At 69.6% G+C, this 57,064-nt stretch carries 53 protein-coding genes (1 of these 53 cut by a window edge); 23 read left to right on the top strand and 30 right to left on the bottom strand.

Going from position 1 to position 57,064, the window contains the following annotated elements; all coding sequences use genetic code 11:
* On the bottom strand, positions 1–351 hold the 5' portion of the coding sequence (locus ABT367_RS06700) for a hypothetical protein (RefSeq protein WP_352250273.1). Its footprint begins 60 nt before the window's first position; the window shows 351 of its 411 coding nt (coding positions 1–351); it begins with the start codon at positions 349–351; its stop codon lies off the left edge, out of view.
* Between the two features lie 173 nt (positions 352–524).
* Here ABT367_RS06700 and ABT367_RS06695 point away from each other — a divergent pair, with 173 nt between their 5' ends.
* From ABT367_RS06695 to ABT367_RS06685, 3 genes are all read left to right on the top strand, one after another.
* Positions 525–3,761 (top strand): S41 family peptidase, encoded by a 3,237-nt coding sequence (locus ABT367_RS06695; RefSeq protein WP_352250271.1) that lies wholly within the window; start codon positions 525–527, stop codon positions 3,759–3,761.
* Between the two features lie 78 nt (positions 3,762–3,839).
* The gene (locus ABT367_RS06690; RefSeq protein ID WP_352250269.1) at positions 3,840–4,193 is read left to right on the top strand and encodes a histidine triad nucleotide-binding protein; all 354 of its coding nucleotides are present in this window, start codon (positions 3,840–3,842) and stop codon (positions 4,191–4,193) included.
* Positions 4,194–4,225: 32 nt separating this feature from the next.
* Positions 4,226–5,131: a ribonuclease Z gene (locus ABT367_RS06685; protein ID WP_352250267.1), complete on the top strand. Its 906-nt coding sequence runs from the start codon at positions 4,226–4,228 to the stop codon at positions 5,129–5,131.
* Positions 5,132–5,206: 75 nt separating this feature from the next.
* Here the strand turns inward: ABT367_RS06685 and ABT367_RS06680 are convergent, their stop codons facing one another.
* From ABT367_RS06680 to ABT367_RS06670, 3 genes are all read right to left on the bottom strand, one after another.
* Positions 5,207–6,010, bottom strand: coding sequence for an IclR family transcriptional regulator (locus ABT367_RS06680; RefSeq protein ID WP_352250265.1), 804 nt, complete (start codon positions 6,008–6,010; stop codon positions 5,207–5,209).
* 49 nt (positions 6,011–6,059) lie between these two features.
* The gene (locus ABT367_RS06675) at positions 6,060–6,464 is read right to left on the bottom strand and encodes a hypothetical protein (protein WP_352250263.1); all 405 of its coding nucleotides are present in this window, start codon (positions 6,462–6,464) and stop codon (positions 6,060–6,062) included.
* Positions 6,465–6,594: 130 nt separating this feature from the next.
* Positions 6,595–7,893: a 6-phospho-beta-glucosidase gene (locus ABT367_RS06670; RefSeq protein WP_352250261.1), complete on the bottom strand. Its 1,299-nt coding sequence runs from the start codon at positions 7,891–7,893 to the stop codon at positions 6,595–6,597.
* 128 nt (positions 7,894–8,021) lie between these two features.
* Between ABT367_RS06670 and ABT367_RS06665 the strand changes: the two genes are divergently transcribed.
* Complete coding sequence (locus ABT367_RS06665) at positions 8,022–9,137, top strand: carbohydrate kinase family protein (protein ID WP_352250335.1); 1,116 nt, start codon at positions 8,022–8,024, stop codon at positions 9,135–9,137.
* A 13-nt stretch (positions 9,138–9,150) separates the two neighbouring features.
* Here the strand turns inward: ABT367_RS06665 and ABT367_RS06660 are convergent, their stop codons facing one another.
* The 8 genes from ABT367_RS06660 to ABT367_RS06625 all read right to left on the bottom strand — a co-directional run bounded on the left by ABT367_RS06660 (position 9,151) and on the right by ABT367_RS06625 (position 16,427).
* Complete coding sequence (locus ABT367_RS06660; RefSeq protein ID WP_352250259.1) at positions 9,151–10,128, bottom strand: WxL protein peptidoglycan domain-containing protein; 978 nt, start codon at positions 10,126–10,128, stop codon at positions 9,151–9,153.
* Between the two features lie 100 nt (positions 10,129–10,228).
* Positions 10,229–11,572, bottom strand: coding sequence for a beta-xylosidase (locus ABT367_RS06655; protein WP_352250257.1), 1,344 nt, complete (start codon positions 11,570–11,572; stop codon positions 10,229–10,231).
* Between the two features lie 147 nt (positions 11,573–11,719).
* On the bottom strand, positions 11,720–12,118 hold the full coding sequence (locus ABT367_RS06650) for a hypothetical protein (RefSeq protein WP_352250255.1): 399 nt from the start codon (positions 12,116–12,118) through the stop codon (positions 11,720–11,722).
* 196 nt (positions 12,119–12,314) lie between these two features.
* On the bottom strand, positions 12,315–12,800 hold the full coding sequence (locus ABT367_RS06645; RefSeq protein ID WP_352250253.1) for a hypothetical protein: 486 nt from the start codon (positions 12,798–12,800) through the stop codon (positions 12,315–12,317).
* Between the two features lie 404 nt (positions 12,801–13,204).
* Entirely contained in the window at positions 13,205–13,558 is a 354-nt protein-coding gene (locus ABT367_RS06640) for a cytidine deaminase (protein WP_165336931.1), read from the bottom strand.
* Positions 13,559–13,851: 293 nt separating this feature from the next.
* On the bottom strand, positions 13,852–14,607 hold the full coding sequence (locus tag ABT367_RS06635) for a hypothetical protein (RefSeq protein WP_352250250.1): 756 nt from the start codon (positions 14,605–14,607) through the stop codon (positions 13,852–13,854).
* Positions 14,608–14,644: 37 nt separating this feature from the next.
* Positions 14,645–15,421 (bottom strand): hypothetical protein, encoded by a 777-nt coding sequence (locus tag ABT367_RS06630; RefSeq protein ID WP_352250248.1) that lies wholly within the window; start codon positions 15,419–15,421, stop codon positions 14,645–14,647.
* Positions 15,422–15,569: 148 nt separating this feature from the next.
* Positions 15,570–16,427: a helix-turn-helix transcriptional regulator gene (locus tag ABT367_RS06625; protein ID WP_352250332.1), complete on the bottom strand. Its 858-nt coding sequence runs from the start codon at positions 16,425–16,427 to the stop codon at positions 15,570–15,572.
* Between the two features lie 339 nt (positions 16,428–16,766).
* Here ABT367_RS06625 and ABT367_RS06620 point away from each other — a divergent pair, with 339 nt between their 5' ends.
* Entirely contained in the window at positions 16,767–18,071 is a 1,305-nt protein-coding gene (locus tag ABT367_RS06620) for an MFS transporter (RefSeq protein ID WP_434975416.1), read from the top strand.
* A gap of 6 nt (positions 18,072–18,077) precedes the next feature.
* Here ABT367_RS06620 and ABT367_RS06615 read toward each other — a convergent pair whose 3' ends face one another.
* Genes ABT367_RS06615 through ABT367_RS06600 form a run of 4 tightly spaced genes read right to left on the bottom strand, consistent with a single transcriptional unit; the run spans position 18,078 to position 21,309 of the window.
* Positions 18,078–18,437, bottom strand: a complete 360-nt coding sequence (locus ABT367_RS06615; RefSeq protein ID WP_352250244.1) for an MmcQ/YjbR family DNA-binding protein — start codon at positions 18,435–18,437, stop codon at positions 18,078–18,080.
* The gene (locus ABT367_RS06610) at positions 18,424–19,731 is read right to left on the bottom strand and encodes a hemolysin family protein (RefSeq protein WP_352250242.1); all 1,308 of its coding nucleotides are present in this window, start codon (positions 19,729–19,731) and stop codon (positions 18,424–18,426) included. Before ABT367_RS06610 ends, ABT367_RS06615 begins: the two co-directional genes overlap by 14 nt.
* Positions 19,728–20,225 carry an rRNA maturation RNase YbeY gene (gene ybeY, locus ABT367_RS06605; RefSeq protein WP_199548252.1) on the bottom strand — a complete coding sequence of 166 codons (498 nt, stop codon included), beginning with the start codon at positions 20,223–20,225 and terminating at the stop codon, positions 19,728–19,730. Before ybeY ends, ABT367_RS06610 begins: the two co-directional genes overlap by 4 nt.
* A gap of 28 nt (positions 20,226–20,253) precedes the next feature.
* The gene (locus ABT367_RS06600; RefSeq protein ID WP_352250240.1) at positions 20,254–21,309 is read right to left on the bottom strand and encodes a PhoH family protein; all 1,056 of its coding nucleotides are present in this window, start codon (positions 21,307–21,309) and stop codon (positions 20,254–20,256) included.
* Between the two features lie 191 nt (positions 21,310–21,500).
* On the opposite strand from ABT367_RS06600, the gene era reads away from it, so the two are divergent.
* Positions 21,501–22,451 (top strand): GTPase Era, encoded by a 951-nt coding sequence (era, locus tag ABT367_RS06595; protein WP_434975414.1) that lies wholly within the window; start codon positions 21,501–21,503, stop codon positions 22,449–22,451.
* Positions 22,452–22,579: 128 nt separating this feature from the next.
* Here era and ABT367_RS06590 read toward each other — a convergent pair whose 3' ends face one another.
* The 3 genes from ABT367_RS06590 to ABT367_RS06580 all read right to left on the bottom strand — a co-directional run bounded on the left by ABT367_RS06590 (position 22,580) and on the right by ABT367_RS06580 (position 26,456).
* Complete coding sequence (locus tag ABT367_RS06590; RefSeq protein ID WP_352250236.1) at positions 22,580–24,778, bottom strand: peptidoglycan recognition protein; 2,199 nt, start codon at positions 24,776–24,778, stop codon at positions 22,580–22,582.
* A gap of 289 nt (positions 24,779–25,067) precedes the next feature.
* The gene (locus tag ABT367_RS06585) at positions 25,068–25,334 is read right to left on the bottom strand and encodes a protealysin inhibitor emfourin (protein ID WP_352250234.1); all 267 of its coding nucleotides are present in this window, start codon (positions 25,332–25,334) and stop codon (positions 25,068–25,070) included.
* 54 nt (positions 25,335–25,388) lie between these two features.
* A complete protein-coding gene (locus ABT367_RS06580) occupies positions 25,389–26,456 on the bottom strand; it encodes a M4 family metallopeptidase (RefSeq protein WP_352250232.1) in 1,068 nt (355 codons plus the stop codon).
* A 330-nt stretch (positions 26,457–26,786) separates the two neighbouring features.
* On the opposite strand from ABT367_RS06580, the gene leuA reads away from it, so the two are divergent.
* Complete coding sequence (leuA, locus tag ABT367_RS06575) at positions 26,787–28,547, top strand: 2-isopropylmalate synthase (RefSeq protein WP_352250231.1); 1,761 nt, start codon at positions 26,787–26,789, stop codon at positions 28,545–28,547.
* Positions 28,548–28,694: 147 nt separating this feature from the next.
* Positions 28,695–29,456 (top strand): TerB family tellurite resistance protein, encoded by a 762-nt coding sequence (locus ABT367_RS06570; protein ID WP_434975413.1) that lies wholly within the window; start codon positions 28,695–28,697, stop codon positions 29,454–29,456.
* Positions 29,457–29,472: 16 nt separating this feature from the next.
* On the opposite strand, the gene ABT367_RS06565 is transcribed toward ABT367_RS06570, so the two are convergent.
* A complete protein-coding gene (locus ABT367_RS06565) occupies positions 29,473–29,649 on the bottom strand; it encodes a hypothetical protein (protein WP_352250227.1) in 177 nt (58 codons plus the stop codon).
* A 227-nt stretch (positions 29,650–29,876) separates the two neighbouring features.
* Here ABT367_RS06565 and ABT367_RS06560 point away from each other — a divergent pair, with 227 nt between their 5' ends.
* The 4 genes from ABT367_RS06560 (at position 29,877) to ABT367_RS06545 (ending at position 35,277) form a co-directional block, all read left to right on the top strand.
* A complete protein-coding gene (locus tag ABT367_RS06560) occupies positions 29,877–31,961 on the top strand; it encodes an MMPL family transporter (protein ID WP_352250225.1) in 2,085 nt (694 codons plus the stop codon).
* 74 nt (positions 31,962–32,035) lie between these two features.
* Complete coding sequence (locus ABT367_RS06555; protein ID WP_434975412.1) at positions 32,036–33,268, top strand: sensor histidine kinase; 1,233 nt, start codon at positions 32,036–32,038, stop codon at positions 33,266–33,268.
* Positions 33,265–33,933 (top strand): response regulator transcription factor, encoded by a 669-nt coding sequence (locus tag ABT367_RS06550; protein WP_352250221.1) that lies wholly within the window; start codon positions 33,265–33,267, stop codon positions 33,931–33,933. The genes ABT367_RS06555 and ABT367_RS06550 overlap by 4 nt, the downstream gene beginning before the upstream one ends.
* A 132-nt stretch (positions 33,934–34,065) precedes the next feature.
* Complete coding sequence (locus ABT367_RS06545; protein ID WP_352250219.1) at positions 34,066–35,277, top strand: sialidase family protein; 1,212 nt, start codon at positions 34,066–34,068, stop codon at positions 35,275–35,277.
* Between the two features lie 35 nt (positions 35,278–35,312).
* On the opposite strand, the gene ABT367_RS06540 is transcribed toward ABT367_RS06545, so the two are convergent.
* From ABT367_RS06540 to ABT367_RS06515, 6 genes are all read right to left on the bottom strand, one after another.
* Complete coding sequence (locus ABT367_RS06540) at positions 35,313–35,939, bottom strand: hypothetical protein (RefSeq protein WP_352250217.1); 627 nt, start codon at positions 35,937–35,939, stop codon at positions 35,313–35,315.
* Between the two features lie 231 nt (positions 35,940–36,170).
* Positions 36,171–37,097 carry a dihydrodipicolinate synthase family protein gene (locus ABT367_RS06535; RefSeq protein ID WP_352250215.1) on the bottom strand — a complete coding sequence of 309 codons (927 nt, stop codon included), beginning with the start codon at positions 37,095–37,097 and terminating at the stop codon, positions 36,171–36,173.
* The gene (locus ABT367_RS06530; RefSeq protein ID WP_352250213.1) at positions 37,094–38,182 is read right to left on the bottom strand and encodes an ABC transporter ATP-binding protein; all 1,089 of its coding nucleotides are present in this window, start codon (positions 38,180–38,182) and stop codon (positions 37,094–37,096) included. Before ABT367_RS06530 ends, ABT367_RS06535 begins: the two co-directional genes overlap by 4 nt.
* Complete coding sequence (locus ABT367_RS06525) at positions 38,179–40,281, bottom strand: dipeptide/oligopeptide/nickel ABC transporter permease/ATP-binding protein (protein WP_352250211.1); 2,103 nt, start codon at positions 40,279–40,281, stop codon at positions 38,179–38,181. Before ABT367_RS06525 ends, ABT367_RS06530 begins: the two co-directional genes overlap by 4 nt.
* Positions 40,281–41,240, bottom strand: coding sequence for an ABC transporter permease (locus ABT367_RS06520; protein WP_352250209.1), 960 nt, complete (start codon positions 41,238–41,240; stop codon positions 40,281–40,283). The genes ABT367_RS06525 and ABT367_RS06520 overlap by 1 nt, the downstream gene beginning before the upstream one ends.
* Positions 41,241–41,287: 47 nt before the next feature.
* Complete coding sequence (locus tag ABT367_RS06515) at positions 41,288–42,925, bottom strand: ABC transporter substrate-binding protein (RefSeq protein ID WP_352250207.1); 1,638 nt, start codon at positions 42,923–42,925, stop codon at positions 41,288–41,290.
* A gap of 285 nt (positions 42,926–43,210) precedes the next feature.
* Here ABT367_RS06515 and ABT367_RS06510 point away from each other — a divergent pair, with 285 nt between their 5' ends.
* From ABT367_RS06510 to ABT367_RS06475, 8 genes are all read left to right on the top strand, one after another.
* The gene (locus tag ABT367_RS06510) at positions 43,211–43,930 is read left to right on the top strand and encodes a FadR/GntR family transcriptional regulator (RefSeq protein ID WP_352250206.1); all 720 of its coding nucleotides are present in this window, start codon (positions 43,211–43,213) and stop codon (positions 43,928–43,930) included.
* A 28-nt stretch (positions 43,931–43,958) separates the two neighbouring features.
* Positions 43,959–45,914: a beta-galactosidase gene (locus tag ABT367_RS06505; protein WP_352250204.1), complete on the top strand. Its 1,956-nt coding sequence runs from the start codon at positions 43,959–43,961 to the stop codon at positions 45,912–45,914.
* 76 nt (positions 45,915–45,990) lie between these two features.
* A complete protein-coding gene (locus tag ABT367_RS06500) occupies positions 45,991–46,347 on the top strand; it encodes a hypothetical protein (RefSeq protein ID WP_352250202.1) in 357 nt (118 codons plus the stop codon).
* Between the two features lie 65 nt (positions 46,348–46,412).
* On the top strand, positions 46,413–47,855 hold the full coding sequence (locus tag ABT367_RS06495; protein ID WP_352250200.1) for a hypothetical protein: 1,443 nt from the start codon (positions 46,413–46,415) through the stop codon (positions 47,853–47,855).
* A 59-nt stretch (positions 47,856–47,914) separates the two neighbouring features.
* Positions 47,915–48,379, top strand: a complete 465-nt coding sequence (locus ABT367_RS06490; protein ID WP_352250199.1) for a hypothetical protein — start codon at positions 47,915–47,917, stop codon at positions 48,377–48,379.
* An 84-nt stretch (positions 48,380–48,463) separates the two neighbouring features.
* Positions 48,464–49,213, top strand: a complete 750-nt coding sequence (recO, locus tag ABT367_RS06485) for a DNA repair protein RecO (protein WP_352250197.1) — start codon at positions 48,464–48,466, stop codon at positions 49,211–49,213.
* A 96-nt stretch (positions 49,214–49,309) separates the two neighbouring features.
* Positions 49,310–50,152: an isoprenyl transferase gene (locus ABT367_RS06480; protein ID WP_352250195.1), complete on the top strand. Its 843-nt coding sequence runs from the start codon at positions 49,310–49,312 to the stop codon at positions 50,150–50,152.
* A 22-nt stretch (positions 50,153–50,174) separates the two neighbouring features.
* On the top strand, positions 50,175–50,693 hold the full coding sequence (locus ABT367_RS06475) for a YcxB family protein (protein ID WP_352250193.1): 519 nt from the start codon (positions 50,175–50,177) through the stop codon (positions 50,691–50,693).
* A gap of 36 nt (positions 50,694–50,729) precedes the next feature.
* Here ABT367_RS06475 and ABT367_RS06470 read toward each other — a convergent pair whose 3' ends face one another.
* The 4 genes from ABT367_RS06470 to ABT367_RS06455 form a co-directional block, all read right to left on the bottom strand.
* On the bottom strand, positions 50,730–51,140 hold the full coding sequence (locus ABT367_RS06470) for a Fur family transcriptional regulator (protein WP_434975411.1): 411 nt from the start codon (positions 51,138–51,140) through the stop codon (positions 50,730–50,732).
* Between the two features lie 94 nt (positions 51,141–51,234).
* Entirely contained in the window at positions 51,235–52,134 is a 900-nt protein-coding gene (locus ABT367_RS06465) for a metal ABC transporter permease (protein WP_352250329.1), read from the bottom strand.
* Positions 52,135–52,136: 2 nt separating this feature from the next.
* Entirely contained in the window at positions 52,137–52,895 is a 759-nt protein-coding gene (locus ABT367_RS06460) for a metal ABC transporter ATP-binding protein (protein ID WP_352250190.1), read from the bottom strand.
* A gap of 38 nt (positions 52,896–52,933) precedes the next feature.
* Complete coding sequence (locus ABT367_RS06455) at positions 52,934–53,962, bottom strand: metal ABC transporter substrate-binding protein (RefSeq protein WP_352250188.1); 1,029 nt, start codon at positions 53,960–53,962, stop codon at positions 52,934–52,936.
* A gap of 175 nt (positions 53,963–54,137) precedes the next feature.
* Here ABT367_RS06455 and ABT367_RS06450 point away from each other — a divergent pair, with 175 nt between their 5' ends.
* The 3 genes from ABT367_RS06450 (at position 54,138) to ABT367_RS06440 (ending at position 56,917) form a co-directional block, all read left to right on the top strand.
* A complete protein-coding gene (locus tag ABT367_RS06450) occupies positions 54,138–55,520 on the top strand; it encodes a glycine--tRNA ligase (protein ID WP_352250186.1) in 1,383 nt (460 codons plus the stop codon).
* 184 nt (positions 55,521–55,704) lie between these two features.
* Positions 55,705–56,604, top strand: coding sequence for a DUF4394 domain-containing protein (locus ABT367_RS06445; protein WP_352250184.1), 900 nt, complete (start codon positions 55,705–55,707; stop codon positions 56,602–56,604).
* Between the two features lie 106 nt (positions 56,605–56,710).
* On the top strand, positions 56,711–56,917 hold the full coding sequence (locus ABT367_RS06440; protein WP_165330675.1) for a hypothetical protein: 207 nt from the start codon (positions 56,711–56,713) through the stop codon (positions 56,915–56,917).
* The last annotated feature ends 147 nt before the right edge of the window (positions 56,918–57,064 follow it).

The following is a 57,064-nucleotide window of genomic DNA, read 5'->3' as shown; positions in this document are numbered from 1 at the left end:
GACCGTCGGCTGCGGCCCGTTCGCCGGCGGGCGTGAAGTCGGCTTGGCGTCGGCGCAGTTGCCGAGCACATCGGCCTGCAGCACGGTCTTGCCCGCGACCTTCGCGGTCAGATCACCCCGTACGCACGCACCACTGCGCTCCTCGGTGACCTTCCCGGTCAGGGTGATCTCCCGGCCGTCCTTGGTCCTGCCCTCGCAGTCGACCGTCGCGACGCTGCGTACGGAAGGGGACTTGGAGGAGTCCGGGGTGCCGCCGCCCTCGCCGAAGGACGAGGTGCAGCTGAGCCACTGGACGTCGATGCCCTTCTTCTCCAGGGCGTCGGTGCCCTTCTGGTCCGTGGTGATCGACACGGCGACCGTGTTGAGTCCCCCTGTGAGGTCCTGGCAGGCCGTAACGCCCAAGGTCAAGGCCGCCACCGCCCCGGTCGCAGCCAGGAACCGGCGATCACGTAAACGCCTCAATGCGCCCATACGAGACAGGTTCCCACTGGGGCTCCCGGAGCGGTAGAGGCCCTGCTTAAGGTGTGGGCGTGACGCAGCCCTCGAATCCTTCGTACCTTCGATTCCCGCACGTCCGAGGCGAGTTGATCGCCTTCACCGCAGAGGACGACGTCTGGATCGCACCGCTGGAGGGCGGTCGCGCCTGGCGGGTCAGTGCCGACAACATGCCCGTGAGCCATCCGCGGATATCCCCGGACGGCCGCCACGTCGCCTGGACCTCGTACCGGGACGGTGCGCCCGAGGTGCACTACGCGCCCGTCGACGGCGGGCGGGCGGAGCGTCTGACGCACTGGGGCAGCAACAAGACCTCGGTCCGCGGCTGGACTCCCGGCGGCGGTGTCCTCGCCGTCACCACACACGGTCAGGCCTCGCTGCGCCGCCAGTGGGCGTGGGACGTGCCGCTGGACGGCGGGCCCGCGACCCGGCTGCCGTACGGACCGGTCGGCGATGTCGCCTGGGGTCCCGACGGGCAGGTGCTGCTCGTCTCCGTGTCGATGGGGCGCGAGGCCGCGTACTGGAAGCGGTACCGCGGTGGCACGGCGGGGAAGCTCTGGATCGACACCTCGGCCGACGGCGCCGGTGAATTCAACCGCGTACACGAGGAGTTGGACGGCAATCTCGAGTACCCGCTGTGGGTGGGGGACAGGATCGCCTTCCTGTCCGACCACGAGGGCGTCGGAGCGCTGTACTCCTCGCTGCCGGACGGGTCCGACCTCACGCGCCATACGCCCGGGGACGGCTTCTACGCCCGCCACGCGGCGACCGACGGACAGCGGGTCGTCTACACGAGCGCCGGCCGGCTGTGGGTGGTCGACGCCCTGGACGGCAGCGAGCCGCGGCCGCTCGACGTCCGGCTCGGCGGTCAGCGGGTCGATCTTCAGCCGCACCCCGTCAAGGCGGACCGTTTCCTCGGCGCGACCGCGCCCGACCACACCGGCCGGGGCAGCGCCGTCTCCGTACGCGGGTCGATCCACTGGGTGACCCACCGCGAAGGACCCGCCCGCGCGCTGGCGTCCACTCCCGGCGTACGGGCCCGGCTGCCGCGCACCTTCCGGGTGAGCGGTGAGGAGCATGTCGTCTGGGTGACGGACGCCGAGGGCGAGGACGCCCTGGAGTTCGCGCCCGCCGCCGGAGTGGCCACCGGTGCGTCCGTACGACGGGTCGCCGCCGGCCAGTTGGGGCGGGTGCTCTCGCTGGCGATGGCGCCCGACGGCAGCCGCGCCGCCGTCGCCGCGCACGACGGGCGTGTACTCCTCGTCGACCGCGAGAGCGGAGAGGTGCGCGAGGTCGACCGCAGCGAGGACGGCGACGCGACCGGTCTGGTCTTCTCGCCCGACTCGGCCTGGCTGGCCTGGTCCCACGCGGGCCCTTCCCCGCTGCGGCAGTTGAAGCTCGCCAACACCGCCGACCTGTCCGTCACCGAGGCGACACCGCTGCGCTTCCGTGACTTCTCACCGGCCTTCACGCTCGACGGCAAGCACCTCGCGTTCCTCTCCGAGCGCTCCTTCGACCCGGTCTACGACGCCCATGTCTTCGACCTCGCCTTCGTGGGCGCCTGCCGCCCGCACCTGATCACGCTCGCCGCGACCACCCCGTCCCCCTTCGGACCGCAGCGCCACGGCCGCCCCTTCGAGTCCACCGAGAAGAGCGAGGAGGTCCCCGGCGACGAGCAGCCCGCGACCCGGATCGACCTCGACGGACTCGCCGACCGCATCATCGCCTTCCCCGTCGAGGCCGCCCGCTACTCGACGCTGCGCGCCGCCAAGGACGGCGTCCTGTGGCTGCGCCACCCGGTACGCGGCGCGCTCGGCGTCTCCCGAGCCACCCCCGACGACCCGGGTCCGCGCACGGACCTGGAGCGCTACGACCTCGCGCAGCAGCAGATCGAGGAACTCGCCTCCGACGCCCACCACTTCACCGTCACCGGCGACGGCAAGCGCGTCCTGCTGCACACCGGCGACGTCCTGAAGGTGATCCCCAGCGACCGCCGCCCCTCCTCCGACGACAGCAGCGACTCCAACATCACCGTCGATCTGACCCGTATCCGCCAGCAGATCGAACCGGCCGCGGAATGGCGGCAGATGTACGAGGAGACCGGCCGCCTGATGCGCCAGAACTTCTGGCGCCCCGACCTCGGCGGCATCGACTGGGACGGTGTGCTCGACCGCTACCGCCCGGTCCTCGAACGTGTCGCCACCCACGACGACCTGGTCGACCTCCTGTGGGAGGTGCACGGCGAACTGGGCACCTCGCACGCGTATGTCACCCCGGGCGGCGGCTACGGTTCATCCGATACGAGGCAGGGCCTGCTCGGCGCGGACATCTCCCGGCACGAGGACGGGCTGTGGCGGATCGACCGCATCCTGCCCTCGGAGACCTCCGACCCGTACGCACGCTCCCCGCTCGCCGCGCCCGGGGCGGCGGTCCGCCCGGGAGACGCCCTGGTGGCCGTCGACGGGCGGCCGGTGGACCCGCTGCGCGGTCCGGGCCCGCTCCTGGTCGGCTCGGCGGGCAAGGCCGTCGAACTCACCGTCTCGCCGTCCGGCGGCGGCGACGTACGGCATGCGGTCGTCGTCCCGCTGTCCGACGAGGAACCTCTGCGCTACCACGCGTGGGTCGCCGACCGCCGCCGTTACGTCCACGAGCGGTCGGGCGGCCGACTCGGCTATCTCCACGTCCCCGACATGCAGGCGCCGGGTTGGGCCCAGATCCACCGCGATCTGCGTGTCGAGGTCGCCCGAGAGGGTCTGGTCGTCGATGTGCGAGAGAACCGCGGCGGCCACACCTCCCAGCTCGTCGTCGAGAAGCTCGCCCGCCGCATCGTCGGCTGGGACCTGCCGCGCGGGCGCCGCCCGTTCAGCTATCCGGCGGACGCCCCGCGCGGCCCGGTGGTCTCGGTCGCCAACGAGTTCTCCGGCTCGGACGGCGATATCGTCAACGCCGCCATCAAGGCCCTGGGCATCGGCCCCGTCGTCGGCGTGCGCACCTGGGGCGGCGTCGTCGGCATCGACAGCCGCTACCGCCTGGTCGACGGCACGCTCGTCACCCAGCCCAAGTACGCGATCTGGCTGGAGGGTTCCGAGTGGGGCGTCGAGAACCACGGCGTGGACCCGGACGTCGAGGTGGTCACCGCCCCGCAGGACTATGCGGCGGGGCGCGATCCGCAGCTGGACACGGCGATACGGGTGGCGCTGGGGGCACTGGAGGCCACCCCGGCCAAGGCGCCGCCCGCGCTGCCCGACCTTCCGGAGCGGGAGTGAGAGCCTGCTGCCGAAGCTCCGCCGTGTCCCCGGATAGCATGCTCCCGGACCGATCGCCGACCCTCAGGAGGCCCGACCGTGGCTGGTGAACCGCAGGCCGACTGCCTGTTCTGCAAGATCGTGGCGGGTGAGGTGCCGGCCACCGTCGTACGGGAGTCGGAGACGACCGTCGCCTTCCGGGACATCAACCCGCAGGCGCCGACGCACGTCCTGGTGATCCCCAAGGTGCACCACCCGGACGCCGCCTCGCTGGCCGCCGCCGAGCCCGCGATCGCCGCCGACGTGCTGCGCGAGGCGGGCGAGGTCGCGGCCGACGAGAAGCTCGAGAGCTACCGGACCGTGTTCAACACCGGGTCCGGGGCCGGGCAGACGGTGTTCCACGCGCACGCCCACGTGCTGGGCGGGCGTGGCCTTCAGTGGCCGCCCGGGTAGCGGCCGGCACGGAAGAGAACGGTCAAGTCTCCTTGTCCTCACGGGAATTCGTGGTGCTCGGCACCGCGAGCCAAGTGCCCACGCGGCACCGCAACCACAACGGCTATCTGCTGCGCTGGGACGGCGAGGGCATCCTCTTCGATCCGGGCGAGGGCACCCAGCGGCAGATGCTGCGGGCCTCGGTCGCCGCGCACGACCTCAACCGGATCTGCGTCACGCACTTCCACGGCGATCACTCGCTCGGACTCGCGGGCGTCATCCAGCGGATCAACCTCGACCGGGTCCCGCATCCCGTCACCGCGCACTACCCGGCGAGCGGACAGCACTTCTTCGAGCGGCTGCGGTACGCGACGGCCTACCGCGAGACCGTGCGGCTCACCGAGGCGCCGGTCGCCGGGGACGGTGTGCTGGCCGAGACGTCCGCGTACCGCCTCGAAGCGCGGCGGCTCTCGCATCCCGTCGAGTCCTTCGGATACCGGCTCGTCGAGCCCGACGGGCGGCGGATGCTGCCCGAGCAGCTGCGGGCCCGCGGGATCGCGGGCCCCGACGTGGGGCGGCTGCAACGGGACGGTGTGCTCGGCGATGTCTCGCTCGCGGACGTCAGCGAGCTGCGGCGCGGGCAGCGCTTCGCCTTCGTGATGGACACGCGGCTGTGCGACGGGGTGCGGGAGCTGGCGGACGGGTGCGATCTGCTGGTCATCGAGTCGACCTTCCTCGACGAGGACGTCCGACTCGCCGAGGACCACGGGCACTTGACGGCCGGGCAGGCGGCGACGGTCGCGCGCGAGGCCGGCGTGCGGCATCTCGTACTGACGCACTTCTCGCAGCGGTACACCGACCCGGGGGAGTTCGAACGGCAGGCGCGGGCGGCCGGGTTCGAGGGGGAGCTGACCGTGGCGGCGGATCTGATGCGGGTGGCTGTGCCGAAGCGGATCTGATGCGGGTGGTCGTTCCGAAGTGGCGCTGAAGAAACGGGTGGCTGTCCCGAAGCGGCGCCGTGGCAGTGGCGCTCGTCAGCGCCACTGGGCCGCGCCGGACGCGCGCGGCGCCGCCGACTCGATCTTCGTACGGATCTCCCGCATCACGGCCACGATCCGCAGCTCGTGCTCCTCGGTCAGCCGCGCCAGTGGCACCGAGCAGCTGATCGCGTCCACGGCCGGCTCGTCGTAGCGCAGCGCGAAACCGAAGCCCGCGATACCGAGGACGCTCTCCTCGCGGTCGATCGCATAGCCGCGCGCCCGCACCTCCGCGAGCTCGGCGGCCAGGGTAGCGGCGCTGGTGTGGGTGTTGGCCGTGAGCGGCGCCAACTCTCCGGTCGGCAGCCGCTGTTCGACGGCCTCCGCGAGCAGCGCCTTGCCCAGGGCGCCCGCGTGGGCGGGCAGCCGGCGGCCCACGCGCGAGAACGTCCGCAGATACTCGTGGGATTCGCGCGTGGCCAGATACACCACGTCCGCACCGTCGAGGCGGGCCAGATGGATCGTCTCGCCCAGCGCCTCCGAGGCCTCGTCGAGGTACGGCCGTACGACGCGTACCCGTGGATCGCTGTCCAGGTAGCCGGTGCCGGTGAGGAGCGCGTGGATGCCGATCCCGTACAGCGAGCCCGTGGTGTCGGTGCGCACCCAGCCGCGGTCGATCAGCGTCTGAAGGAGCGCGTACATCGAGCTGCGCGGCACCCCCAGCTCCTCGGCCAGCTCCCGCAGGCGCGCGGGACGGTCACCGCGCGCGGCGAGCACTTCGAGCAGCTCGACGGTGCGCGCGGCGGACTTCACCTCGCGTACGCCTGCGGGGGTCTCGGACGGGGGTTCGGCTGCCGGCATGCCGGTGATCGTAATCCGTGGCCGACGGCCTCCTGTCCACCCTTGTTCGTCAGACGGTGAAGACCGGGCCCCAGATGTCGTAGGCGCCCTCCCACAGCTTGATCTTCACGTCGGTCGTCTCGGCGATCGAGAGGTCGCAATAGCGGTCGGGGTTGCCGGTGCTGGTGTCGTCGAAGCAGACCCCGCCGACCTTCACCCAGTCACCGCGGACCTTGCGGTACGCCTGCGCGCGGGCCGCGTACCCGTCCGCCTTGTAATCCCGCACCCGCAGGGTCTCCCCGTGCGGCTCCATACAGGCGCCCGCCACCTTCTCGCCGTCACCGGCGGGGATGCGCATGATGACATTGCCCTTGCAGTCGGTGTGATGGGCGGACGCGGCCCCCGGTGTGAACGCGAGCATCAGCGCGGCTATCGGAGCGGCGACGGCGGCCTTGCGGACCGGACCCTTCAGCATCTGCGGTTCTCCTTCGTCGGCATGAGTTGATCTCAACTCCCGTGACGCTACGGGAAGTTGACGGTGCGGTGAAATCATTTGATCTCCCCGCGCGTCACGCCGCCGCCGGCCCGGCCGTACGCGAGGCCCGCTACTTTTCCGCCGCCCGCTCCAGAATCCGCAGGGCCACCGCGGGGGAGTCCACCAGCGGATGCAGGGCAAGGGCCCGCAGTGCCGCATCGCGGTCCTTGAACACGGCCGCCTCGATCGCCGCCCGCTCCACCGCCTTGAGCTGCAGCATCAGCCCCAACTCCGCTGAGCCCAGCGGTGCGCAGGGCAGCGGCCGTGCGCCGGTCGCGTCCACTGCGCAGACGGTCTCGACGACGGCGTCGGCCGGGAGTTCGGGCACGGTCCCGTTGTTGCGCACGTTGAGGATCAGCCGCGCGCCCGCACCCGAGGACAGCGCACGCATCAGGGCCAGCGCCACCTGGTCGTACCCCCCGCCGTCCAGGTCGCACGCGTCCCGCTCCCAGCCGCCGCTCGCGGCCCGGGACTCCGCCATGTACGTGGACTCGCGCTCGCGGCGGGTCGCCTCCCAGAGGTCGTACGCCTTCGAAGGATCGGCGGACGCACGGTCGAAGAAGCCGCCCTGCTGCTGGTCGAGGAACTCGCCGCGGGTCTCGGCGGCTTCGGTGACGGAGGCGAGGGTCTCGCGGCGGAAGTAGTAGTAGTGCAGATACTCGTTGGGCAGCGAGCCGAGGGCGCGCAGCCACGTCGCGCCGAAGAGCCTGCCCTCCTCGAAGGAGCCGAGCCTTTCCGGATCGGCGAGCAGTCCGGGCAGCAGGTCCCGCCCGTCCGAGGTGGTCAACTTCCGCAGCCAGCCGAGATGGTTGAGGCCCACATAGTCGTACGTGACGTCCTCGGGGTCCGCTCCCGCGGCACGCGCCGCACGCCGTACGAGGCCCACCGGCGAATCGCAGATGCCGATCACGCGGTCGCCGAGCACCGAGGCCATCGCCTCGGTCACCATGCCCGCCGGGTTGGTGAAGTTGATGACCCAGGCGCCGGGCGCGAGCTCCTTGACGCGCTCCGCGATCCGCAGCGCCACCGGGATCGTCCGCAGCCCGTAGAGCACTCCGCCCGCGCCGACCGTCTCCTGGCCGAGCACGCCCTCGGCGAGCGGTACGCGCTCGTCGCGCACCCGGCCCGCCGTACCGCCGACGCGGATCGCGGAGAACACGAAGTCGGCGCCGCGCACCGCGTCGTCCAGATCGTCGGCGATGCGCAGCGCGGGCCCGTCCGCGCCCAGACCTTCGATCACCGACCGCACCACGTCGAGCCGCGTCCGGTCCGTGTCGTACAGCGTCAGCTCGCGCACCTCGGACCCCACCAGCGCCCCGTACACCAGCGGAACTCGGAAACCGCCGCCACCAAGAATCGTCAGCCTCATGCCTCGGAACGTATCGCAGGAGAATGTCAGTGCCCTGGGGCAGACTGGCCGGATCTGCAGGCACATCTCGTACGGAGCACCTGGTGAGCGCTATCGACGGCATGCGGCCGGACGGCGGCGGGGGCCGCATGGGGCCGGGCGGGGACGCGGGTTTCGGGCCGGCGGCGGACAAGGGCTGCCTCGACCCGCTCGCCGCGCTGCGCACGCCCGGTGAGCCGCCGTGGGACGTGTATCTGACCGGCACCGTCTTCCTGGACATCATCTTCACCGGCCTCGACTCCGCCCCCGTGCGCGGCACCGAGTCCTGGGCGCGCGGGATGGGCCAGAGCCCGGGCGGCGTGGCCAACATGGCGACCGCGCTCGCCCGGCTCGGGCTGCGCACCTCGCTCGCGGCCGCGTTCGGCGACGATCACTACGGTTCGTACTGCTGGGACGCCCTCGAGCAGGGCGAGGGCATCGATCTGTCGCAGTCGCGCACGGTGCCCGGCTGGCACTCGCCCGTCACCATCTCGATGGCGTACGAGGGCGAGCGCACGATGGTCTCGCACGGCCATGACGCCCCGCCCGCCGAACCGGCACCCGACTGCCCGCCCCGCTCCCGCGCGGCCATCGCCTCGCTTGCCCCCGGCGTACGTGAGGACTGGGTGGCGCAGGCCGCAGCCAGGGGCACGATGATCTTCGCGGACGTCGGCTGGGACGACAGCGGACGCTGGGATCTGGCCGGGCTGCCCGACCTCGCGCACTGCGAGGCCTTCCTGCCCAACGCCGAGGAGGCGATGCGCTACACCCGCACCGACTGCCCGCGCGCCGCGGCCCGCGCGCTGACCTCCCACGTACCGCTCGCGGTGGTCACGCTCGGCGCGGAGGGCGCGTACGCGGTGGACGGGCGGACCGGCGAGACCGCCGAGGTTCCGGCGATCGCGGTCGAGGCGCTCGACCCCACGGGCGCGGGCGATGTCTTCGTCGCGGGCTTCGTCACCGGCACGCTCGCGGGCTGGCCGCTCGCCGACCGCCTCGCCTTCGCCGGCCTGACGGCGGCGCTCTCCGTGCAGGAGTTCGGCGGCTCACTCTCGGCACCCGGGTGGGCGGAGATCGGGGCGTGGTGGCGCAGGATCCAGTCGTACGAGGAGCAGGACCCGGCCGCCCTCAGACGGTATGCGTTCCTGCAGGGCGTGGTGCCGGAGTCGGCGCGGCCCTGGCCGTTGCGGCGGGCCGTGCCGACGATCGGGTTCGGGCAGCGCTAGGTCCCCCCGCGGGCTAGGTCTCCTGCCGGGCCTTCCGGCGCTTCGAGAACCACATGCCGCCCCCGCCGAGCAGCACCCCGAAGAGCACCGCCGCCACCAGCCACGGCAGCGCGAAGAACGAGGTCGAGCCCGTCGTCCTTATCTCCTCGCTCGTGGCCGTCAACTCCACATCGCCCCAGTCCAGTTGAGGAGCCCCGCTCCAGCGTTCGGTCAGTTCGACCTTCTGGCGGGGCAGCAGCTCCGAGGGGACCTTCTTCAGATCGCGGTCGAGGAGCTTGCGGCCGAACAGGCCGTTCGCGCTGAGCTCGACCTTCGGGTTCAGGGTCACGTTGCCGCGGTTGTGCAGCGTGTACGTGATCGTCGCGGTGCTCTTGCCGAAGCCCGGCACGAGCGGCCGGTCGTGCCGCATCTTCACGTTCTCGACGGACAGCGCCGGCACCGTCGGCCCGCCCACCCGCAGATAGATACGCGCCCCGACCGCCCGCTGCACCCCGACCTCGACGGAGCCCTCGGCCGGATCGATCTTCTCGTCCAGGGCGACCAGGGCCCCGGGATGGTCACCGGGCTCCGCGCCCTCCGGCACCTTGATCGTGACCGGGATGTCCAGCGAGCTGCCCGGAGGCACCGTCACCCGGGACTTCTCCGGTTTGGCCCAGGCGCCGATCCCGGTCTGCTTCTCGCCGAGCGAGCGCACCGCGAACCCGCCGTCGCGCGCGGTGTTGTAGGCGTCGGCCGCGTACAGCTTGAACGTCAGCGGTTCCGCGGCCTTGTTGGTGACGGTGACCTTGTCGTTCAGCGTCGTACCGGGGTCTGCCGTGAGATAGAAGTAGGGCCGCCCGCCGGGCTGCGCGGACGTGGGGTAGACGGACCAGCGGCCGTTGTCGGCGGCATGCGCCGGCGCGGGTGCGCCGACCGTGAGCAGCAGCGCGGCCACCAGCGTGAAGGCTGCGGCAACTGCCGTGTACAGGCGGATGGTTCTGATGGCGTACATGTGCGCGGACCCCCGGAACGTATGGGTGGCGGACCGGCCCGTGAGGGGGCCGGCCCGCCGGTTTCGAGATGGGTGCGGATGCCCGACGGGAGGGGGACCGTCAGGTGAGGGTGAGCGTGAGCACACCCGCGTACTCACCGGGTGCCGTGAACTCCGGTACGTTCAGGGACAGTCCGGCGTCGACCGTGAACTCACCGCCGGTCAGCGCGGCATTGGGCGTCTGCGCGAGCGTCGCGCCCTGGCCGCCGACCGGACCCGCGGAGCCCGCCGCGCACACGCTCGGGCTGCCCGCCTTGGTGGCACACTTCGGCGTCCAGCTCAGCTTGTCCGCGTCGATGTACGCACCGCCAGGACCGGTGAACTTGGTGACCTTGCCGGTCAGGGACCAGCCCGCGGGGCCACCGCGGAAGTCCTTGACCGTCACCTGCTGCAGCGCGCCGGTGGACGCGCCGCCCTGACCGAAGTCGACCCCCGACATCTGGACGGTGTTGCCCGCCTGCGTCATGGTCAACTGCCCGGCCTTCACCGATGACTTGAGGTTCTGGTCCAGCTTCGAACCGCCACCGCCGCCCGTGTTGACCGTGTACGGGACCGGACCCGCGCCCTTCGCCGGGTCCCAGGTGTCGCCCTCGAAGGCCACCATGCCGACCGTCGCGGGGTCCTTGACCTTGATCCGCATGGTCTGGGAGCCGTTCGCCGGCACCGTGCCGGTTCCCTTGTCCGCGGTGATCGACGTCCCGTTCCAGCCCGCCAGCGTCACCGTCGAGCCGGGGGTGAACTTGGTGAGTCTGGCGTACACCCACGCGTCGGGCTCTCCGGACGAGGTGTCGAGCGTCATCGTGCGCGGGTTGACCGGGTCCCCGCCACCCGTCGCCGTGACGGTCTCGGAGACCGGGGCGGGCGGCGTCTTCACGACGCAGGGGGTGTCGAGCGACATGATGTAGTTCGTGTTGATGTTGTAGTTGCCGGGCGAGAGCGTGATGTCGCCGGCCTGGGTGACCGTGAACGAACCCGTCATCTTGAAGCCCGGGAACGGTTCGAGGCCTCCCACCGGCGCGTTCTCGCGCGGTCCCTCGACCGCGACCTCACCGGTCTGCGCCCCGCCGAGCACCACCTTGCCGGACGGCTTCATGATGTTGGCCGGCAGATCGATGTCGACCGGGTTGCCGGCGGCAGGCTTGACGACCTCATAGGTCACGTTGACCGTGTCGCCCACCTTGGGTGCCGCATTGTCGACCGAGATCTTCGCGGTCGTCGGGCCCTCGATATTCGGGATGCCCGCGATCGGCGGCGGTGTGCATATCGTGATGAATTCGACGTTGGTGGGGACCGCGGCGGCAGGACACGCAAAGGCCCCGCCTCCCACGATCCCCAGCGCGGCCGCCCCTAATGCGGCCACCCAGCGGCGTCTTCGACCGCCGGAACTCTGTTTCCCTGAAGGCATATCGCCCCCTCCTCGAGTGCGTCGGTGCAGCGGCTCGTCTGCGCCGACAAGGGAGTAATGATGTGCGGGTTGTGTGAGAAGTCAATGGAATGCGACGACTTCGACTGATGACCCATCAGGTTCTGTCAAGATCCCGCGGCCCACGGGTCAGTCGACGACGAAAGGGCCGGGGAATTGCGGGGCGGTGGCCTGGCACTCGACCGTGACTCCGATGACCGTCAGCGTCAGCCCCAGGGACGGCCCGAGGTACGAGTCCAGCGTGTCGCCGGGGACGAAACCGGTCGTGCTGGTCAGCGGACCGCTGTCGAACGCGCCGTACCCGGGGATCAGCGGATTGCTGCTGCCCGTGAAGACGGCGACGTCCGTGCCGTTGCGGGCCATGCGCAGGGTGGTCGTCATCGTGCCCGCATCGATCGCGACGGGCGTGGCGATGCCGGTCCTGACCCGGATGGTGACGCTGCTGCCGGACTGCGTGGCGTGCAGCTCGGCTGTGGTGCCGCCCCAGATTCCGCAGCCGTACGTGGCGGTGGCCTGCGCCGGTGCCACCGTGGTCGCGGCCGGTGCCAGTGCCGTCGGATGGCGGCGGGTGCGCTCGCCGCGGGAGCTCTGGCCTTCGCACCTGCCGCGTGCCGATACTCGATCTGCCGCCGCGCATGGGTTCCTCCTCGGCCGGTGGGCACGCACTCGCAGGAGCCGGCGCCGCCCCATGGACGGCGCCGGCCCTGTGTCACGTATGCGCTGATCAGTCGGCCACGAACGGGCCGGGGGCCTGGTTGCCGCCCGCGAAGCACTCGACCGTGACGCCGAAGACCGTGAGCGTCAGCGACGGGGTCGCGCCGATGAACGAGTCCAGCGTGTCGCCGGTGGCGAAGCTGGTCGCGCTGGTCAGCGGGCCGCTGTCGAAGGCGCCGCCTGCGGGGATGGCCGGGTTGCTGCTTCCGCCGAAGACAGCCGTGCCCGAGCCGTTGTGGGTCAGGTTCAGACTGGTGGTCACATCGCCCGCGCTGATCGCGATGGGGGTGGTGACCGCGGTCTTCACCTGGATGGTGATGCTGCTGCCGGACTGCGTGGCGTTGAGTTCGGCGGTGCCGCCGCCCCACGATCCGCAGTCATACGTAGCGGTGGCCTGCGCCGGCGCCACCGCCATCGCGGCCGGCGCGAACGCCAGCGCTCCCGCGGCGAGCGCACCCGCCGCCATCGCTCCTATCCCAAGCTTGGTGCCTCTCATTCGGTTCCCCTTCCGTGTAAGGGAGTTGCCCGTATGCCGCATGAGGGCGCACGTGATCCACGCGGTGGAGTCCCACCGTTCGCCCGGTGTGCGGGCACGCCCGTAGGAGGGCACGGCGCTGCAGGGGTGCGTGAAAGGGGTGCGCGAAGACCGTCCGTGACTGGGTGCGGGTGCCACACGGAACGCGGGAAGGCCGAGGGCGGTACGGGGGAGCGGCTCTACTCCCCGTACCCAGCCGTCCCAGTAGATCTGACGGTCCGTCGGATAAGTAAGCGCTGCCCATTGAGACCGAATCGGCGCGAGAAGGCAAGGGGAGTTTCCTTGATTCTTCTACTTCCGCGCCGATTGCGGTTACTGACCCGTCAGTCAACATCCCTGCTCAGCAAGGGAGTCTGGGGCTCGATTCAGCCAGCGGGCGTGGTGGAGCGCACGGTTCCGTCGGGCCCCGCGAGCAGAACCGGAGTGCCGGCTCCGCCGAGATCGCGTACGGCCGCGAGGTCCTCCGCCGCAAGCGCTTCCACGGAGCTGACGACGGCCGCGGCCTCCAGGGACTGCGCACCGCTCGCCACCGCCATCGCGACCGCCGTACGCAGCGCACTCAGCTTGAGCGAGTCGAGCGCCACGGTGCCGGCCACGTAGGTGCGCCCGGTCTCGTCGCGTACGGCGGCGCCCTCGGGCACCTCGTTGCGGGCACGGGCGCTGCGCGCCAGCGTGACGATCTTGCGGTCCTCGGGGTCGAGGGGGGTGCTTTCGGTCATGCGTCGAGCATACGAAGCGGGCCGGGGGCGCGCCGGGCGGGGCCCGTGCGGCGCCGTCTCCGTATGTCACGGCACGGTGCCCGTGCGGCGCCGTCCCCGTATGCCGCGCACGGCCGCCCGCACGCCGGAGCACCCCGGTGCGGGGCTGTGCACGGCCGCCCGCATGCAGGAGCACCCCGGTGCGCGCCGTCTCCCAACGGCCGCACCGGGGTGCTCTCCCCTCCGGGTCCCTCCCTGAACCCCCGAGGTTCCCCCGTTTCCCCTCCCCATGTCCCCCTGCTGTGGGGGCAGGTCTACTTGGCGGCCTTGGTCGCGGCCTCGGCCTTCGCGACGGCCTTCTTGAACGCAGCCTGGAGGGCGGCGTCGTCGGCGTCGTACGGGCTGTCCGTCTGGACGGCCACGATCACGCCTTCGACCCGGGCGGCGACGAGGTCGAGTTGGGTCGGCTGCAGGTCGTCGTTCGCCCAGTTCACCGTGAGGCGCTGTGCGACGGCCTGGTCACCGATGGCGGGCGCGGGCATCTCCTTGAAGGTGAACGTGGCCTTCTCGTCGCCCTCTTCGTAGGACACGACGCCGGTGAAGGAGTCGCAGCCCTTGGGGAGGGGCTTCGCCATGAGGCCCTTTGCCTCGGCGGCGGTGTACGCGGTGACGGCGTTGGTGAGGAAAGGTCCGTCCTCTGCGTCCTTGGCGAAACCCGTGACGACGTAAGCCTGAGGCTTGGGGTTGTCCTCCGAGCCCACCTCGGAGTCGAGCAGCGGCTGGCACGCGGCCTTGTCCACCTTGCCCAAGGAGCGCTCGATGGCATCCTCGGACTGGTCGGCCACGCTCTGGTCCACGCTCCAGCCGGGCGGCATGTCCTTGAGCTCAAGAAGTGCGCCCTCGGCCTGGGCCTTCGTGAGCGGCTTCGCAGGAGGTGCCGGCTTCGCTGATTCCGACTTCTTCGCAGCGGGCTTGTCCTCCGCTTCGGCGGAGCCGCCGCAGGCTGCCACGAACAGCAGCGAGGACGATGCGAGGGCAGCGGCGGCTGCGCGGCGCAGGTTGGTACGCACGGGGGTTCTCCTGATGGGAAGTGTGTGCGGGGGAGGGTCAGACGCCGGCGCCTGCGGCGCCCTTCGCGGCGACCTTGCGGGTCTTCTCGACGAGCTTCCCCAGCGCCTGGTCCAGAGCGTTCTGGTCGGCGTTGGACATCGACGTCTGCGAGACCGTGACGAGCGTGTTGCCGATGCGTGCCGTGACGGTGTCCGACTGCATCGCGAGGTAGAACTCCTCGTCCCCGATCAGGGTGGAGCTCCGGTAGCCCACGGTCTCGTCGCCGACCTGGCGTACGGACAACTCGCTCGAGGTGAAGTCGACCTGCGCTCCGTCCAGTTCGGCGCCGAACGACTCGCATCCGGTCAGCGTCTCGGAGGGCTTCATGAACTCCTTGGCCTGCTTCTCCGTGTACGCCTCGACGGTGACCATCATGTAAGGGCCGGCGTCGGAGCTCTTGGTGAAGTAGGCGGCGGCCAAGGCCTTGGGCTTCACGCCCGACCCCCCGGTCATGGAGCCGTCGAGCAGGGGCTGGCACTGCGGCTTGTCGGCCTTGCCGACGTCGAACTCCTCCTCGGCGGACTCGTCGTCCTCTCCGCTTCCGGAAGCGTCGATCTTCCACCCCTTCGGCAGATCGGCCACCTCGATCAACGCCTCCTCGACCTGCTTCTGCGTCAGCGGCGCAGCCACCTGCTTCGGGGAGGCGGAGGGCGAAGCCGATTTCGCGGCCTTCGGCTGCTCCTCCGCGTCCGCCGAGCCCCCGCACCCCGCCACGGCCAGCAGCGACACGGCCGCCAACACGCCAGTTGCGGCACGGGAGTTACGGGTACGCACGAGGTCTCCTGAGAGGGTGATCGACCGTCGGCCGACCGTTTGCCGGCCGTTGGTATGCCACCAACCTAAGCGCCAGGTAAAGGCGCCAAGCGCGCCGATGGGCCCGTCGAGCAGGGACCAAAGTCCCGACCCCGCCCTCCACAGCGCCTCAGCCGGCGATCGGATACATCGACCCCCGCCGCCCCTCCGGCGTCGCCAGCCACTCCACCTTGCGCACCGTCTCCGCTACCGGCAGCGGTGTGTGCAGCACGATCACCAGGTCCGGGCGGGCCGGTACGCGCAGTTGGGTCGCCTCGAAGTGGAGGGCGCCGACCATCGGGTGGTCGAGCTGCTTGTTCATCACGCCGCCGGGCGAGATGTCCCGGCGCTCCCACAGGGCCGCGAACTCGGCGCTCGCCTCCTTGGCCTCCTCGACCAGCGCCCGGAAGCCCTCGTCGTCGGGCGACTCGGAGCAGGCGGAGCGGAACTGGGCCACCAGGATCTCCGCGTTGGCCTCCCAGTGCGTGGCCCGCGAGCGGTAGAGCGCGTCGGTGAAGAAGTCGATCAGGCAGTTCTGCCGGGTCTCGGGCCGCATCCCGAGGATCATGGCGGCCGCGTCGTTGTACGTGACGCAGTTCCAGTACTGGTCCATGATGTGCGCCGGATACGGCATCCACGCGTCGATGAGCCGCTTCAGACCGTCGCACATGGCGTCGTCGCACCCGTCGACCTCGAGCGCCGGCGGATTGAGCCCCGACAGCACGTACAGATGCCGCCGCTCGGCGCTGGACATCCGAAGCACCCGGGCCACCGAGTCGAGCACCTGCGGCGATACGGAGATGTCGCGGCCCTGCTCCAGCCACTGGTACCAGGACGCCCCGACCCCGGCGAGCACCGCCACCTCCTCGCGGCGCAGCCCGGGCGTACGGCGCCGGCCGCCGGCGGGCAGCCCCGCCTCGGCCGGTGTCACACGCGCCCTGCGGCTCATCAGGAATTCGCGCAGCTCCGACAGGCGGTGGGTCTTCATGGCAGCGGTCTCGGTCACTCGCTCTCCCCCCGGAGCTCTGCTGGTCGTGCGAACTGGCGGCACGGCTGGTGGTGCGACTGGTCGTGCGAACTGGCGGCAAGGCCGGCGGCACGACTGGTGGTGCGGCCACCAGGATAAGTTCCCACTCTCCACGGATATTCCGATGGCCCGAGGCTCTTGGTCATGGCACTCGACACCTCCGCCCCCTCGGCCAATCCCTCAGCGGATACGGACAGTTCCGCACGTATCGCCGCGGAAGGCCACACCCCCGGCCGGTCCGCCGCCCGCCTCTCCGCCCGCGACAAGCTCGTCCTCTTCGTGCTCTGCGCCGCCCAGTTCATGGTCGCGCTCGACTTCTCCGTACTGAACGTGGCACTGCCCGTCCTCGGCGCCGACCTCAACATGAGCGACGCCGCACTGCAGTGGGCCGTGACCGCCTTCGCGCTGCCGTCGGGCGGTTTCCTGCTCCTTTCCGGACGGCTCGGCGATCTGTACGGAAGGCGCCGGCTCTTCCTGTCCGGGCTCGCGCTGTTCGGCGCCGCCTCTGTGCTCGCGACCTTCGCGTGGGACGCCTCGTCGTTCCTCGCCGCGAGGGCGCTTCAGGGCATCGGCGCGGCCGCGATCGTGCCCACCGGCATGGCGCTGCTGACCACCACCTTCCGGGAGGGCCCGCAGCGCGACCGGGCACTCGGCCTCTCCGGCACGCTGATGTCGCTCGGCTTCACCGTCGGCATGGTGCTCGGCGGCATCCTCACCGACACCCTCGGGTGGCGCTCGACGATGGGACTGCTCGCCCTGTTCGCCGTGATCGTGCTTCCGCTCGCCCCCGCGCTGCTCACGGAGTCCCGCAACCCTGAGCGTCCGCGGCTCGACGTCCCCGGCGCGATCACCGTCACCGGCGGACTGCTCGCCCTGATCTACGCCCTGACCACGGCCGCCGAGCACGGTTTCGGCACCCTCGACGTCCAACTTGCGCTGGCCGCCGGTCTGTTGCTGCTCGCCGCGTTCGTCCGGATCGAGTCCCGCACCGCGCAGCCGCTGGTCTCGCTGCCGATGCTGCGCCGTCCGACCGTCGCCTGGGGCAATATCGGCGGCCTGATCACCTTCTCGATGATGACGACGATCGTCTTCGTGCTGACCCTCTATCTGCAGGAGACCCTCGGCCTCTCGCCCCTCCAGACGGGCATCGTCTTCGGGGTCCAGGGCCTGGCGGCCCTCGTCTCCGGCACCCTGACGCCGCGCGTCGTCGGCCGCGTCGGCTCGCGCAAGGTCCTCGTCGTCGGCCTCGCGGGACAGGCGGTGTTCACGGCCGCGCTCCTGGTGACCGGCACCGGCACCCTCGGGGTCGTGCTCGCGACCCTCGTGGCCTCGCTTGCCTGCGTCTTCCACATGGGCGCGATCATCTCGTACGGCATCACAGTGACCTCCGGCGTCCCGGACGAGCAGCAGGGCCTCGCCACCGGTCTGGTCACCAGCAGCCAGCAGCTCGGTCTGACCGTCGGCATCCCGCTGCTCGGCGTGCTCGCCACCACCGCGGACGATCTGACCTCCGGCTATCACACGGTGGTCGCCCTGGACGCGGCGATCGTGCTGGTCGCTGCCGCGCTGATCGCGCTCGGACTGCGGAAGTCGCAGCAGCGTTAAGGGAGTTCAGCCCCGGTCGAGCCGCAGCCGCTCCGCCTTCGGCAGCCCCGCGACCACCAGATCGTAAGAATCCTCGATGAGCTCCCGGACAAGGACGTCCGGGAGCTCTGCCACGGTCACCGTGTTCCAGTGCCGCTTGTTGACGTGCCAGCCGGGCACGATCGCCGGGTGCTGCTCACGCTGGAGGATCGCGTTCTCGGGCTCCGCCTTGAGCGTGAGCGTCAGCGGCTTCTCGTCGAGCGCGCCGAACGCGAAGATCTTGCCGAGCACCTTGAAGGTGGAGAGCTCCTGATGGCGCGAGAAGGGGAACTCCTCCACCGCCGCGTTGAACGACAGGCAGAAGGCGCGCAGTTCAGCGGGTTTCATCCTTGGTGTCCTCCACGTCCGGTACCGCCACCGGCTCCACGAGCACCGTCATGATCTTGTTGCGTCGGCCCGCCGCCGACTCCGCGGTGAGCTTCAGGGAGCGCCCGTCGGGCAGCTCGACCAGGGCCTCGGCACCCGCGATCGGGACCCTGCCGAGCGCCTTCGCGAGCAGACCGCCGACCGTCTCCACATCGTCGTCGTCGAACTCCTCGAGCCCGTACAGCTCGCCGAGGTCCTCCACATCGAGCCGCGCGGTGACCCGGAACCGGTCCTCGCCGAGCTGCTCGACGGGGTCGATCTCCCGGTCGTACTCGTCGGTGATCTCGCCGACGATCTCCTCGAGGATGTCCTCGATGGTCACGATGCCGGCCGTGCCGCCGTACTCGTCGATCACGACCGCGACGTGGTTGCGGTCCTGCTGCATCTCGCGCAGCAGATCACCGGCGTTCTTGGTGTCCGGTACGAAGGACGCGGGCCGCATCGCCGTGGAGACCAGCTCGGACTCGGCGTCCCGGTTGATATGGGTCTTGCGGGCCAGGTCCTTGAGGTAGACCATCCCGACCACGTCGTCCTCGCTCTCGCCCGTCACCGGGATCCGCGAGAACCCGGACCTGAGCGCGAGCGTGAGCGCCTGCCGGATGGTCTTGTACCGCTCGATGACGATCAAGTCCGTACGCGGCACCATCACTTCGCGTACGAGGGTGTCGCCGAGCTCGAACACCGAGTGCACCATCCGGCGCTCGTCGTCCTCGATCAGCGACTCCTGCTCGGCGAGGTCCACCATGGCGCGCAGCTCGGCCTCGGACGCGAACGGCCCCCGGCGAAAGCCCTTGCCGGGGGTCAGTGCGTTGCCGATCAGGATCAGCAGGCGGGGGATCGGGCCCATGATCCGGGCCAGCGGCAGCAGCACGTACGCGGAGGCCGTCGCCGTGTTGAGCGGATGCTGGCGTCCGATGGTGCGCGGCGATACACCGACCGCCACATAGCTGACGAGCACCATCACACCGATGGCGACCGCGAGGGCCTGCCAGGTCTCGTCGAACTCCCGCAGACAGGCGTATGTGACGAGCGCGGCGGCGGCCATCTCGCAGGCGACCCGGACGAGCAGCGCCACATTGAGATACCGCGTCGGATCGGCCGCGACCTGCTCCAGCTTCGCGCTGCCCCGACGGCCCTGGCGCACCGCCTCGGCCGCGCGGAAGCTGGAAACGCGCGCGAGGCCCGCCTCCGCGCAGGAGGCGAGCCAGGCGACGATCACCAGCGCGATGACGCCGAGGATCAGGGCGGTACTCACGAGACCGTGGGTGCCGGCGACGGTCCGGTCATGCCGCGCTCCTCGCGCCAGCCGTCGACGATCGCGGCCTGGAGGCCGAACATCTCGGCCTTCTCGTCCGGCTCCTCATGGTCGTACCCGAGCAGGTGCAGCACCCCGTGCACGGTGAGCAGCTGGAGCTCCTCGTCCATGGAGTGCTCCGTCTCGGCGTCCTTGCCCTGCTTCTCGGCGACCTCCGGGCAGAGCACGATGTCGCCGAGCAGACCCTGCGGCGGCTCCTCGTCGTCCTTCATGGGCGGGCGCAGCTCGTCCATCGGGAACGACATGACATCCGTGGGACCCGGCAGGTCCATCCACTGGATGTGCAGCTGCTCCATGGCGTCGGTGTCCACGACGATCACCGACAGCTCGGAGAGCGGGTGGATCCGCATCCGCGCGAGCGCGTAGCGGGCGATGTCGAGGATCGCCTGCTCGTCGACCTCGGTTCCGGACTCGTTGTTGACGTCGATCGCCATGGTGCGCTGTTGCTCCGTATTTAAAATGTCACGGCCGCTTGGTGCGGCCGCCCTTGTGGGCGCCGTTCTCCGTGCCGTGCTCGCTGTCGTACTTCTCGTAGGCGTCGACGATACGGCCGACGAGCTTGTGCCGTACGACATCGTGCGACGTGAGCCGCGAGAAGTGCACATCGTCCACGCCCTCCAGGATCTCCTGGACCTGGCGCAGACCGCTCTTCGTACCGCTCGGCAGGTCGACCTGGGTGACGTCACCGGTGATGACGATCTTCGATTCGAAGCCGAGCCGGGTCAGGAACATCTTCATCTGCTCGGGCGAGGTGTTCTGGGCCTCGTCGAGAATGATGAAGGCGTCATTGAGCGTGCGACCGCGCATATACGCCAGCGGCGCGACCTCGATCGTCCCGGCGGCCATCAGGCGCGGGATCGAATCCGGGTCGAGCATGTCGTGCAGCGCGTCGTAGAGCGGGCGCAGATACGGGTCGATCTTCTCGTAGAGCGTGCCCGGCAGGAATCCCAGGCGCTCGCCGGCCTCGACCGCGGGACGGGTCAGGATGATGCGGTTGACCTGCTTGGACTGCAGGGCCTGCACCGCCTTCGCCATGGCGAGATAGGTCTTGCCCGTACCGGCGGGGCCGATGCCGAAGACGATCGTGTGCTGGTCGATCGCGTCGACATAGCGCTTCTGGTTGAGCGTCTTGGGGCGGATCGTGCGCCCCCGCGAGGACAGGATGTTCTGCGTCAGCACCTCGGCCGGGGTCTCGTCCGGCCCTTCCCCGTTCTCGCTCGCCCTGAGCATGGCGATCGAGCGTTCCACTGCGTCCTCCGTCATCGGCTGGCCCGTGCGGAGCACCAGCATCATCTCGTCGAACAGGCGCTGTACGAGAGCGACTTCTTCGCGGTCGCCGACGGCGCTGATCTCATTGCCCCGGACATGGATGTCGGCCGCCGGGAAGGCCTTCTCGATCACACGCAGCAGGGAGTCTCCGGAGCCGAGCACCGTCACCATCGGGTGCTTGGCAGGCACGGTGAACTGGGCTCGTGCGGGGCCCTGCGCGGAGGGCTGAACTGTCGGTGTCTGAGTCATGAGCCGGCGCTGTGGCCTGAGGTCGTCCTCCTCGTGCGGCGCTCCGCCTGCGGCGGCGGACCTTGCACTCCAAGGGTACGTCGGGGGACTGACAGGACCGAGGGGTTTTACGGCGCCCGGCGGACTGTCGGCGCCCCGGGCCGTTGTTTTAAGGGGCACCGTGGCAGGCAGCCCTCCAGGTATCAGGGACAATGGGCCGCATGAGCGCACCTTCCTCCGAGTCGCAGGCACCGCACCGCGCAGGTTTCGCCTGCTTCGTGGGCCGTCCGAACGCGGGCAAGTCCACCCTGACCAACGCACTCGTGGGCCAGAAGGTCGCCATCACGTCGAACCGGCCGCAGACCACGCGGCACACGGTGCGCGGCATCGTGCACCGCGAGGACGCGCAGCTGATCCTGGTGGACACCCCCGGCCTCCACAAGCCGCGCACCCTCCTCGGCGAGCGGCTCAACGACGTCGTCCGTACGACATGGGCCGAGGTCGACGTCATCGGCTTCTGCCTGCCGGCGAACGAGAAGCTCGGTCCGGGCGACCGCTTCATCGCCAAGGAGCTCGCGGGGATCAAGAAGACCCCGAAGATCGCGATCGTCACCAAGACGGACCTCGTCGAATCCAAGGCGCTCGCCGAGCAGCTGATCGCCATCGACCGGCTCGCGCAGGAGCTGGGCTTCGAGTGGGCCGAGATCATCCCGGTCTCCGCGGTCAAGGGCGAGCAGGTCGGGCTGCTCGCGGACCTCCTCGTCCCGCTGCTTCCGGAGAGCCCGCCGCTCTACCCGGAGGGCGACCTCACGGACGAGCCGGAGATGGTGATGGTGGCGGAGCTGATCCGCGAGGCCGCGCTCGAAGGCGTACGGGACGAGCTGCCGCACTCGATCGCGGTGGTCGTCGAGGAGATGCTGCCGCGCGAGAACCGCCCGAAGGACAAGCCGCTGCTCGACATCCACGCGAACGTCTACATCGAGCGCTCCAGCCAGAAGGGCATCATCATCGGCCCCCAGGGCAAGCGTCTGAAGGACGTCGGGACCAAGTCCCGCAAGCAGATCGAGGCGCTGCTCGGTACGCCGGTCTTCCTCGACCTGCATGTGAAGGTCGCCAAGGACTGGCAGCGGGACCCCAAGCAGCTGCGGAAGCTGGGGTTCTAGCCGGCTTCGCGCACAGCGGTGAACCCTCGCGCACAGCCGTGAACGAAGTCCGGGCGTCCACCCCGCTTGCTGGGTGGACGCCCGGACTTCTGCGTTCGGCGGCGTGAGCTGCCTGATGGAGACGTTGGCTACTTGATGTAGACCAGACCGTCCGTCGTGATGGTCGGACGGCCGCTGGTGCCGACCACGACGATCTTCACGGTGTGCTTGGCGCTGCCGGCCCACGTCTTCGTCCAGATCGCCTGGCGGTACAGCGTGGTGGAGGACTTCAGGTCGACGGTGCTGACCTTCACGCCGTCCACGTAGACGTACACCTGACCCGAGGACGACGCCCGGCTGACCACCCACGAGGCGGAGCGCCCGGTGAACGTCCAGCTCAGGCTCGCACCCTTGGAACCGCTCGAGTACGACTTGCCGCCCAGGTAGCTGGTGGAGGAACGGGTCGTCCAGCTGCCGGACTTGACCGCGGAGGTCTCCTGCAGGATGACCGGCGTGAAGGCCGCGGACGCCGTACGGGAGTTGCCCGCGAAGTCGTACGCCGCCATCGACCAGGTGGTCGCGGTGCCGGGCTTGGCCGTGCGGGCGACCGAGGTGGTGGTCGGGCCGAACGTGGCGGCGGTGGGAACGACCTGCTTCACGCTCTGCAGTGCCGTGTTGTCGGCGGCCTTCCAGCGCAGGCTCACCGGGACCGAGGTGGTGGTGACGGTGCCGGTGGCCAGGGCCAGGTTCGGCGCGGTCGGGAAGGTCGGCGCGGTGGTCTCCGCCACGAAGTTCTGCGCGGTGGTGGTCACCGTCCTGCCGGACTGGTGCACGGCGCGTACGGCGACGGTGTGGCTGCCCACGGCGAGCGTGGCGGCGGCCGAAGTGGCCGTACCGGAGGCGGTGGCGGCGACCTTGCCGTCCACGAGGAGCTCGAAGCGCTTGATCAGGGAGCCGGGCGTCGTGGTCGACCACTTCGCGGTGATCGCGCCCTTCGTGTAGTACGTCGTGCCCGACAGCGCCGCACCGGTGGTCGAGGTGACCTTCAGGCCCTGCACCGGACCGGACGCCATGGTGCGGATGGCCGGCAGCTGGGCGTAGAGGGAGTTGCCCGGGCACTGCGTGTTGTAGCCGTCGCGGTGGGCGGAGACCCGGTTGAACGTGTACGTGCTGCCCGCGGTGAAGCCGGTGCCGAAGTAGTTCTTCTGCGTCGCGCCCGCGGTGAGCTGGACGGTCCCCGACGGGTCGGCGTTGTACTGGCCGAGCTTCCAGGCGGCGATCCGGGCGACCGAGGTCTGCGCGGCCGAGGCGGCGCCGGCGGTCGTGTAGTTGCCGAGGACCGCGATGCCGGTCGACTCACGGTTCCAGCCGTAGGTGTGCGCGCCGAGCACCGGCAGGTCGATGCCGCCCTTGCGGCCCTCGAAGACCGTGCCGCACTTGTCGACGAGGAAGTTGTAGCCGATGTCGTTCCAGCCGTTGGTCTGCGTGTGGTACGCGTAGATGCCCCGGACGATGGCCGCCGAGTCGGTGCACGCGTAGGTATTGGTGCCGTCCGTGTGGTGCACGAACACGGCCTTGACGTCGGCGTTGTACTCCGACGGGTCGGGGCTCAGCTTCTCGTCCGCGCCCCAGCCGGCGCGCGAGGTGACCGGCGGCTGCGGCACGGTCGACGGCGGCGCGGTGGGCGTCGTGGGCGAGGGGCTGGCGGTTGCGGAAGCCGACGGGCCGGCGGTTGCGGAAGCCGACGGCGAGGCCGGGTCACTGGACGAGGGCGATGGCGAGGACGAGTCGCCGGGCGAGGCGGTCGCACCCGGCGTCTCCTCGACCGCGTACGCCGCCGGCTCGGCCCGCGTCTCGGCCTTGGTCACCACACCCGGGTCGATCAGACTGACCTCGAGGCCCTTGGGGAGCGCGGAGGTGGAGCCGTCCTTGTGGACTACCTGCACCTCGACACCGTCGGAGGGGCCCACCCAGACCGGCTCGGTGGCGCCGCGCGCCTCCTCGCGGGCCTCGGGGTCCTCCAGCGGATCGACGTTCGCCTCGAGCTCCCGCCAGCCGGACCACGCACCGGTCCCGATGCTGCGGGTGCGCACCTGGGCCTTGCCCTGCAACCGCTTCTCCGCGTCCGTCCAGGAGACACCGAGCATCGAGAACTGCTCGGTGTCCGTACGCGGCAGCTCACGCCGGCCGTTCTGCGCGCTCTTCAGCGTCAGGTCGTAGACCTTCACCGGACGCTTGGCCTGACCCGTGCCCGACTGTCCGTCGGACGGGCTCGCGACGGCGTACGTGATGATGCCGCCGCCTCCCACCAGCACCGCACCGAGCGTCAGCCAGGCTCGGCGCTTCATGCTCAGCGGTCTGTATGCATGCGACATGCGTCGACTCACGGATTCCCACCCCTGAAAGGTCCGAGGACCAAAAGAAAGACGTCACTGGAGGCACACCCGTCACAGGTGCGGCCACGCTTGGACAGCGGGGTGGGAGCAGGAAGTGTCACCGCCGAACCGCTTCAAGTGACCTAAGTCACGCTACGGCTGGGGGGATTGGGGCAGGTGGGACGACTCGGCCAGGGGCGGGGCCGGCCGTCGACGACCCCGCGTCGACGGCCCCGCGGAGCGGGCTCCTGGTCGCCCGCGTTCAGTCGCCCTCTTTGAGCACCCGCGAGATCAACTTCCGCTGCGGCTCGGTCAGCCGCGGATCCGCGCAGTACACGGTCCGCCCGTCGACGGTGATTTGGTACGTGAAACCGTCCGGCACCCCTATCGGGGGCGAGAGCCGGCCCTGCGCGAGGGCCTCCTCGGCGAGCGCCTGCCAGTCCGCCGCATCGAGGCGGCCCTTCGTATCGACCGAGCGGTAGTGATCGAGACCGCCGAACCCTCCGGTACGCCTGACTTGGATACGCATGTCTTCCTGTCTAGTACGGGGCGGGCCGGTGCGGAACCCGCCCCGTACCCGGGATCACGACGAGGCGACGCCCACCTGGGACCAGGCCTTCACCACCGCCTGGTGCTCCTCGCCCTCCCCGTAACGGGAGGCCGCGGCCGCCACCGTCGCCTTGGCGAAGTCCTCGAAGTTCGCGTCGACTTCGAGCCCGCCGGCCGTCAGCGTGTCGTACCAGATCTGCCCGGCCCGCTCCCACGCGTTGCCGCCGAGGGCCTCCGCCGCCAGGTAGAAGGCGTGGTTGGGGATGCCCGAGTTGATGTGCACGCCGCCGTTGTCGCGGCCGGTGCGCACATAGCCGTCCATCGTGGCCGGCTGCGGGTCCTTGCCGAGCACGTCGTCGTCGTACGCCGAACCCGGCTCCTTCATCGAGCGCAGCGCCTTGCCCGTGACACGCGGCGCCAGCAGCCCCGCACCGATCAGCCAGTCGGCCTGCTCGGCGTTCTGGCCGAGCGTGTACTGCTTGATGAGCGAGCCGAAGACGTCCGAGACCGACTCGTTGAGCGCGCCCGGCTGCCCGAAGTACGAGAAGTTCGCGGTGTACTGCGTGACGCCGTGGGCGAGTTCGTGGCCGATGACGTCCACCGGGATCGTGAAGTCGAGGAAGATCTCGCCGTCCCCGTCGCCGAACACCATCTGCTCGCCGTTCCAGAAGGCGTTCCCGTAGTCCTCGCCGAAGTGCACGGTGGCGATCAGGGGGAGGCCCTGGCCGTCGATGGAGTTGCGCGAGAACGCCTTCAGGAACAGCTCGAAGGTCGCGCCGAGGCCCGCGTACGCCCGGTTGACCGTCGCGTCCTTGCCGGGCTTGTCGCCCTCGCCGCGGACCTTCTTGCCGGGCAGGTCCTGCTTGTGCTTCGCGTCGTGGATGGTGCGGTTCGGCTTCTCCGGCTCGGCGGCCGGGGCAACCGAGGGCGCGCCGACGACCGTGGTCAGCCGGCGCGCGGTGCGCTGTGCGGCGTCCGCGACGAGGGTCTTACGGGCGGCTGCGGACAGCTGCGGGTCCCCGGACCTGGCGAGGCGGTCGAGAACATGGGGCGGCACGATGGTGCAGAAGACAGGCTCGAAGCCCGTGCGGTTGGCGGTCATGGCCGCACAGTGGCACTGAGTTATGACTCTGTCACTACCAGCAACCATGATCGGTGAACGGGATTCGCGAGATCGAGCGAAGACCGGCCATTCCGAGGCATTCCTCACCTCTGGCCCGATACGTACGCCCGGTCCCGCATACTGAAACAGTCCCGCGCCCGGCGTGAGCCTCGGCTACGCTGCTCGGCATCATGCGTTTCGGGCTGCTTCTCCTTAGCTGCCGCGGCGAGGGCCTGTAAGACGTAGGCCGACCCCCTCCCCGCGGAGTTTGGTGTTGCGCTACGACCCGTCGGCCGCCCACGAGCGGACCAATGAGGAGCCCTACGCATCATGACTGCATTTGCAGGCAACGAGACGCCCATCACCAATGCCACGCACGACCAGAAGCCCTCGGGCATGCCGGTCCACAAGTACCGCGGGTACGAGGACGTGGACATCGCCGACCGCACCTGGCCCTCGCAGCGCATCACCAAGGCGCCTCGCTGGCTGTCCACGGATCTGCGGGACGGCAACCAGGCCCTGATCGACCCGATGTCGCCCGAGCGCAAGCGCCGGATGTTCGACCAGCTGGTCAAGATGGGCTACAAGGAGATCGAGGTCGGCTTCCCGGCCTCCGGTCAGACCGACTTCGACTTCGTACGGTCGATCATCGAGGAGCCGGGCGCCATCCCGGACGACGTCACCATCTCCGTCCTGACCCAGGCCCGTGAGGACCTGATCGAGCGGACCGTGGAGTCCCTGAAGGGCGCCAAGCGGGCCACCCTGCACCTGTACAACGCGACCGCGCCGGTCTTCCGCCGGGTCGTCTTCCGCGGCTCCAAGGAAGACATCAAGCAGATCGCCGTGGACGGTACGCGGCTGGTGATGGAGTACGCCGAGAAGCTGCTGGACGAGCGGACCGTCTTCGGTTACCAGTACAGCCCCGAGATCTTCACGGACACCGAGCTGGACTTCGCCCTGGAGGTCTGCGAGGCCGTATGTGACGTATGGCAGCCGGGTCCGGGCCGCGAGATCATTCTCAACCTGCCCGCCACGGTGGAGCGTTCGACCCCGTCGACGCACGCGGACCGCTTCGAGTGGATGGGCCGCAATCTGACCCGTCGCGAGTACGTCTGCCTGTCGGTGCACCCGCACAACGACCGCGGCACCGCGGTGGCCGCCGCCGAACTGGCCCTGATGGCCGGCGCCGACCGTATCGAGGGCTGCCTGTTCGGGCAGGGCGAGCGCACCGGCAACGTCGACCTGGTGACCCTGGGCATGAACCTGTTCTCGCAGGGCGTGGACCCCGAGATCGACTTCTCCGACATCGACGAGATCCGTCGCGTGTGGGAGTACTGCAACCAGATGGAGGTCCACCCGCGCCACCCGTACGTGGGCGATCTGGTCTACACGTCCTTCTCCGGCTCCCACCAGGACGCCATCAAGAAGGGCTTCGACGCGATGGAGGCCGACGCGAAGGCCAAGGGCGTCACCGTCGACGAGATCGAGTGGGCCGTGCCGTATCTGCCCATCGACCCGAAGGACGTCGGCCGCTCCTACGAGGCGGTCATCCGGGTCAACTCGCAGTCCGGCAAGGGCGGTATCGCCTACGTCCTGAAGAACGACCACAAGCTGGATCTGCCGCGCCGTATGCAGATCGAGTTCTCCAAGCTGATTCAGGCCAAGACGGACGCCGAGGGCGGCGAGGTCACGCCGGCCGACATCTGGGCCACGTTCCAGGACGAGTACCTGCCCAACCCGCAGAACGCGTGGGGCCGTATCCAGGTGCGCAACGGCCAGTCCACGACCGACCGCGACGGCATCGACACGCTGACCGTCGAGGCCGAGGTGGACGGTGTGGAGACCACGCTGGTCGGCACCGGCAACGGTCCGATCTCGGCGTTCTTCCACGCGCTGCAGGGCGTCGGCATCGATGCCCGCCTGCTGGACTACCAGGAGCACACGATGAGCGAGGGCGCCTCGGCGCAGGCCGCCTCGTACATCGAGTGCGCGATCGGCGACAAGGTCCTGTGGGGCATCGGCATCGACGCCAACACCACGCGTGCCTCGCTGAAGGCGGTCGTCTCCGCGGTCAACCGCGCCTCGCGCTGACCCGTTTCGGCACCCGCTGATCCTTTTCGGCACCCGCAGGCCGGGGCCCCGTCCGCTTCCCGCGGCCGGGGCTCCGGCCTTTTTCTGTACGTGTGTACGTACGGTCTTGGCCAATCTGGCGTCACAGGTGCTGACGGGCAATCACTGATGTGGCTAACATCACGCCAACGCGGCAGCGTTGCCGAAGCGTTACGGAGGTGTGGCGTGCGGACCAGTGGACGAGTTGGTCGAAACCCCGGCGTACTGGGACGCATCTGCGGTGTCCGTACCGCGTGGAACACCATCGGCGACGGAGAGTTCTTCTGCCCGGGCTGCGGCGGGGACCGCAACTACCGTCGCAGGACCGGCCGCAGGCGCTTCACGCTGCTCGGTGTGCCGCTTCTGTCGCGCGGCACCGCGGGCCCGGTCGTCGAATGCGCCTCGTGCCGCGACCACTTCGGGACCGACGTCCTCGACCACCCGACCACGCACCGGTTCTCCGCGATGCTGCGCGACGCCGTGCACACGGTCGCCCTCGCGGTCCTCGCGGCCGGCGGCACCTCTTCTCGTACGGTCCTTTCGCGGGCCGTCGGGGCGGTGCGCTCCGCGGGCTTCGACGACTGCACGGAGGACCAGCTGACCACGCTGGTGGCCGCGCTCGCCGAGGACACGGGGCGGCTGCCCGGCGGTCCCTGTGACCCCTCGGGGGTCACCCTCGCCATCGAACTCCACGAGGCGCTCGACCCGTTGGCGCCGCATCTGGCTCCGCCCGGACGGGAGGCGATTCTGCTGCAGGCCGCGCGGATCGCTCTCGCGGACGGCCCGTACACCCCTGCGGAGCGCGAGGTGCTGGCCACGGTGGGGGCCGCGCTGACCATGGGGACCGAGGACGTCGAACGGCTGCTTGCGGCCGCGCGTACGCCTTCCTGACAGGCCCGCTCACCCCTCAGCGGTGATGCATCAGCGCGAGCAACCGTGCCTGCTCGAGCTTCAGCGACTCGAATGAGGCCCGCAGGTAGTCGTCCAACTCGATATACGGGAAATTGCCGGCTGTCGACACGTGGTCACGCAACTCGACGGTGTCGAAACCGTCTTCCTGCCAGTGGGCGACGACCGTCTCCACTAAAGCTCGCTGAGCTGCCGGTTCACCTGGACCAGATGGTCGTTTCGGCGCGCCAGGCGCAGGTGGGTGGCACAGACCTGCGCCGTACCCGTACTCCCCAGGGAGTAACCCCGCCCCCGAGCCACCCCCGGGAGTACCCCCCAACTCGCCCGCACGTCCGACGAAAGCCGCCCTGCCCGCCGGGAGTCTGGTGACCACCGGACAACGGGACGAGGGAGGGATTCGCCATGACGGCGAAGACGCAGGGCAGGACCCGCAGGCGGGCGATTCCGTGGGTGATGCTCGGGCTGTGGGTGGCGATTCTGGCGCTTGCCATGCCGTTCGCGGGCAAGACCGGGGATGTGCAGCAGGACAGGGCCGTCGACTATCTGCCGGCCAGTGCCGACTCCACCCGGGTGGCCAAGATCCAGGAGCAGCTGCCTGGGGGCGAGTCCACCGAGCTGGTGCTCGTCTATCACCGTGACGGCGGGCTCACCGCGCAGGACAAGGCCACCGCGCAGGGGCAGATCGACGAGATCGCCGGGCAGCACAAGCTTGTGGGCACCCCCGAGGCCGTACCGGCGAAGGGCGGGGACACCCTGTTCTATCCGGTGGCGAGCAATGAGCCCGGTTCGGACGAGAAGCTGCGGGACGCGTTCGTCAACGAAGTACGGGAAGTCGCCGAAGGCGGCGGCGGGTTGAGCGTCGACGTCGGCGGGCCCGGAGCGCTCGCGACCGACGCCTCCGAGGTCTACAACGCGCTCGACGGACCGCTGCTCTACACCACCGTCGCCGTCGTCGCGATCCTGCTCATCATCATCTACCGCAGCCCGCTCCTGTGGCTGGTCCCGCTGATCGTCGCCGGCATCGCCGACATGCTGTCCCTCGCCGTGACGTACGGCCTTCACCAGGCCTTCGACATCACGGTCAGTGGACAGTCCACCGGCATCATGACGGTGCTCGTCTTCGGCGCGGGGACGGACTACGCGCTGCTCCTGATCGCCCGCTACCGCGAGGAACTACGGCGTCAGGTCCGCCCGTTGGACGCGATGGCCACCGCCCTGCGCGGCTGCGGCCCCGCGATCCTGGCCTCCTCCGGCACGGTCGCCGCGGGCATGCTGTGCCTGCTCGCCGCCGATCTCAACTCCAGCAGCGGCATGGGCCCGACGGCCGCCGTCGGTGTGCTGTGCGCTCTGGTCGCGATGACCACGCTCCTTCCCGCGCTGCTCGTCCTGCTCGGCCGCCGGGTGTTCTGGCCGCTGATCCCCGCCTTCGGCTCCGAGCCCAAGCAGCGCCGTAGCGTCTTCGGAGCCATGGGCGCCTCGGTGCAGCGCCGCCCGCTCGCCGTGCTGATCGGCTCTGCGGTGGTCCTCGGTGCACTGTCGCTCGGCGCGTTCAACCTCTCGGGGAACGTGAAGCAGGAGGACTCCTTCACCAAGACCCCCGAGGCCGTACGGGCCATGACGACGCTCTCCGACGCGTACCCGGAGCGCTCGAGTCAGCCGATCACCATCCTCGCGCCGAACGGTGAGGCCGACCGAGTCCTCGGCGCCGCAAGGGACACCGACGGTGTGTCCGCTGCCGAACAGGGGCGCAGCGGCGACACCTGGACCGAGATCTCCGTGATCGCCGACGCCCCGCCGCAGTCCGCGGCCGAGACCGCGACCATCGAGAAGCTCAGGGACAAGCTCGACACCAGTCTGGTCGGCGGGCCCAGCGCCCAGCAGCTCGACCTCCAGGACACCAGCTCGCGCGACACGATGGTCGTCGTACCGATCGTGCTGCTCTCCGTCCTGCTCATCCTGATCGTGCTCCTGCGCTCCCTGGTCGCCCCGCTGCTCCTGACCGCGGCCGTGGTCGCGGTGTGGGGTGCTTCGCTCGGCATCGGCGGTCTGGTCTTCGAGTCGGTCTTCGGCTTCGAGGGCTCCGACTCCGGGCTTCCGCTGATCTCCTTCGTGTTCCTGGTCGCACTCGGCGTCGACTACGGCATCTTCCTGCTGCACCGGATGCGCGAGGAGGTGCTCGGCGGCCAGGACACCCCGACCGCCGCGCTCACCGCCCTGCGGACGACCGGAGGGGTGATCGCGTCGGCGGGCCTGGTGCTCGCGGCGACCTTCGGGGTCCTGATGAACATGCCGCTCGTCCAGCTCGTAGAGATGGGCTTCGTGGTCTCGGTCGGCGTGCTGCTCGACACCTTCCTCGTCCGTACCTATCTGGTGACCTCGGCGAGCATGGTGCTCGGCAGCAAGGTCTGGTGGCCGGGCCCGCTGTCGAAGCAGCCGGCGCGGACCGTGGTGCCCGAGCGGACCGAGCAGCCCGCGGCGACCGTGTGAGGGGTCCGCGGGGCCGCGGACCGGACCTCCTGGCAGTGGCCCAGGGGGTCCGGTCCGCGGCCCGATCGGCAAGGATGGGGGATGTGTTGAGGATCAAGCTGCCATCGGTCAAGCCGCCTTCCGGCGGCGACGAGAGGCGGCCCACGCCGCGCGACTGGCTGCTCGCGGCCGGGGTCGGCCTGGCGTCGATCCCGCTGGCGTTCGTCGGGCAGGGCGACAACGCCCATACGCCGGACCTGGTCGGCTGGACACTGTTCGCCCTGTCGGCGCTGACGTTGGCCTGGCGGCGGTACTTCCCGATGGGCGTGCTCGTCGCGCTGATCTTCCTCGAGGGCACCTACCACCGCCTGAACAACGCCCACTCGGCGCTGATCCCGGTGACGATGGTCGCCATCTACTCGCTCGCGGTGGCCGGTCCCAGGCGGCGGACCCTGACCGTGCTGCCCACGCTGCTCGGGCTCAGCGTGATCATGCTCCTCAGTATCAACCCGCACCAGGGCGTGGAGCTGCTGCGGATCTCCGGCTGGATCATGGCCTGCGCACTCACGGGAGAGGCGGTCCGCGTGCACCGCAACTACATCGGCGCCATCGTGGAGCGCGCCGAACGCGCCGAACGCACCCGCGAGGAGGAGGCCGCGCGCCGGGTCGCCGAGGAACGGCTGCGGATCGCCCGCGATCTGCACGATCTCCTCGCGCACTCCATCACTTTGATCGGCGTGCAGACCTCGGTCGCCTCCCACGTCCTCACCGTCGACCCGGACCGCCTCGACCGCGCGGCGATATCGAAGGCGCTCGACGAGATCTCCGAGACCTGCCGTACGGCGCGCGGCGAACTGCGCTCCACGCTCGAAGTGCTGCGGGAGGCCGAACTCCCGGACGGGCGCGGACCGTTGCCCGGCCTTGACGGCCTGCCCGATCTGGCGGACTCGGCCCGTACGGCGGGCGCGCACGTGACCCTCGACGTCCAGGTCACGGACGCCCCGGCCGCGGTGGGCGCGGCCGTGTACCGCCTCGTACAGGAGGCGCTCACCAATGCCGTACGGCATGCGGGGCCGGGCGTGAAGGTCGCGGTGCGCGTGGTGCCCGAAGGCGGCTGGGGTCTGCGCCTGAGCGTCGAGGACGACGGTCCCGAAGGGGCCGCGCCCGCCCGCACCGGCACCCCGGGATACGGTCTCGTCGGGATGCGGGAACGGGTCCGCAGCGTGGGCGGCACCTTGGACGCGGCGCCGCGCGATACGGGCGGTTTCGCGGTGACGGCGGTGCTGCCGCTGGGGCTCGCCGCCGCGGGGGAGAGGAGCGAGGGATGACCATCCGAGTGCTGCTCGCGGACGATCAGCGCCTGGTGCGCGCGGCGTTCGCGATGCTGGTCGAATCGGCCATGGACATGGAGGTCGTCGGCCAGGCGGGCACCGGACGCGAGGCCGTCGAACTCGCCCGCAGCGAACGCGCCGACCTGGTCGTCATGGACATCCGGATGCCCGAACTCGACGGCATCGAGGCGACCCGCCTGATCGCCGCCGACGAGGACCTCGCGGGCGTCAAGGTCCTGGTCCTCACCACGTACGACACGGACGAGCACGTGCTCGAGGCGCTGCGCGCGGGTGCGTCCGGCTTCCTGGTCAAGGACACCAAGCCCGCCGAACTCCTCGATGCCATACGGACGGTGGCGGCCGGCGAATCGCTTCTGTCGCCGGGTCCGACCTCCCGTCTGATCGCCCGTGTCCTGCGTGCCCCCGAGGCCCCGCAGGCGGGCGGCCCCGAAGGCCTCTCGGGACGCGAACGCGAGGTGCTCACGCTGGTCGCCCGCGGCCTCAACAACACCGAGATCGCCGAGTCGCTCGGCCTCAGCCCGCTCACGGCGAAGACCCATGTCAGCCGCATCATGGGCAAGCTCGGTGTCCGCGACCGGGCCCAACTGGTCATCTGCGCCTACGAGTCGGGCCTGGTGGCCCCCGGCGACTCCGGCTCCTGAGCGCTTCCGTCCCGGGGCGTACAGAAGTATTGCCGTACCCCTTGCGGCCCACTACGTTCACGCAAGACGTCCTACGTCCTACGTCCGATGTGCTTACGTCCGATGTGCATACGTCTTGTGCGAAGGAGAACGATGCTCTCACCGTGGAAGCGCAAGAGATCCCTGGCGGCGGGCGGCCTCGTCGCCGCCGCCCTCGCCGCACTGCTGCTGCCGGGTGCGCCCGCGTCGGCCGCGGCCCCTTGTAGCAGCTCCGTCCCGTACACCTCGGGTGAGGGCGGCTACGACACGTACCGCATCCCCGCCGTGGTCGAGACCCGCGCGGGCACCCTGCTCGCCTTCGCCGAGGGGCGCCTCGGCGGGGCCGGCGACACCGGCAACATCGACGTCGTCGTCAAGCGGTCCCGCGACGGCGGCTGCACCTGGGGCGACTTGAGCATCGTCGCGGCCGGCGGCGGCGACACCCGGGGCAACCCGGCGCCCGTGATCGACCCGCGCACCGGCAGGATCGTGCTGCTCACCTCGTACAACAGCGGTGATGTCACCGAAGCCCAGATCATGCGCGGCGAGGCGACGGCCGAACAGAGCCGCCGGGTCTTCGTGCAGACCAGCCGCGACGACGGCCGCAGCTTCAGCGCACCCCGCGACATCACCGCCACGACCAAGCACGCCGACTGGCGCTGGTACGCCACTGGTCCGGGACATGCCGTCGCCCTCACCCACGGCCGGCACGCGGGACGGCTCGTCGTCCCGGCCAACCACTCCGTCGCGCCGCCCGCCGGATCCGCGGACACGGGAGCGGAGGCCAAGTACTACGGCGCGCACTCGCTGTACAGCGACGACGGCGGGCGCACCTGGCGGATCGGCTTCGTCGACGACTCGTACGACGGCGTGATCAACTCCAACGAGTCGATCGCCGCCGAACTCCCCGACGGAACCCTCTACTTCAGCTCCCGCGACCAGAACGGCACGAGCCCCGGCAACCGTCTCGACAGCTACTCGCGCGACGGCGGGAAGACGCTGACCCGGCCGTACGCCGTCCAGCCCACACTGAACGACGTACCGGTGGTGCAGGCCAGTGTGCTGCAACTGGCGGGCAGGGAGGCCCCGTTGGTGTTCTCGGGGCCGTCCGTACCGACCGCGCGGCAGTCGATGGCCGTCTGGGCGAGTGAGGACCGGGGCGCCACGTTCACCAAGGTCCTCACCCTCTCCCAGGACAAGGCGGCCTACTCCGACCTGGTGCAGGTCGACCGCCGTACGGTGGGGCTCCTGTACGAGACCGGGGTGGCCGGAACGTACGAGACGATCACGTTCCGGCGGATCCCGGCGGACGTGATCGCTCCGTAGCGCGGCCTGTGGGTAGGGGCCCGGCCGCCGGGCCCCTACCGGGCGTTGCGCCTGCGGTAGTACGCGAAGCAGACGGCCGCAAGCAGCGGTCCCCACAGCAGGAGCGGGACGTAGGTGAGGTGGAAGAAGGCGAGTTCCCAGCCGTGCAGCGCCTTCGTGGGGTAGTCGCCGGGAAGCTGCTCCCCTTGGAGGGTGATCCCGGCCAGCTCGGTGGCGAAGGCGGCGGTCCACATGACGGTCAGGATCACGGCGCCGAGCGCGGCGGGCACGACGGCGGCGAGGGGCGGCACCCGGCGCCCGCCGAGCAGCGGGATCCAGCGCGGCAGGACCTCGCCCCACGCGGCGACAAGGCCGATCGCGGTGAAGGCGAGCAGCTCGGAGAAGATCGACAAGGCGACGATGTACACCGGCCCCGGCAACCACGACGGGAGCTGCCCCACGCCGTGCGTGGCCTCGTCGCCGATGTGGAAGATGACGGTCATGATCCGCCAAACCCCGGAAGGAAGCACGGTGAAGGGGATGGCGTAGGCCGCGATCCGCGCCCAGCGGGGGACACCGGGCACCGGGGTGTGCGCGCGCTTCCAGGCTGCGCGCAGTCGCCCGGTCGGGGCCGGTGCGGTGGGCGCGGTGGGTGCGGTGGCATGGTCGGCGGTGACAGTCATGCGTGCTCCTGGGGCCGTCAGTTGCTGCTCGCTTGAGCGGTATCAACTGTCACAGCCGTCCACGCCGGGGACGTCGCCCACCGTACTGAACCCGGATCAGTACGGTGGACGAGAACGCCACCGCTTCCGTAAGCCCTCAGGATGATCGTGCGGGCAGGGCACGTGCTCCCTGAGGATCATGCGCGCGGTGCGCGGTGCGCGGTGCGCGGTGCGCGGTGCGCGATGCACGTTTCAGAGCAGCCCGGCCGTCGCCAGGTACTTCCCCACCCGCTCCACCTCCGAAGGCGACAGCGGTACCTGCGGGACCGCTGTCGCCGCGCAGTCGATGACGCCGCGCAGCTGCAGCGCCGCCTTGAAGGCGCCGAGCGCCGAGGAGGAGCCGCCCATCCGGGCGGCGTCGCCGACGCCGACCATGCCGAACAGGGCGCACAGGCGCTCCTGTTCGGTGCGTGCGCGGTCCAAGTCGCCCTCCTTCGCGTACCGGTACAGGCGTACGTAACCCTCGGGGTCCACATTGCCCAGGCCCGGGACCACGCCGTGCGCGCCCATCGCGAGGGCGGAGTCGACGGTCAGTTCCGAGCCGGTCAGGACGCTGAAGCCGGGGATCCCGCGCGTGGCGATCAGGGAGGCGCGGAACGCGCCCTCGTCTCCGCTGGAATCCTTCAGGCCCGCGATCACCCCGTCCGAGGCCAGCTCCGCCACCAGGTCCGTGCCGAGCTTCAGGGGGACGGACACCGGCTGGTCGTAGGCGAAGACCGGCACGGGGGAGTGGGCCGCGACCGCCCGGAAGTGGCGGGAGATCTCGACCGGATGCGTACGGGTGTAGAAGGGCGCGGTCACCACGACCGCGTCCGCGCCCGCCGCCGTGACCGCGTCCACATGGTCGTGGACGCGCAGGGTCGTCATGTCGATCGCGCCCGCGAGGACGGGCAGTTGGCCGGCGACATGGCGGACGACCGTGTCGACGACGAGACGGCGGTGGCGGTCGGGGAGATACGCGGCTTCGGAGGACGAGCCGAGCACGAACAGGGCGTCGACGCCGGCCGACACCAGATGGTCCACGAGTCGGGTGAGCGAGGCCGTGTCCACCTCGTTGTCCGGTGTCAGGGGAGTGCAGACGGGCGGTACGACACCGGTCAGCGGGGCGGGGAGGGTCATCGAGTCTCCTTCACGGCCGTGGCGGCGGCCGGGTCGAGTGCGGCCGTGGCGGCGGCCTGGTGTACGAGGTCGTGGGTCGACTGGGAGCCGTCCACGGGGTGGTGACAGCGGAAGCGGTGCCCGGCGGTCGCGGACTCGGTGACCTCCGGCATGGTCTCGGCGCACTGGTCGTCGGCCTTCCAGCAGCGCGTACGGAACGGGCAGCCGGACGGTGGACGCGTGGCCGAGGGCACCGGGCCCACCAGCGGGATCGGATCGATCGGCGCGAGCAGACCGGGCGTCGCCGAGAACAGGGCGCGGGTGTACGGATGGCGGGCGGCGTCGAGCACCTCGTCGGCCGGGGACTCCTCCACGATCCGGCCGAGATACATGGTGATCACGCGGTCGCTCATCCTGCGCACGGTCTGGATGTCGTGCGAGACGAAGACCAAGGCCAGGCCCAGGCGTTCCTTGAGATCGAGGAGGAGGTTGAGGATCTGCGCGCGGACCGATACGTCGAGCGCGCTGGTCGGTTCGTCGGCGACCACCAGGTCCGGTTCGAGCGCCAGGGCCCGTGCGATGGCCACGCGCTGGCGCTGGCCGCCGGAGAGCTGTCCGGGCAGCCCGTCGGCGAGCACCTTGGGCAGGCCGACCAGGGCCATCAACTCCCGTACCCGCTCCTCCCGTTGGGCGGGCGTGCCACGACGGTGGACGTCCAGCGGGTCGCGCAGGATCTGGCGGATGGTGAGACGGCGGTTCAGGGCCGTGGACGGATCCTGGAAGATCATCGCCGTATGCGTGCCGATCGCGGCCCTGCGTTCGGCCGGCTTCATCGTCCACAGGTCCTTGTCCCGGAAGGCGACCGTGCCCGAGGTCGGCTGCTGTACGCCGACGAGCACCTTCGCCAGGGTGGACTTGCCGCAGCCCGACTCGCCCACGATGCCCACCGTCTCACCGGGGGCGATGGCGAGGTCGGCGCCGGTCAGGGCGTACACGCGATCGCGCGAGAAGAGACCGCCGGAGCGCGCCTTGTGCACGACGTGGGCGTCGGTCAGGGAGATCAGCGATGTCGCCGGCGGGCTCAACTGATCGGTGGAGCTGGTCACTTGAGTGCCTCGCTTCCTTCGCTGCTGCGGGGCGCGGGCACCGTGAGCGGCACCGCCGGATGGTGGCAGGCGGCCTCGTGCGCCCGGCTCGCACCGGTGAGTCCGGGTGCGGTCGTACGGCAGATCTCGCTCGCGAGCGGGCAGCGGTCCGCGAAGCGGCAGCCGGCCGGGAAGTCGGCGGGCGAGGGCACGACGCCCTTGATCTGCGTGAGCCTCTCGGCCGAGGCTTCGAGTGAGAGCACCGAGCCGAGCAGGCCGCGGGTGTAGTGGTGCGAGGGCAGCTCGACGAGATCGGCGGTGACTCCGGACTCGACGATCTGCCCGCCGTACATCACCACCACCCGGTCCGTGACATCCGCGACCAGCGCCAGGTCGTGCGAGACGAGGATGAGGGCGAAGCCCAGCTCCTCGCGCAGCCGGAGCAGCAGCTGGATGACCTGCGCCTGCACGGTGACGTCGAGCGCGGTGGTCGGCTCGTCGGCGACGATCAGCTTCGGGTTGCGGGACAGGGCCATCGCGATCAGGACGCGCTGGCGCTGGCCGCCGGAGAGCTCGTGCGGGTAGCTGCGCAGAGTGCGCTCCGGGTCGAGGCCCACCAGCTTCAGGAGCTCCTCGGACGTACGGGCTCCTCCTCGCCGTACGACCTGCTTGAGCTGGGCGCGGATCGTCATGGCGGGGTTCAGGGAGGACAGCGCGTCCTGGTAGATCATCGCCATGTCGTGCCCGAGCAGCCGCCGGCGCGAGCGCATCGGCAGACCGATCAGCTCCTGCCCGTCGAACATCACCGAGCCGCGGATCCGCGCACCCTTGGGCTCGAGGCCCATCACGGTCAGCGCGGTCAGCGACTTGCCGCAGCCCGACTCGCCCACGAGGCCGAGGACTTCACCGGGGCGCACCTCGAAACTGATGCCGTCGACGATGTCGATACCGCTGTGCCGCTGCTCGAAGCCGATCGCCAAGTCCCGTACGGAAAGGACGGGTTCGCCTGTCGGCAGCGGACGGGCGCGTTCGCGCAGCCGGGCCGCGGCCTCCGTCAGACCGGGCAGTTCGAGCACCTCGCCGGTGCCGGCCTCCGGGGCCTCCAGCCTGTCCTCGGCGAGCGCCTTCTTCGCCGGTACGTCACGGGCCACCGGAGCCGCCCAGGCGTCGGAGACGCCCTCGGACAGGATGTTCAGGGCCAGGACGGTGATCACCATGAGGAGGCCGGGGAACCAGGTCGCCCACCAGCCGTCGATCAGGATTAGGGCCTTGCCGTCCGCGATGACATTGCCCCAGGAGGGGTCCGGGGGCCGGACACCCGCCCCGATGAAGGACAGGGAAGCCTCGAAGACCATCGCGTCCGCGACCTGCACCGTGCAGAACACCAGGATCGGCGCGGCACAGTTGATGGCCACGTGCTTGGCGACGATATGCCAGGTGCGGGCGCCGATGACGCGTTCGGCGGTGACGTAGTCCTCGCCGTACTGGTCCATCACATTGGCCCGTACGACCCGGGCGATCGGCGGGGTGTAGAGGAAGGCGATCGTGCAGATGAGGACCGGCACACCGCCCTCGAACACCGCGATCAGCACCGCCGCGAGCGCGATGCCCGGGAAGGCCATGACCACGTCGAGGCAGCGCATCAGGAACTCGTCGACCGCCTTGCGGGAGGTCGCCGCTATCGCCCCGATCACCGCGCCCGCGATCAGACCGAGCAGGGTGGCTCCGAGGCCGATGAGCAGCGACATCCGCGCGCCGTACATCAGCCGGCTGAGGATGTCGCGGCCGAGGTGGTCCTGGCCGAGCCAGTGCTCACCGGAGGGCGCGCCGTCGCCGCCGATCCGCGGTGCCTGGTCGAGCGGGTCGTGCGGGGCGAGCAGCGGCGCGAACACCGCCATCAGGACGACGGCGGCCAGGATGCCGATCGCGATCCGGGACCTGAGAGGCATGCGCTTGAGGCCGCGCAGCCGAATTCCCGGACGGGACAGGGCAGTTGCCAGGCTCTTGCGCCGGGTCAGACCGAGTGGGCTCTTGTCGCCGAGCGGGCTCTTCTCCCCGTGGGGGCTGTTCTCGCCGTGCGGGCTGTTCTCGCCGTGCGGCGCTTGCTGAGTGGTCGGCATCAGGCGGCGCTCCTCAGGCGGGGGTTCACCAGGAGATATAGGATGTCGATCACGAGGTTGATCACCAGGAATCCGATCGCGGCGGTGAGGACGGCTCCCTGCACGACGGCCGGATCACCGTTCTTGACCGCGTCGATCATCAAGGTGCCCATGCCGGGCAGCTGGAAGATCTGCTCGGTGACCACCGCGCCGCCGAGCAGATACCCGACGCGCAGACCGAGCACGGTCAGCGGATTGATCAGCGCGTTGCGCAGCACATTGCGCCCGACCACGACGACCGGTGGCAGTCCGCTGCCGATCGCCGTACGCACGTAGTCCTTGTCGAGCTCCTCGACCACGGCCGTACGGACGATGCGGGTGAGCTGCGCGGCGATCGGCAGGGAGAGGGAAAAGGCGGGCAGGACCATCGTCTTGAGCCAGCCGCTGAAGGAGTCCGCCGGATTCACATAGCCGCCGGACGGGAACCAGCCGAACCCGTTGGCCAGGTACTGGATCATCAAGAGCGCCAGCCAGAACCCGGGGGCCGCGACCCCGACCAGGGAGATCACGCGGATCGCCTGGTCGGGCATGCGGTCGCGGTAGATCGCGGCGGTGACGCCCAGGATCAGGCCCACGACGATCGCGATCGCCAGACCCATGAAGGTCAGCTGCAGGGTCAGCGGCAGTGCGGTGCCGATCTCGTCGAGCACCGGTGTCTGCCGCAGGGCGCTGGTGCCCATGTCGCCCTGCACCAGATCCCCGACGAACGCCATGTAGCGCACCGGCAGCGGATCGAGCAGCCCGTTCTCCTCGCGGAACTCCTCCAGTTGCTCCTGCGTGGGGTTCGCGCCCTGGAAGAACGCGGAGGCCGGATCGGCGTCCGAGAACTGCATCACCAGGAAGACGAACAGGATCACGCCGAGCAGCAGAGGCACGAGCAGGGCGATGCGGCGGGCCAGAATCCTGGCGATCGCGGCCACGTATTGCTCCTCAAGTTGCTTTCCGAAGAGTTGCCTTCAGAGGCCGGTCAGTTGGCCCACTTGGCCTTGAGCAGATTGATCCCCGGATACGGCTGCGCGAGGACGCCCGTCAGCTTCTTCGGATCCCAGGCCGTCATCAGCTCGGTGTGCACGACCGGGTACAGGACCGCGTTCTCGGCGACGATGTCGATGTAGTCCTGCGTCATCTGCTTCTTCTTCTCGGGGTCCGCTTCCTCGGTGGCCCGGTCCATCAGCTTGAAGAGGTTCTTGGCCTCGGAGCTGGACGCCCACTTCGAGTACGTGGTCGACCACAGGTTCTGCGGCCCGTAGTTGTAATGCATGATCAGGTCGGCGTCGAGGCCGAACTGGTTGGGGTTGGACGCGGCCGCGACCACCTGGAAGTCCCGCTTCTGGTCCAGCTTGGTGAAGACCGCGGTGGTCTCCTGCGGTTCGAGGGTGGTCTCGACGCCGATCGCGTCCCAGCCCTCCTTGATGGTGGGCAGACAGTCCACGAGCCAGCTGACGTTGACGGCCATCAGGTCGATCTTCAGACCCGATACGCCCGCTTCCTTCAGGAGCTTCTTGGCCTTCTCGGGGTCGTACGTGTAGACCGTCTTGGCCGGGCGGTGCGAGGGGTTGTCCTCGTTGAGGAAGGACGTGGCCGGCTTGCCGTGTCCGCGCAGCGCGACCTCGACCATCTTCTCCTTGTCGATCGCGTAGTGCAGCGCCTGACGCACCCGTACGTCGTCGAAGGGCTTGTGCTTGGTGTTGAACATCAGGAACAGGTTGTTCATCCCGGCCCCGCCCTCGACGGTGAGCCCGCCCTTGCCGAGCTGGTCGATGTTGGCGTACGGGATGTTGTCGGCGATCTGCGCACCGGCGCTCGCGCCCGAGATCTTGGCGACGCGGGCGGCGGCGTCCACGATGGTCAGCCAGTTCATCTTCTTGAAGGCGGCCTTGCGGGGGCCGTTGTAGTCGGCGAAGGCCTCGAAGGTGGTGTTCGTCTTCGGCTGGTGCGAGGTCATCCTGTACGGACCCGAGCCGACGACCTTGGTGCCCTTCATCGCCTCGTCCCACGCGCCCGCCTCCCCGAACACGTGCTTCGGCATGATCTTCGCGAGCGTGAGCCGCGCGGCGCCGTCAGGGAACGGGAACTTGAGGTGCAGCTCGACGCTCTTGTCGTCGACCTTCTTGACCTCCTTGAGCCAGCTCGCGAAGAAGCCCTTGGCCAGGGTCGCGGTGTCCGGGTCGAGGATGCGGTCGAAGACGAAGACCACGTCGTCCGCGGTGACCGGTTTGCCGTCATGCCACTTGGCGCCCTCGCGCAGCGTGAACTTCCAGGTGGTGGCGTTCAGATCGGCCGGCACCTCGGTGGCGAGCGCCGCATACGGCTCGCGGGTGATCGGGTCGGTGTCGAGCAGCCCCTCGTACACGTGGTGGTTGCCCGCCATCGCGAACGCGGACGCGGTCTGCGTGGGGTCCCAACTGCCGTCGTTGCCATAGCCGATGACCGCGGTCAGCGTGGTGTCGCCGCCCTTGCCGCCGCCGCCCGTCTCGTTGGTGGACTTCGGGCCGCCTGAACAGGCGGAGAGGGTCGTGGTGATCGAGGCGGCCAGGCCAAGGGCGCCGGTGTACTTCAGGAAGGAGCGGCGCTGCAAGGCCGATCCCTGGGTCACGTCGCTCACGGTTCCTCCGGCGGGGTCGGGAAATCGAGTCGAACTCGATTGAGGGAGAGGGGAGATCGGACGTCCTACGTCATCGGACTGGCGTGACCATAGGAGCGCCGTACGGGGCGGTCAAGTGCTCGCGCACAGATCGCCCGGATCGCCGGGACGATTCCGGCATTGTTCAGAGGTCTAGACATCTATCGAAGGTGGCGCATGGCGTCTGACCTGCAATTTCTTTGATTCTCAAGAAAGTTCACACTTGAGGTGGGACGTGGGATGTCTTACGGGTCTAACCTGTCCGCCATGTCCGAGGACCTTGTGGGCCGCCGCCGAGTCGGGGGCCAGATCCGGCGCGAGATCATGCAGTTGATACTCGACCGCCGGCTGCGCCCGGGGTCGCCGCTGCCGACCGAGTCCGAGCTGATGGATTCGCTCGGCGTGAGCCGCAACTCCGTACGCGAGGCGCTCAAGGCGCTGCAGGCCCTGGACATCGTGGAGATCAGACACGGCTACGGCACCTATGTCGGCCAGGCCTCGCTGACCCCGCTCGTCGACGGCCTCACTTTCCGCACGCTCTCCCAGGTCGACGACGACACCCATGCCCTGGGGGAGATCCTCCAGGTCAGGGAGGTGCTCGAGGAGGGTCTCATCCGCCGTGTCGCCGAGACCCTCGAGGACACCGAACTCGACGGCCTCGAAGCGATCATCGAGCGGATGGAGGAGAAGGGCCGCGCGGGCGAACCCTTTCCCGAGATCGACCGCGAGTTCCACGAGGCGCTCTACGTCTCCCTCGGCAACGAACTGGTGCCCCAGCTCCTGGCCGCCTTCTGGAACGTCTTCCACCGCGTCGCCGGTGTCCGCGGCTGGGCCCGCGACCCCGCACCCGCCGTCACGGCCCGCCGCCACCGCGAGATCCTCACGGCGCTGCGCGCACGGGACGTGACCCACGCCCAGCGTGCGATGGCGGACCACTTCCGCGGGATCGAGGCGCGGGCGTGGCAGGGGACGCTCGGGGTCAAGTAATGCTGCTCATCGATGACTTGGAGTTCTGGTGACGGACCGCACGGCCGATGTGAACCGCGTATCCGACGCGGACCGCATATCGCACTTCCGCGGCAAGCTCGGCTCACTCGCGTACGGAGGTGACTACAACCCCGAGCAGTGGGGCCCCGAGGTGCACGCCGAGGACAGCGAGCTGATGCGCGAGGCCGGGGTGAACCTCGCGACCGTCGGGATCTTCTCCTGGGCCCGGGCCGAACCCGAGCCCGGCCAGTACGACTTCGACTGGCTCGACGGCCACCTCGACCGGCTCGCCGAGGACGGCGTCGCCGTCTGCCTCGCCACGATGACCGCGTCCCCGCCGCCCTGGCTCGCCCGCCTGCACCCGGAGACCCTCCCCGTCATGGAGGACGGCACTCGTCTGTACCCGGGCTCCCGCCAGCACTGGTGCCCGTCGAGCCCGGTCTTCCGCACGTACGCGGTCCGCCTGGTCGAACAGCTCGCCAAGCGCTATGCGCACCACCCGGCCCTCGCGCTGTGGCACATCGGCAACGAGTACGGCTGCCACATCTCCCGCCACTGCCACTGCGAGGTCTCCACGGCCGCGTTCCGTACGTGGCTGCGGCAGCGGTACGGGACCGTCGAGGCCCTCAACGAAGCCTGGTCGACCACCTTCTGGTCCCAGCGCTACTCCACCTTCGACGAGATCCACACCCCGCGCACCGCCCCCTCCTTCCGCAATCCGGCACAGCAGCTCGACTACCGCCGCTTCTCCAGCGACGAACTGCTCGCCTGCTACCTCGCCGAGAAGGAAGTCCTCGACCGCCTCACCCCGGGCATCCCCGTCACCACCAACTTCGTGCCCCTCGCGCCCACCCTCGACCTCTTCCGCTGGGCCCGCGAGATGGATGTGGTCTCGTACGACTCGTATCCGGACCCGCACGACGCGGCCGCCGCCCACGAGACGGCCTTCAACTACGACGTGATGCGCGGCCTGAAGAACGGCGACCCCTGGCTGCTCATGGAGCAGGCCCCCTCGGCGGTCAACTGGCGCCGCCGCAACGGCCGCAAGCCGGCCGGCCGGATGCGCCTGGACTCCTGGCAGGCGGTGGCGCACGGCGCGGACTCCGTCCTGTTCTTCCAGTGGCGCGCCTCGCGCGGCGGCGCCGAGAAGTTCCACTCGGCGATGGTGCCGCACGGCGGCCGCGACACCCGGATCTTCCGCGAGGTCGGCTCGCTCGGCGCCGAACTGGCCGCGCACCCGGCCCTGTTGGGTTCGCGCCCGGAGCGGGCCGAGGCGGCTCTGCTCCTGGACTGGCCCAACTGGTGGGCCCTGGAACAGGAGGCGCACCCGAGCGCGGACGTCCGCCTCCTGGAGGGCGCCCGGTCCCTGCACAAGCCCCTCTACGACGCCTCGGTGGCCTGCGACGTGGTCCCGGCGGATGGCGACTTCTCCCCGTACAAGCTGCTGCTCGTCCCGCACCTGTACTCCCTGTCGGCCGAGACCGCCGACCGCATCACCACCTTCGTACGCAACGGCGGCACGGCGCTCGTCACCTACTTCTCCGGCATCACCGACGAACACGACCGCGTGTATCTCGGCGGCTACCCGGCCCCGCTGCGGGAGGTACTCGGCCTGCACGTCGATGAGTTCGACCCGCTCGCGGAGGGCGAACGGATCGAACTGTCCACGGGGACGGGCGAGTTGTGGTCCGAAGACGTGATCCTGGAAGGAGCCCGGACCGTCGAGACCTTCACGGACGGCCGACCCGCGGTGACCCGCCACGCGTACGGCGCGGGCACGGCGTGGTACCTGGCAACGACCCCGGACCCGGCGACCCTGCGCGCGCTGATGGACCGCATCCGCACGGAAACGGCCATCGCCCCGCCCCTCCCCGACCTGCCCCAGGGCGCCCAGGCCCGCACCCGTATCGCTGCGGATGGGACGCGGGTGCATGTGGTGTACGACTACGGGTCGGGGGCGGTCGAGGTACGCGGAGGCCACTGACGGGGAGCGGGGAAGCGCGTAGGTTGCGCTGTCGGTGGAGATCGCTAGTGTGACCGACTGGCGAGGGGAGAGGGCCATGACCCGCGATGAGCCGGTGCCACCGGTGGGTGGAGGTGCGGCGGACCTGGCGTCCACGCCGGCCGAGAAGAAGGCCGCCGCGAACGCGATCGAGCAGCATCTTGAACCGGACACCAAGAAGGCCGGCAACGACGCCGAGGAGAAGACCGACGCCGCGGTCAAGGAGTTCAGCGGCTGGGATACATCCGGTGCTTTGAAGAAGGCCCACAGCACGTGGGAGAGGCAGGTCAAGGCGCTGATGAACCGCCTCGGTGCGGACAAGGGTGCGCTGCGCAACACGTCGATCCTGTTCCAGAACAACGACATCGGCATCGGGGTCCGGGTCCGTCAGTCCTCCAACCTTGACCACCTCTGACAGCCAGCGCAAAGACTTCGACGACTTCCACGGGGGAAGACGACGTGCCGACGTACCACGAAGCGTTGACCACCGACTTGTCCGCGCTCACCAGCGCTGCGGACAAGTGGGACGACATGGCAGGTGAGTTCAAGAAGCTCGAAACCGCCTATGAGCGGGACGTCGCAAAGATCTCCCTCGGCCAGACCTGGCAGGGCTTTGCCGCCACCGCCGCGAACGACCGCTTCAAGGTCACGCTGCGCGAGTATCAGGGGGCTCAAAAGGAAGCCAAGGCAATCGCCGCCCTGTTGCGCGACGGGCACAGCCAGTTCACCGAACTGCGCAGCAAACTCAAGTCCGTCGGAGCGGACGCCATCAAGGCAGGTATGACGGTGTCGGAACAGGGACACGTGTCCTTCGATACCGCCCGCCTCGATACGGCGACCCGCAACGCGTACCACCACGACCCGGACTACCAGGCCTCGGTCCGGCAGGCGGTGGGCGAGTGGAACGAAGCCATCGTGGCAGCGGTCAAGGCGATCGCCGATGCCGACGAAGGCATGAAGCTCGCCCTGGAAGCCGTGGTCATCGACCGGGACTTCCAGGATGGAACTCTTGGCGGATTCAACCGAGATCCGCAGGAGAGCCCGTACCCCTCGTTGGAGGAGGCGGGCAAGGCCGCCGACATCCCCAAGGAGAGGGTGAAGGTTGCGGAATGGTGGCGAAGCCTGGAGCCGGCCACTCGCGGGATCCTTCTGAAAGAGAAGGCCGACGAGCTGAAAGAGGCAGGCATCATGGATCCTCACTATCAGTGGCGCCCTGCCGATCCGGGCGCGGGTGAGTTCAACTCCGAGAAGCCGACTCCCAAGGACCTCTGGATACTGAGCGTGGCCCAGGGATTGGCTGCAGGCGGCGATGTCACGGGAGAGATCGGGGCATCCCGCAATATGGAGCACTACCTGAGAGCCACAGGTGAACCGCTGGAACTCGACGTCGACAGGATGCTCCACGACGAGTCGTCCTACCGGGATGACATGGTGCACACGCACATCACCAGCAATCAGGCCGAGTGGCGACAGCAGGCGCTTGATGAGTACAACAGGGCGGGGGGAGAGACTCCCGTCGCGATTCCGGTGGAGAGCAGTGCGGTCGGTAATTACGTATTGAAGGAAGGGGAATGGTTCCATGCGGTCGGCGGTCATCAGCAGAACGTCTCGGGAGTGGTGACGGTCACACCGAATGGGGACGGTGAACCCAAGGTTTCGCTCGACTATCAGGTCAATGTCTGGGACCGCTACAACTGGGACAAGGACAAGAGCACCGAATTCCCCCTGGGCATCAAGATCGAAGACGAAGACATGGCACGCCTGCACAAGGTCGGCTTTGCTCAGGAGTTCGACATGCGAGGAAGCAGCTCTGCGTTGTCGTACGACCTGGACGCCGCGACGCCTCCCTCCGGTGACCCGGGGGATCAGGGGCGTGATGGCACGCGGACCGATGTGTCGCGCGGAGAAGAGAAGAACCGATGACCTGCCGGTGTAGCCGCAGCGGGCTCAACCGGGTGCGCGCGTCAGGTGCCGCTCTTCTCATGGCCATGGCGCTCTCGGCCTGCGCGGTGGACTCCGGCGGCGACTCGCCGGCGCAGCGGACTTCGCCGTCGCACTGGAAGGAGAGCGTGCGCAGCGGGGAGGTCGCGGAGGCGATGCACGTGAGGATCCCGCCGCAGGCTGTGCAGGTGAAAGGCGCCGTCCGCGTCAATCCCCAGGAGGACCAGTACCTCCTGACGTTCGTGACGGACGAGGAGCAGGCGGAGAGGACAGCTGAATCCCTCAACGCCGAGGACCCGTTGACCGGTGAGCGAAAGGGGAGCGCGTCCGGGGCGCTGTTCGAGCACCTCGACCTTGCGGCACCCGAATCGCTGGACAACGTCCGTTGGGCCGGGGTGTGTCCGCCGTGCGTGAACGACTCCTCCAGGAGTGATCTGCAATGGATCGAGATCTACGTCGAGCCGATGCCTCACGACAAGGCTCGCGTCTACCTGCAGGCGTTCTAGCCCCGGAGACTCCCCGCTCGTGTCCGCGTACCCAGAGCGCGAACACCTGACCTGAGAGCCCACTCCGTAAGCGACAATGAACCCATGAGTCTGTTCCGTGATGACGGCGTCGTGCTGCGCACCCAGAAGCTGGGTGAGGCCGACCGCATCATCACGCTGCTCACCCGCAGCCACGGGCGCGTACGGGCCGTGGCCCGCGGGGTCCGCCGTACCAAGTCCAAGTTCGGTGCCCGGCTCGAACCGTTCTCGCATGTCGACGTGCAGTTCTTCGCGCGCGGCAGCGAACTCATCGGCCGCGGACTGCCGTTGTGTACACAGAGTGAGACCATCGCTCCGTACGGTGGCGGAATCGTCACCGACTACGCCCGCTACACCGCGGGGACCGCGATGCTGGAGACGGCGGAACGGTTCACGGACCACGAGGGCGAACCGGCCGTCCAGCAGTACCTGCTCCTGGTCGGCGGCCTGCGCACCCTCGCCGCGGGCGAGCATGCGCCGAACCTGATCCTCGACGCGTTCCTGCTCCGCTCCCTCGCCGTCAACGGCTATGCGCCGAGCTTCGACAACTGCGCGAAGTGCGGAATGCCGGGACCCAACCGTTTCTTCTCCGTCGGCGCCGGCGGCGTCGTCTGCGCGGAGTGCCGCGTACCGGGAAGTGTCGTACCGTCTGCGGAGGCCATCGCCCTGCTCGGCGCGCTGCTCACCGGAGACTGGGAGACGGCGGACGCCAGTGAGGCGAGGCATGTCAGGGAGGGCAGCGGCCTGGTGTCGGCCTATCTGCACTGGCACATGGAGCGCGGACTGCGCTCGCTGCGGTACGTAGAGAAAAGCTGAGAGAGCCGCTCAGGGAAAGAGCTGCTGAGAGAGCCGCTCATGGAAAGAGCTGCTGAGTGAGCAGCTCAGGGAAAGAGCTAGGGGAGCGAGAAGCACATGGCACGACGCGGGATCCTGGGCCGGAGCAGCCGTCGCGAGTACGTCACGCCCGAACCGCATCCGTCGGGCGCGCGGCCGCCGAAGCTGCCCGGTGAGCTGGTCCCGAACCATGTGGCGATCGTCATGGACGGCAACGGCCGCTGGGCCAAGGAGCGCGGGCTGCCGCGCACCGAGGGCCACAAGGTCGGTGCGGAGCGTGTGCTCGACGTGCTCCAGGGCGCGATCGAGCTGGGCGTCGGCAGCATCTCCCTGTACGCCTTCTCGACGGAGAACTGGAAGCGCTCGCCCGACGAGGTCCGCTTCCTGATGAACTTCAACCGGGACTTCATCCGCAAGACCCGTGACCAGCTCGACGAGTTGGGCGTACGGGTGCGGTGGGTCGGCCGGATGCCGAAGCTGTGGAAGTCGGTCGCCAAGGAGCTGGAGATCTCCCAGGAGCAGACGGTCGACAACGACAAGCTGACGCTCTACTTCTGCATGAACTACGGGGGCCGCGCGGAGATCGCGGACGCGGCGCAGGCGCTGGCCGAGGACATCCGCTCGGGCCGCCTCGACCCGTCGAAGGTCAATGAGAAGACCTTCGCGAAGTACCTCTACTACCCGGACATGCCGGACGTGGACCTCTTCCTGCGCCCGAGCGGCGAGCAGCGCACGTCCAACTACCTGCTCTGGCAGTCCGCTTACGCCGAGATGGTCTTCCAGGACGTCCTGTGGCCCGACTTCGACCGCCGCGACCTGTGGCGCGCCTGCGTCGAATACGCCTCGCGTGACCGGCGGTTCGGGGGTGCGACGCCCAACGAGGTGCTCCTTTCGCTGGAGAGCGGCAAGCCCCTCGGCTGAGCCGCACGCTAAGGTCCCGCCCATGACTGATCAGGGGCGGGACGCGGCAGTCGGTGCCGTGGAGTTGGCGTATCGGCCACGGCACGGGGACATAGTGGCGGGCATCGCGGTGCGGGAGCGCAAGCGCGGGCTCGGCTTCGTGCGATGGGGCTTCGCGCTGCTGTTCGCGGCCCTGGGGGTGTGGACGCTGGTCGCGTACGAGTCCTCGGCCTTCTCCGCCGGTCTCTCGTTCCTCTGCGCGGGCCTGGTCTGGTCCCTCCCGCATCTGCAGGCCCACCAGGTGATCCGCACCGTGCAGTGGCAGGGCGAATACCGCACCGCGGTCTCGGCCGACGGCATCACGACGGCGTCCGACCACTGTGTGCTGACCCAGTTCTGGACGACGTTCCGCGGCTACCGCGAGACCCGCGACCACTTCGTTCTGCTCAGCCGCGACCGCAACATCCTGTGCGTGGAGGTCCTCCCCAAGCGGGCCCTCGCGGCACCCCACGACGCGGACCGGGTCCGCGCACTGCTCGACCGGCACAGCACCCGCGTGTGACCGGGACTCACCCGAACCCGAACCCGGCGTCGCGCGTCAGCCCTTCGCCGCCGCCGCGCACTCCGCGCACGTGCCGAAGATCTCCACCGTGTGGGCCACGTTCACGAAGCCGTGTTCCGAGGCGATCGCCTCGGCCCACTTCTCCACCGCGGGGCCCTCGACCTCGACCGCCTTGCCGCAGACGCGGCAGACCAAGTGGTGGTGGTGGTCGCCGGTCGAGCAGCGGCGGTAGACGGACTCGCCGTCGCCGGTGCGCAGCACGTCCACCTCGCCGGCGTCGGCGAGGGACTGCAGCGTGCGGTAGACCGTGGTCAGGCCCACGGACTCACCACGATGCTTCAGCATGTCGTGGAGGTCCTGCGCGCTGCGGAACTCGTCCACCTCGTCGAGAGCCGCCGCCACGGCGGCGCGCTGCCGGGTCGACCGGCCGCGTACGGGCGCTGTCACAGGGGCCTCCTCACGAATGCTCCGGGCCATTGTGCCAGGTTGTTCCGTCACCTAAGGCATGCCTTACGTGACGGGGTCCGGCCCGCGGCTCGTTTCAGACCCTGACCTCGTCGCCGGCACGGGCCTCGGGCACCCGCAGCGTGCACGCGGCCTCCGCCTCCTCCGCGGCCTGCAGCGCACGGGCCCGGCGCCGCGCGAGGGGTGTCGCGAGCGCCGTCAGGACGACGAAGACACCGATCGCCATCAGGACGATCGTCGCGCCCGGCGGTACGTCCTGGTAGTAGGACGTGACGGTTCCGGAGAGCGTCACGGCCGTACCGATCGCCACCGCGAGCACGAACGTCACCTTGAACGAGCGGGTGATCTGCTGGGCCGCCGCGACCGGCACCACCATCAGGGCGCTGACCAGGAGCAGACCGACGACACGCATCGCGACCGTCACGGTCACCGCGGCGGTCACCGCGATCAGCAGGTTCAGGACACGTACGGGAAGGCCCGTGACCCGGGCGAACTCCTCGTCCTGGCTGATCGCGAACAGCTGGCGCCGCAAGCCCACCGTCACCAGGACGACGAAGGCGGCGAGCAGCACGATCGCCGTCACATCCGCGTCGGACACGGAGGACAGCGAGCCGAAGAGGAACGACGTGAGGTTGGCGTTGGAGCCCGCGTCGGACAGGTTGATCAGCATCACACCGCCCGCCATACCGCCGTAGAACAGCATGGCCAGGGCGATGTCGCCGCGCGTCTTGCCGTACCAGCGGATGAGCTCCATGACGACGGCGCCGACGATGGAGACCAGCGTCGCCATCCAGATCGGGTTGGTCGAGAGCAGGAAGCCGAGGCCGACGCCGGTCATCGCCACGTGGCCGATGCCGTCGCCCATGAGGGCCTGACGGCGCTGCACCAGGTAGATGCCGATCGCGGGCGCGGTGATGCCGACGAGCACCGCGGCGATCAGCGCGCGCTGCATGAAGGGGTTCTGGAGGAGTTCCATCATCAGGTCAGCAGTCCCGTGCGGATCGGCTCGTTCGCCGAGTGCGGATGTACGTGGTCATGGCCGGGCAGCGCATGCTGGCCGACGGCCTTCGGGGGCGGCCCGTCGTGGACGCAGCAGCCGTCGCGCAGCACCACCGCGCGGTCGATCAGCGGCTCCAGGGGGCCGAGTTCATGCAGGACGAGCAGTACGGTCGCACCGCGCTCGACCTGGGCGCGCAGGGTCGTCGCGAGGATCTCCTGGCTGGCGATGTCCACCCCGGCCATCGGCTCGTCCATGATCAGCAGCTCGGGGTCGGCGGCGAGCGCCCGGGCGATCAGAACGCGCTGGTGCTGGCCGCCGGAGAGCGCGTTCACCGAGTCCTTGGCGCGGTCGGCGAGCCCGACGAGCTCGATGGCCCCGTCGATGGCGGCCCGGTCCGCCTTCGAGGGCAGCCCGAACTTCGTACGGGAGAGGCGGCCCGACGCGACGACCTCGCGCACCGTGGCCGGCACGCCCGACGAGGCGGTGGTGCGCTGCGGTACGTAGCCGACCCGGCCCCAGTCCTTGAAGCGCTTGAGCGGCTTGCCGAACAGCTCGACCGAGCCGCCCGTCAGGGGCACCTGCCCGATGACGGAGCGTACGGCCGTGGACTTGCCCGAGCCGTTGGCGCCGAGCAGCGCGACGACCTCACCGCGGTGCACGGTGAGGTCGATCCCGCGCAGCACGGGGCGCGAGCCGAGCGTGGCCTGGGCCTCGCGCAGGGATATGACGGGATCCATGGCTGCTCGCGCCTCCGGTCCTTGCATGGGTACGTGACTTACTTGGCGCCGAGCGCGGACTTCAGCGCGGTGAGGTTGGACTGCATGACCTCGAGGTAGTCAGCGCCCTTGGACTTGTCGGTAATTCCCTCGAGCGGGTCGAGGACGTCGGTCTTCAGGCCGGTGTCCTTCGCGAGGGTCTTCGCCGTCTTGTCGCTGGCGAGGGTCTCGAAGAAGATCGTCGACACCTTGTCGTGCTCGGCGGTCTCCTGCAGCTCCTTGATCCGCGCCGGGCTGGGCTCGGCCTCGGGGCTCAGACCGGAGATGGCCTCCTGGTCCAGGCCGTAGCGCTCGGCGAGGTAGCCGAAGGCGGCGTGCGTGGTGATGAAGGTCTTGGTCTCGGTGTTCTTCAGACCGTCCGCGAAGTCCTTGTTCAGGGCGTCGAGCTTGCCGACCAGCTCTTCGGTGTTCTTCTTGTAGTCGGCCGCGTGGTCCGGGTCCGCCTTGGCGAGCGCGTCGCCGACGCCCTTGGCGACCTCGCCGTACTTCACGGGGTCGAGCCAGATGTGCGGGTCCTCGCCGGCCTCGGTCTCGTGCGAGTGGCCCTCTTCCGCGTGGCCTTCCTCGCCTTCGTGACCGGCCTCGCCCTCGTGGCCCTCTTCGCCGCCGTGGTCGTGGCCCTCATGGTCCTCGGAGGAGCCGTGCGCCTCCAGCTTGGTGAGGGTGGCGGCGTCGACGACGGTCTTCACGCCGGACTGGCCGATGGCCTTGTCGACGGCGGGCTGCAGATCCTTCAGGTACAGGATCATGTCGGCGTTGCCGAGCTCGACGGTCTGCTTCGGGCTGAGCTCGAGGTCGTGCGGCTCGACGCCCGGCTTGGTCAGCGTGTCCACGTTCACGTGCTCGCCGCCGATCTGCTCGGCGAGGTACTGCATCGGGTAGAACGACGCCACCACGTCGAGCTTTCCGTTGCTCTTGCCGTCGGCCGCGTTCGAGCTGCCGCAGGCGGAGAGCGCGAGCAGGGCGGCGCTGGTGGCGCCGGCGATCGCGGCAGTGGATATCAGACGGGAGGGGCGTCGTACGTTCATGACACTCATTTTCAACAAAACTGGAAACGATTGTCAACAAGCCGAAGGTCCCTTGCGTGCGGAAATGCCCCCCGAACCGATTTGATCCGGGGGTGGGAGCCGCCGGTAACCTGAAGCATTCGCTCCCGGAGCGCGTATCCAGCGCGCTCTTCGCCGTCGTACTGAAGAGAGCACCGTGGCCGCCGACAAGATCGACACCATCGTCAGCCTGAGCAAGCGCCGTGGCTTCGTTTTCCCCTGCAGTGAGATCTACGGTGGCCAGAAGGCCGCCTGGGACTACGGGCACCTGGGCGTCGAGCTCAAGGAGAACATCAAGCGCCAGTGGTGGCGCTACATGGTCACCTCCCGCGAGGACGTGGTCGGTATCGACTCCTCGGTGATCCTGGCGAGCGAGGTCTGGGAGGCCTCCGGTCACGTCGCCACCTTCTCCGACCCGCTCACCGAGTGCACCTCCTGCCACAAGCGCTACCGCGCGGACCACCTCGAAGAGGCGTACGAGGAGAAGAAGGGCCGCGCCCCGGAGAACGGTCTCGCGGACATCAACTGCCCCAACTGCGGCACCAAGGGCCAGTTCACCGAGCCCAAGCAGTTCTCGGGTCTGCTCTCCACGCACCTCGGCCCGACCCAGGACAGCGGCTCCATCGCGTACCTGCGCCCGGAGACCGCGCAGGGCATCTTCACCAACTTCGCCCAGGTGCAGACCACCGCGCGCAAGAAGCCGCCGTTCGGCATCGCGCAGATGGGCAAGTCCTTCCGCAACGAGATCACGCCCGGCAACTTCATCTTCCGCACCCGCGAGTTCGAGCAGATGGAGATGGAGTTCTTCGTCAAGCCGGGCGAGGACGAGAAGTGGCAGGAGTTCTGGATGGAGCAGCGCTGGAACTGGTACACCGGTCTCGGCCTGCGCGAGGAGAACATGCGGTGGTACGAGCACCCGCAGGAGAAGCTCTCCCACTACTCCAAGCGCACCGCTGACATCGAGTACCGCTTCCAGTTCGGCGGCTCCGAGTGGGGCGAGCTCGAGGGTGTCGCCAACCGCACGGACTTCGACCTCTCCGCGCACTCCAAGGCCTCCGGCCAGGACCTGGTCTACTTCGACCAGGAGGCCGGCGAGAAGTACACCCCGTATGTCATCGAGCCCGCGGCGGGTGTCGGCCGCACCATGCTGGCCTTCATGCTCGACGCCTTCGTCGAGGACGAGGCGCCCAACGCCAAGGGCAAGATGGAGAAGCGCACGGTCATGCGCTTCGACCACCGCATCGCCCCGGTGAAGGTCGCCGTCCTGCCGCTGTCCCGCAACGCGGAGCTGTCGCCGAAGGCCAAGGGCCTGGCGCAGGCGCTGCGCGCCAACTGGAACATCGACTTCGACGACGCCGGCGCCATCGGCCGCCGCTACCGCCGTCAGGACGAGATCGGTACGCCGTACTGCGTCACCGTCGACTTCGACACCCTCGACGACAACGCGGTCACCGTGCGCGAGCGCGACTCGATGAAGCAGGAGCGCGTCTCGCTCGACCAGATCGAGGGCTACCTGGCCCAGCGCCTGGTCGGCTGCTGACCCTTTCGCTCGTACGGATACCCCCGGCGCCCTTTCGAGGAGGCCGGGGGTATCCGTGTTCTCGGGCCCGGCGTGTCTGCGGGCCCAACTCGCGCCAATCCCTTGGGAGTACGGCTCCGAAGCACCCGTATGCGGACCGCAGGGGCGGTCGGTGGCAACGGGTACTTCGACCACGGGGGCGTACATGCGCAAGCAGACCATCATCGGGATCATGACCATCGGGCTCGCGCTCGGGACCGTCGGGGCGGTCGGGGCGGGGGCGGTCGGGGGCGCACCGTCCTCGTCGGACGGTGCGGCCGTCGGCAAGCAGACCGCGGTCCAGGCGCTCGGCGCCCCGGGTCCGCGGGCCGTCGCTCTCACCGCCGACCAGCGCCTGGTCACCTTCCGTACGGACCGGCACGGCGGGGCCGTCACGCTCGGGAAGGTCGACGGGCTCGAGGGCGACACGGCCCTGATCGGCATCGACTACCGCGTCCAGGACAAGAAGCTCTACGGAGTCGGTGACCGCGGTGGGATCTACACCCTGCGCGAGATCGGCGCGAAGGCGCGGAAGGTCTCCCAGCTCACGGTCGCGCCGCAGGGCGAGAACTTCGGCGTCGACTTCAACCCGGCCGCCAACCGGCTCCGGGTCATCAGCGACACAGGCCAGAACCTGCGGCACAACCTCGACGACCCGGCCGGCGCGCCCGCCGCCGGGACCACCGCCGTCGACGGCACCCTCACCAACCCGACTCCGCCCGGTGGCACGGCACTTGGGGTGACCGCGGCCGCGTACACCAACAACGACCTGGACGCGGCGACCGGGACGACCCTCTTCGATCTGGACACCACCGCCGACCAGATCGCGATCCAGTCCCCGGCGAACAACGGCAACCTGGCGCCGACCGGCAAGCTCGGCGTGGACGCGCCCGCGGTCTCGGGCTTCGACATCCTCAGCTCGCAGGGCTCGGGGACCAACACCGGGTACGCCGTCACCCGGAACCAGGTGTTCCGCGTCAACCTGCTGACGGGGCAGGCGAGTTCGCTGGGGAGTCTGCCGGGCGCGCGGCAGGCCGTCGACCTGGCACTCCCGTTGGTCCCGTAGGCAACGACTGGTGAACATCCCTTGTGGCAGGCCCTGTTGATGTTGCGGATGCTGCACACTGGGCGGCGCTCATTGCCCTCAGTGCCGGATGTGCCAGGAGGCACGGATGCCGTCCATGACCACCAGCAAGGTCAGCCGCTGGGACCAGCACGGCCGTGAACACACCGTCCAGGTCAGCAAGTCGGGGGTGCAGCGCGTCCTCGTGTGCGGTACCTGCGGCTGGCGTCGCAGCGCCCAGTTCCTGCCCTGGCTCAAGGCCGAGGAGCACCTGGCCGAGGAGCATCAGGCGACGGTGGACCCCTCGGACAGCTGAGGTCCGCGGCGGTACGGGCGTGGGCGGCCAGGCGATGAGACCTGGCCGCCCGCACCCGTACGGGACGGAAGGCTAGCGCGCGGCCTTCGCGAGCAGGTTCCGCGAGTCCGACGCGTCCCCGGCGAGACGGGCGTGCTCGGCGCCGGC

Origin of the sequence: Streptomyces mesophilus, from assembly GCF_040300965.1 — a bacterium.
Taxonomy (GTDB): domain Bacteria; phylum Actinomycetota; class Actinomycetes; order Streptomycetales; family Streptomycetaceae; genus Streptomyces; species Streptomyces mesophilus_A.
This window is presented reverse-complemented; position numbering and strand designations above follow the sequence as displayed.

Coding starts and splice junctions, on each gene's coding strand:
- ABT367_RS06570 (WP_434975413.1), top strand. CDS start 28,695: ATGTGGCTAACATCACGCCAACGCGGCAGCGTTGCCGAAGCGTTACGG.
- ABT367_RS06545 (WP_352250219.1), top strand. CDS start 34,066: ATGCTCTCACCGTGGAAGCGCAAGAGATCCCTGGCGGCGGGCGGCCTC.
- ABT367_RS06620 (WP_434975416.1), top strand. CDS start 16,767: ATGGTCGCGCTCGACTTCTCCGTACTGAACGTGGCACTGCCCGTCCTC.
- ABT367_RS06625 (WP_352250332.1), bottom strand. CDS start 16,427: ATGAAGACCCACCGCCTGTCGGAGCTGCGCGAATTCCTGATGAGCCGC.
- ABT367_RS06465 (WP_352250329.1), bottom strand. CDS start 52,134: ATGGAACTCCTCCAGAACCCCTTCATGCAGCGCGCGCTGATCGCCGCG.
- ABT367_RS06460 (WP_352250190.1), bottom strand. CDS start 52,895: ATGGATCCCGTCATATCCCTGCGCGAGGCCCAGGCCACGCTCGGCTCG.
- ABT367_RS06560 (WP_352250225.1), top strand. CDS start 29,877: ATGACGGCGAAGACGCAGGGCAGGACCCGCAGGCGGGCGATTCCGTGG.
- ABT367_RS06440 (WP_165330675.1), top strand. CDS start 56,711: ATGCCGTCCATGACCACCAGCAAGGTCAGCCGCTGGGACCAGCACGGC.
- era (WP_434975414.1), top strand. CDS start 21,501: ATGGGCCGCATGAGCGCACCTTCCTCCGAGTCGCAGGCACCGCACCGC.
- ABT367_RS06475 (WP_352250193.1), top strand. CDS start 50,175: ATGACTGATCAGGGGCGGGACGCGGCAGTCGGTGCCGTGGAGTTGGCG.
- ABT367_RS06590 (WP_352250236.1), bottom strand. CDS start 24,778: ATGAAGCGCCGAGCCTGGCTGACGCTCGGTGCGGTGCTGGTGGGAGGC.
- ABT367_RS06680 (WP_352250265.1), bottom strand. CDS start 6,010: ATGCCGGCAGCCGAACCCCCGTCCGAGACCCCCGCAGGCGTACGCGAG.
- ABT367_RS06490 (WP_352250199.1), top strand. CDS start 47,915: ATGGCCATGGCGCTCTCGGCCTGCGCGGTGGACTCCGGCGGCGACTCG.
- ABT367_RS06510 (WP_352250206.1), top strand. CDS start 43,211: ATGTCCGAGGACCTTGTGGGCCGCCGCCGAGTCGGGGGCCAGATCCGG.
- ABT367_RS06665 (WP_352250335.1), top strand. CDS start 8,022: ATGGGGCCGGGCGGGGACGCGGGTTTCGGGCCGGCGGCGGACAAGGGC.
- ABT367_RS06655 (WP_352250257.1), bottom strand. CDS start 11,572: ATGCCTTCAGGGAAACAGAGTTCCGGCGGTCGAAGACGCCGCTGGGTG.
- ABT367_RS06640 (WP_165336931.1), bottom strand. CDS start 13,558: ATGACCGAAAGCACCCCCCTCGACCCCGAGGACCGCAAGATCGTCACG.
- ABT367_RS06550 (WP_352250221.1), top strand. CDS start 33,265: ATGACCATCCGAGTGCTGCTCGCGGACGATCAGCGCCTGGTGCGCGCG.
- ybeY (WP_199548252.1), bottom strand. CDS start 20,225: ATGGCGATCGACGTCAACAACGAGTCCGGAACCGAGGTCGACGAGCAG.
- ABT367_RS06455 (WP_352250188.1), bottom strand. CDS start 53,962: ATGAACGTACGACGCCCCTCCCGTCTGATATCCACTGCCGCGATCGCC.
- ABT367_RS06535 (WP_352250215.1), bottom strand. CDS start 37,097: ATGACCCTCCCCGCCCCGCTGACCGGTGTCGTACCGCCCGTCTGCACT.
- ABT367_RS06500 (WP_352250202.1), top strand. CDS start 45,991: ATGACCCGCGATGAGCCGGTGCCACCGGTGGGTGGAGGTGCGGCGGAC.
- ABT367_RS06580 (WP_352250232.1), bottom strand. CDS start 26,456: ATGACCGCCAACCGCACGGGCTTCGAGCCTGTCTTCTGCACCATCGTG.
- ABT367_RS06600 (WP_352250240.1), bottom strand. CDS start 21,309: ATGACTCAGACACCGACAGTTCAGCCCTCCGCGCAGGGCCCCGCACGA.
- leuA (WP_352250231.1), top strand. CDS start 26,787: ATGACTGCATTTGCAGGCAACGAGACGCCCATCACCAATGCCACGCAC.
- recO (WP_352250197.1), top strand. CDS start 48,464: ATGAGTCTGTTCCGTGATGACGGCGTCGTGCTGCGCACCCAGAAGCTG.
- ABT367_RS06480 (WP_352250195.1), top strand. CDS start 49,310: ATGGCACGACGCGGGATCCTGGGCCGGAGCAGCCGTCGCGAGTACGTC.
- ABT367_RS06615 (WP_352250244.1), bottom strand. CDS start 18,437: ATGAAACCCGCTGAACTGCGCGCCTTCTGCCTGTCGTTCAACGCGGCG.
- ABT367_RS06675 (WP_352250263.1), bottom strand. CDS start 6,464: ATGCTGAAGGGTCCGGTCCGCAAGGCCGCCGTCGCCGCTCCGATAGCC.
- ABT367_RS06670 (WP_352250261.1), bottom strand. CDS start 7,893: ATGAGGCTGACGATTCTTGGTGGCGGCGGTTTCCGAGTTCCGCTGGTG.
- ABT367_RS06585 (WP_352250234.1), bottom strand. CDS start 25,334: ATGCGTATCCAAGTCAGGCGTACCGGAGGGTTCGGCGGTCTCGATCAC.
- ABT367_RS06555 (WP_434975412.1), top strand. CDS start 32,036: ATGGGGGATGTGTTGAGGATCAAGCTGCCATCGGTCAAGCCGCCTTCC.
- ABT367_RS06660 (WP_352250259.1), bottom strand. CDS start 10,128: ATGTACGCCATCAGAACCATCCGCCTGTACACGGCAGTTGCCGCAGCC.
- ABT367_RS06445 (WP_352250184.1), top strand. CDS start 55,705: ATGCGCAAGCAGACCATCATCGGGATCATGACCATCGGGCTCGCGCTC.
- ABT367_RS06645 (WP_352250253.1), bottom strand. CDS start 12,800: ATGAGAGGCACCAAGCTTGGGATAGGAGCGATGGCGGCGGGTGCGCTC.
- ABT367_RS06525 (WP_352250211.1), bottom strand. CDS start 40,281: ATGCCGACCACTCAGCAAGCGCCGCACGGCGAGAACAGCCCGCACGGC.
- ABT367_RS06540 (WP_352250217.1), bottom strand. CDS start 35,939: ATGACTGTCACCGCCGACCATGCCACCGCACCCACCGCGCCCACCGCA.